The organism is Kutzneria buriramensis (assembly GCF_003387475.1).
Lineage (GTDB): Bacteria > Actinomycetota > Actinomycetes > Mycobacteriales > Pseudonocardiaceae > Kutzneria > Kutzneria buriramensis.
Window position 1 is genome coordinate 403,179 of record NZ_QUNO01000007.1, and the last position, 57,349, is coordinate 460,527.

Here is a 57,349-nt window from a genome sequence, read left to right on the forward strand (position 1 = left end):
GAGGGAGGCGATGATGATCGTCGCGTACAGCTCGGGGCCCATCAGCCGGGACGCGGTGACCTGGATGAGGACGCCGAGGCCGGGATCGCCGCGCTGGAAGAACTGGTCGCCCACGATCGCGCCGATCACGGACAGGCCCGCCGAGGTGCGCAGGCCGACGAAGATCGAGGGGAGCGCGGCCGGGATCTGCAGCTTGCGCAGCCGGGTCAGCCGGCCGGCGCCCTGGAGCTCGAAGAGCTCGCGTTGCGCACGGTCCACGGACTGCAGGCCGAAGAGGGTATTGGACACCATGGGGAACAGCGCGATCATGACGGTGACGATCACGCGGGAGAGGGAGGCGTAGCCGAACAACGCCCCGATGAGCGGCACGAGCGCGAGGATCGGCACGCACTGGAGCACGACGGCGTACGGGTAGAGAGCCTTCTCGAGGCCCTTGGCCTGGGCCATCACGGTGGCCCACAGGACTCCGAGGACGATGGCGGCGGCGAGGCCGACGAGCGAGACGACCGTCGTGCGACCGAGCGCGGCCCACAACTCCGCGTTGAACCCGGTCGGGACGCCGTCGGGTCGCGTGTCGTGGACGATCGCCTGCAGCACGAGGTGTGGGTAGGGCACGAGGTAGGGCAGCTCGACCGTCTGGTCGTAATACGCGGCCACGGCATACCACAGCCCGACGAAGACGGCGAACGCGGCGACGGGCTGCCACCAGGACGCCCGCTTCCGGATGCGTCGGGGCCTCAGGGCGGAGCGGGCCACGGTGCTGCGACGTGCGGCGGTTTCCTGGAGCGTGGGCATCAGCGGTGCCCCTCCCTGAGCGCGTGCGAGACGTCGCCGACGAGCGCGGCGAACTCGGGTGTGAACCGGATGTCCGGGTCCCGGGGGAGCGGGAACGGCACGTCGAACCGCGCGACGATGGAGCCGGGTCGGCCGGACATGACGACGACCTTGGTCGAGAGGTAGACGGCCTCGGACACCGAGTGCGTGACGAACAGCCCGGCGAAGCGCTGCTCGGCGAACAGCCGCAGGAGCTCGTCGTTGAGCCGTTCGCGGGTGATCTCGTCGAGTGCCCCGAACGGCTCGTCGAACAGGAACAGCTCGGGGTCGAGCGTGAGCGACCGTGCGAGGGAGACGCGCATCTTCATGCCGCCCGAGAGCTGTTTCGGAAGGTGCTTCTCGAAGCCCGTGAGGCCGACGAGGCCGATCGCGGCGGCCGCCTTCGCGGCCCGGTCCGCCTTCCCCGCCCGGTGCAGCTCGGCGAGGAGTTCGACGTTGCCCTGCACCGACCGCCACGGAAGGAGCGTCGCGTCCTGGAAGACGTAGCCGATGCGGCTCGCGCTGACGTCGGCCGCTCCGCCCGACGCCGATTCGAGGCCCGACGCGATGCGCAGCAACGTCGACTTGCCGCATCCGCTCGGGCCCACGATCGAGACGAATTCGCCGCGGTCCACGGTGAGGTCGACGCCGCCGAGCGCCGCCGTGCCGTCGGGGAAGACGAGGTCGACGTCGCGGAAGTCCAGCAGGGTCGAGCGAACGGCCGGCTCGGCCGTGGTCAGGGTGGACATGGCGACTCCTTTCAGGAGGCGGGGGCGAACGCGGGTGCGACGGACAGCGCCGGGAACTCGCGGCGTGTCTCGGTGATCGCGACGACGCGGCCGCGGTGGATGACGATGCGGTCGGCGGGCGCGCTGGCGATCGCGTCGACGAGGTTCACGGCCCGGATGGCGAGGAAGTCGGCCTGGGCGCCGGCCGCCGTCCCCGCCGGTGGCAGTCCCATGACGGATCGCGCTCCCGTGCTCACCAGCCCGTAGGCGTCCTCCGGGGAGAGATGGCCCGCCGTGACGAGAAGCGACGCGGTTTCGAGTGCGTCGCCACGGCCCACCGGGTTGAACGGATCGCGCACGTTGTCCGCCCCGGCACCGAGGCGGACCCCCGCGTCGAGTAGCTCCCACAACGGCGCGAGACCACGTGGGGTCGAGACGGGGTGCTCCCACCCCTGGAGATAGAGGTTCGTGATGGGCAGGGCGACTATGCCGACGTCCGAGGCCTTGACGTCCGCGATGATCGCGTCCCGACGCACGGCGTCGAGCGTGCCGAGCCGTACGCAATGGCCGGCCGTGCGTGGGCGGTCGGCCGGCCAGTCGCGGACCGCGCGGGCGTAGGCGTCGAGGGTGACGGGGCCGGAAAGGCTCTCGTCGACGTGGAGATCGGTGCCGATCCCGCGCCGTTCCGCGAGCATGAGCAGCCGCGTGAGGTCCGCTACGGGATCGGGAGCGAGGTGCGGAGCGCCGCCGACGAGGTCGACGCCGACGTCGAGGGCCGCTTCCACGTGGTGGTCGGGGCAGCGCGGCCCGGCGAGCGCCACGAGCTGGATGTCCATGAGGCCCGCGAGTTCGTCCCGGACCTGTGCGAGGGCACGGGCTCCGCGCGTCACGTCCTCGGTGCCCGCACAGTCGTCGCTGAGGACGTCGACATGGGAACGGATCGCCGTGGTGCCCGCGGCGAGCATGGCCAGGGCCTGCGCCCGGGCGCGCTCGACGATCGACTCGACGGTCATCGCCGAGGTGTGCAACCGCCACGCGTCGATCGCGGAGCCGAGATCGCCCGGAGACGGGGCGATGGCGTCGAAACTCCGAGCCTTGTCGAGATGCGCGTGGGGCTCGGCCGGTGCGGGAAGCAACAGCCAGCCACTCAGGTCGAGCGTGGCCTCGGGCATACGGGTGGGCCGGGTCCCGCCGGCGGCGGTGATGTCGCTGACCACGCCCGAGGCGATCGAGACGTCCACGACGCGCCCGTCGGGCAGCGTCGCGTTGCGCACCGCGGCGAGCGGGCGAGGCAGCGAGTTCGCCATGTGTGTCTCCGGTCTCGGGTGTTGCGGAACCGCGGGGATGCTGCGAATGTTGATCGCATCAACATCGCTGACGGTACGGAGCCGAGGTTTCCCATGTGTAAAGTCCCGTGCTCTTTGTGTTGCCCTCGTGGCTCGGCGGGGCGGTGGCGGTCACCGTGAAGGAAGCCGACCGCGCGTCCTCACGCGTCGTCGACGAGCAGGCCGAGCGGGTCGGCGCGCGCATCCGCGAGCTGCGCCGGTCCCGTGGCCTCACACTCGTCCAACTGGCCGGGCGTACGGGACTCTCGCACCCGTTCCTCAGCCAGTTGGAGCGCGGGCACACCCGGCCGAGCATGGTTTCGCTCGACCGCATCGCGAAGGCCCTCGGCACGACCCAGGTCGAGCTCATCGCCGCCGGTGCTCCGGGTCTGCCGGACGCCCAGATCGGGCGGCCCGACGTGCTCCGGGCCGGCGAGGGCGCCCGCAACCAGCTCCCCAACGGCGAGGTCAGGCTGCTCACGCGGGGCAGGCGGGCGTTCGACCCGATCGAGTGGACCGGGACCAACACCGAGTTCGGGGACTACTTCCGGCACGCCGAGGACGAGTTCGTCTACGTCGTGAGCGGGGCGCTCCTGCTGGACCTCGAGACGGACGGGACGGTCCGGCTCGGCGCGGGAGACTCCGTCTACTATCCGGGCGACACGGCACACCGGTGGTGCTCGCCCGACGGATCGCCGTTCCACCTCGTCGTGGTGAAGCAGAAGCCCCTGGACAACGCATGACCACTCCGTCGCGCCACGCCGAGCACGACATCGTCGTCGCCGCGAAGACTCCGGCCGCGGACGGCGTCGTCGTCCTGGACCTCGTGGCCGCCGGCGGCGGCCGCCTGCCCGCGTGGCGGCCGGGAGCGCACATCGACCTCGTGCTCCCGACGGGGGATGAGCGCCAGTACTCGCTCTGCGGGGCGTTGGACGCCGACGCATGGCGGATCGCCGTGCGGCGTGCCGAGGCGGGCCGCGGGGGATCGGCATATGTCCACAATGTCCTTGAGACCGGGATGTCGCTGCGGGCCCGCGGACCGGTCAGCCACTTCGAGTTCCAGCCGGAGGTCCCCGCGCTCTTCATCGCCGGCGGCATCGGCATCACCCCGATCCTGCCCATGATCGAGTCGGCCGAGGCGAGCGGCACGCCGTGGCGGTTGGTGTACGCGGGGCGCACGCGGGTGTCGATGGCGTTCGCCGACGAACTCGTGCGGAGCCATCCCGGGAAGGTCGAGCTGCGGGTGAGTGCCGAGGGCTCCCGGCTCGACGCCGGCCGGCTCCTGGGCGTTCCCGCGGCGGGAACCGTCGTGTACTGCTGCGGGCCGACGGGGCTCGTGGATGCCGTCGAAGCGGCGATGCGGGCGTGGCCGCAGGGGTCCCTGCACGTCGAGCGCTTCGCGCCGAAGGTGGTTCCGGCGACGGCAGATGCCGGCTTCGAGGTGGAGCTCGCGCTGTCGGGGCAGACCCTGTCGGTGCCGCCGGGACGGTCCATTCTCGACGTCGTCGAGGACGCCGGGATTCTCGTGCTCTCCTCGTGCCGCGAGGGCACGTGCGGTACGTGCGAGACCGCGATCCTCGACGGCACGGCCGAGCACCGGGACACGATCCTGAGCGAGGACGAGCAGTCCGCGAACCGCACCATGATGATCTGTGTCTCGCGCTCGTGCGGTGACCGACTCGTTCTCGAGCTGTGAAAGGGACCGATGCTGACGATCAAGGGCGCCGATCGCATTCTCGTCGATTCGTCCACAGAGGACAGTGGGGATCTCACACTCGACGACGGTTCCCCGCACGACAGGGTGCTCGACGCCTCCGGATGCGTGGTGACGCCGGGACTCGTGAACGCCCACCACCACCTCCTGCAGAGCGCGTTCCGCACATTGCCCGGAACGCGGGGCGTGCCGATGGCCGAGTGGCTACCCGCGATGGCCGCCGCCTACGGGCGAGTGGGCCACGACCCGGAGGCCTACGCCATGGCCGCCTCGGTGGGCGCCGCCGAAAGTCTCCTGTGCGGGGTCACGACCATCGCGGACCACCATCTGAACTGGCCGCACGGCGCCGCGATCGCGGACACGGTCGCCCTCGCGCGCGCGACGGCCGAGGCCGTCCGGTCTCTGGGCGCCCGGCTCGTCTTCGTGCGCGGTTCGGCGCGGGACGATCCGGAGTGGGCGGGCGAGTCCGCCGAGGCCATCGTGACCGCGCTCGTTCCCGGGGGCGCCGGCGGGGTCTCGCCGGACGGCATGCTTCAGCTCGCGGTCGGTCCCGCCGGCGTCCATTCCGATGCGCGGGAGACCTTCGCGGCGCTCGGCGCGGTCGCGGCCCGCCACGGCCTGCGCCGCCGGACCCAGGCCAACGAGCAGGTCGACACCGCGATCGCCATCGAGCGCTATGGGCGCAGGCCACTGCGACTCCTCGACGAATGGGGCTGGCTGGAACCGGACGTCACCGTGGCCCACCTGTGTGACATCACGCCGGGAGAGATCCGCCTTCTCGCGCAGGCGGGGGTGACCGCGACGCACGCGCCGGGATGCGACCTGCCCATGGGCTGGGGCGTCGCGCCGGTGGCCGCGCTGATCGAGGCCGGCGTCGTCGTCGGCCTGGGGACGAGCGGCGGGGGAAGCAACGACGCCGGGCACCTGCTCGCCGATGCCCGGCTCGCCCTCCAGGTCTCCGGTCTTGTGGGGTCGCAGCTTCCCGCGCGCACCGTGCTCGGGATGGCCACTGCGGGTTCCGCCGTGGGGCTGGGACGACCCGAGCTCGGGCATCTGGGGGCGGGGTCGGCCGGAGACTTGTGCCTGTGGGACGTTTCCGGCGTCGCCGACGCCGGCGTGCACGATCCGATCGCGGGACTCCTGTGGGCTTCGCCGGGGCGACGGCCGAAACACGTGGTCGTCGGCGGGCGCGTCGTCGTGCGGGACTACCGGCTGGTCGCGGCCGACGAGGCGGAACTCGCGGCTCGCCTGCGCGAACGACTCGCCCGTACACCGCCCACGATCTGACCTCCCGGTCGGCCACAGCACGTGCCGCCCTGCCGCCACTCTCGGACGAGGCGGTGCCCACGTCAAAAACGACACGTACTGCGGCCCGATCCTTCAGCTCAGCAGTGAGGGCCGACGTAACGGCTTGTGTCGAAATAGCAGAAAAAGGGGATTTCCCCTGGGCGCGCCTTGGGGATAGTAAAAGCGGCCATTGGACCACATGACCAGCTTGCTACTCGGGCTTGGACAGGCGGATTCGAGGTGGGGTGAAGACGCGGGAACGCGTCGTCCCACCGCGATTCCACCTCGATCCGCCCCAACTCCTCCGGAGGCATGTCCGGCGGACCACCGGGCAGACTGCCAGTTGCCACGCCTCCAGCCCAACCGTGAGCACGACCAGCAGGCCAACGGCGAGAACCCATTCCCACCCGGTCGGTGCTGGGGCCGCCTCGTTGATCGCGATCGCCAAGCCGGCGCCAGCAGCGCGGACACCAGCGGATGGCAGAACCGAAAGCCCCGCCACCACTTCACCTGCATGTCCGCATGCGTCGCCAGATCCTTACGGATCGCTAGCCTGCAGGTGAAAGTATCCGGTGCCAGCCAGCCTCACGATTCCGCCGTTCGTCAACCCGGCGACCTTTGATGCGTTGGCATACAACGAAGCGTCCACGACACCGGCACCGGCGTGCGCAGCGACCCCGACCCCAGCACACGGTGCAGGTGATGTCGGTATGAAACTGCTGGTGATCGTTAACACTGGGGCCTCCTGACCAGCAAGGATGCCCCAGTGTCAGATCCAAATGCTTGATCGCGAGGTCCGTTGGCCGACCGTGTCGAGGGTTGATCGTCCTGCTCTACGCCCAACGCGTCGTGCACATCACGCAGCTGACAATCAAGCACGTCGCCATTACTGACGCTGGCGTGGAACTGCGTCTCGGCGAGGCACCGATCCTGCTTCCGACAGCGCTCGGAGAACTGCTCAGGAGGCTGGTCGGGGACCGCCGCGTGCGCCGGCGACCGCTCCTGACGATGCTTGTCTGGCTCTATCCCGGCACCCGCCCCGAGCGGTCGATTGCCCGCAGTGACATGCCGACGCGACTGCTTGAGCTCGGCATCTCGCCCACCCTCGGCCGTAACACCGCGCTGATGGAGATGGCCGCCGAGATGCCCGCCCCGTCCTCACACGGATGCTCGGAATCAGCCTCGACCGCGCCACACGATGTACCCACGACGCCGGCAACACCCGGCCCGGCTAGGCAGCGGAGGTGGCACGACGTGGATCACGTTGTTGACGGAGTGTCGATGCCCGTGGCGGCGAGCACGGCTCGGGGACGTTCAGCCCTCCAGTGCCCAGCGCATGTGACGCAGCGCGGGCGCGAATCCGGCCTTCTCGTAGATCCCGAACGTCTCGACGGGGTTCTCATAGTCCACGCTCACGCGTACCTGGTCGAAGCCCTGATCGGCGGCAGCCCGCAGCGCGTGCCCGATCAACGCCCCGGCGACGCCCCGCCTCCGGTAGTCCCGGAGCGTGCCGATGAGGACGAAGCGCGCCTCGCGAACTCCGGTGATCACCACGTCGCCCTCCCAGTACTTGGTCAAAAGCATGCCCGCCGCAGCACCGTTCGCCACGTCCCGGAGCAGGAAGCTGACGTCGGGCTGGAACGCGTTATTGATCATCCTGTTCTTCCAGTTGTCCACGGGCATCTCCGCCACCCCCGCGTCCTTGAACGCCTCGTTCCGGATCATCCGGAACTCCTCGTCGTTCTGCTCCGACCAAGGCTCGACCCGCAGTCCGTCGGGGACCGCCGAGTCGGGAATCGCAGCACCGAGCGGGTGCACCAAGTGCTGGGAGTAGAAGACCGGCGCGAAACCCCGGGAGCGGAACAACTCGGCAGCGCCCGTGATGTGTTCGGCCTTCTGGACGACGATCACGAGTTTCACCGTCGGGTGCTGCCGCGTGTGTTGTGCCTTCACCGCCGCCACCCCGGCTTGCATGAGTGCCGTGCCGATACCGCGGCGGCGGTAGTCGGGGTGGACCCCGCCCTCGATGAGGACCCGGTGGACTTCTTCCGTGGCCGGCTTGTAGCTCGCCTTCATGAAGCCGACCATCACGTCGCCGTCGAAGGCGGCGAGGCTCGCGCGCTCCAGGTCCAGGTAGGGGTCGACCAGCTCCTGGAAGGTGTCCTCCGCAAGGTAGAACTCGCCGAGTTTGTCGACGGTCTCCATAGCGTTGAGGAGGTCGGCCGACGTCTGCGCGTCCTCGGGGGTGAGCGGCCGCCACGTGAGGGAGCTGGAATCGCTGGTCATGCGGCCGACAGTATGGATTCCCGGCGCAGGCTGTCACCTTGGTTTCCGCTGGAGCCATGTTTCCGGCATCGGGCTTGCCCAGAGCAGAGCGACAGCAGGTCACGTGCGAGGGGTCTCAATTCCACACGTTCCAACTCCCGTGCCTACCAGTACATTGGGCGCACGTCCCCACGTGCCCGATCAGCGACCGTCCTCGGGCGGCCCCAGCCCTGCCGATCGCGCCCACGCGATCGCCCAGGCCCGATCGGGCATACCGAGCTTGGCCAGCACCGCTGAGACGCGGTTGCGGACAATCTTGACGCTCAGGTGGAGACGGCGAGCGATGTCGCTCGTGCCGCTGCCGGCCGCCGACAGGACCAGCACCTCGCGTTCTCGTAGGGACAAGCCGTGCTGCGTCGCGACATCGGCCCACGCCGCTGCGGCGATGATGTCCATCATCCGACCGGCCATCGCCGCGGCGAACACGGCGTCGCCGGCCGCGGCGGCCGGGATCGCGCCCTGTATCTCCTCGTAACCCTGTGGGTGCCGAAAAAGTGGCGCAACGCGTCTGAACTCGAAGAACGTCGAGCACGCGGCCCGGCATGATCGTGTCTCATGGTGTTGCGCCTGCTGTACCTGATGCTCTGCCGGCTCGCGTCGTGGATCGCGCTACTCGCGATATCCGACGTGGACAAGAACATCGAGATACTCGTTCTGCGGCACGAGAACGCGGTCTTACGTCGAAGCACACCGCGACCGCCGCGCACGTGGGCGGATCGGGCCCTGCTGGCGGCACTCACTCGCCTGCTGTCCAAGACCAGACGTTCCCACCTGCCGGTCACTCCCGCGACGCTGCTGCGATGGCATCGCGATTTGGTCGCACGCCGCTGGACCCAGCCACGCCGCGCTGGACGCCCAGCCGTACGGCTCGCCCACGAGAACACGAATTGGGCCTATCGCGGGATCCACGGTGAGCTACACCGCCTGGGCTGTGCAGCGGCGCCGTCCACGGTGTGGGAGATCCTGAAGAAGGCCGGGATCGACCCCGCCCCGCGACGATCGGGCCCCACCTGGCGCGAGTTCCTCCGAGCTCAAGCCGCCGGGATCGTGGCACTGGACTTCTTCCACTGCGACACGATCACCACCGCCAGACTCTATGCCCTGGTCGCCATCGAGCACGTCACCCCGCCGCGTGTACCTGCTGGGCGTCACCGCACACCCCACCGCCGCCTGGACCGCCCAACAGGCTCGCAACCTGTTCATGGATCACGAGGAACTCGCCCAACGGACCAGGTTCGTGCTGCGCGACCGGGACACGAAGTTCACCCGGGGCTTTGACGAGATCTTTCGCGCGCTGGGCGCCACGATCCTACTCGCACCGGTCCGGGCTCCTCGAGCAAACTCGATGATGGAACGCTGGGTCGGGTCATGTCGGCGCGCGTGCCTCGACAAACTCTTGATCTACAACGCCCCCACGCCGAGTACGTCGACCACTACAACACCGCCCGCCCGCACTGTTCCCCGCACCAGATGGCCCCAGGTGATGCCACCGAACCTGAACGCGCCCCATCCAGTGCCAAGATCATCCGAGTCGATCGGCTCGGCGGTGCCATCCACGAATACTCCCAGCTCAAACCATGCGCCTGACATTTTCGGCACCCACAGGCTCAACCGACAACCTCGTTGAACCGGGACCGCGTTCAGTCACTGGCGGAAAACGACGTTGACGACAATGCGCCGTCACTTGTTGTTTCGCCGCGTGTCCGGCGTGGTCAGGATTTGCATCTGGTCGACGAAGTGAAGCTTCCAACTCGAAAGGCGTGACCGGTCATGGGCGGATCCGGGTCGCGGGGCGCGGCCTGCCTTCCCGCGGAGACAACCAGTTTCGTGGGCCGGCGGCACGAGGTGGCGGAGGCGAAGCGGATTCTGTCGGTCAGCCGGCTGCTGACGCTGACCGGCGTCGGCGGGGTCGGCAAGACCCGGCTGGCGGTGCGTGTGGCGGAACAACTCCTGCGGGCTTTTGCCGACGGGGTGTGGCTGGTATCGCTGGCCCCGCTTCAGGACCAGGCGCTCGTGCCGTATGCGGTCGCCGACGTACTGGGGATCCGCGACGAGACGGACAGAGACCCGTTGGCTGTTCTCGTCGAGCACCTGCGGGAGCAGCAACTGCTGCTGGTGCTGGACAACTGCGAGCATCTGCTTGACGCCTGCGTGCGACTTGTGGGCACGGTCCTGACGCAGGCGGTAGAGGTACGAGTTGTGGCCACCAGCCGGCACCGACTGTGTCTGCTTGGGGAGTACCTGCTGGAGGTACAGCCCCTGCCAGTCCCGAAACGTGAGGAACTGGCCCGGGGCGTGGCCGCCGCCAAACGCTTCCCGGCCCTGGAACTGTTCGCCAATCGCGCGGCTGCCGTTGTCCCCGGCTTCGCGATCACCGCGGAGAACCTGGAGGCCGTGGCCCGGCTGTGCAGCCGGCTGGACGGACTGCCGCTCGCGATCGAGCTGGCCGCCGTGCAGATGCGGATCTTACAGGTCGACCAGCTGGTCGAGCGGCTGGACGACCGTTACCGGCTGCTCGCGGGCGGGAATCGCGCCGCGCTGCCCCGCCATCAGACGCTGCGTTCGACCGTGGACTGGAGTTACGACCTGTGCACCCCGCGGGAGCAGTTGGTCTGGGCGCTGCTCTCGGTGTTCGCCGGCAGCGCTGACCTGAGTGCGGCGGAAGCGGTGTGTGCTGGGGAGGATGTCGAGCGTGTTGACGTGCTCGATGTGGTCAGCGAACTGGTGGACAAGTCCATACTGGTCGCGGTGGCTGATGGCAGCAGCATCCGGTATCGGCTGCTGAGCTCGCTGCGGGACTACGGTCTGGAGAAGCTGAACGAGCTCGGCAAGGCGCCCACTGTCCGTGGCCGGCTTCGGGACTACTATCTGCGCCTGGCCGAGGAGTACGAGAGGCAGTGGTTCGGCCCGCGCCAGCTGGAGATCATCGCCCATCTGCGGGCCGAGCAGGACAATCTCCGCGCGGCCTTCGACTTCTGTCTCACCACTCCCGGCGAGGCCCGGCTCGGCCTGAAGCTGGTCGGGACCCTGTGGTTCTACTGGAGCTGCTGCGTGCTGCGTTTTGAGGTACGGCACTGGCTGCGGAACCTGGCCCTGTGCGAAGGCGTGAAGCCGCGCGGCGCCCCGGCCAAGGCGCAGTGGGCGAGCGGTGTGGTATCGCTGATCCACAGCCGGTCGGCAGCCGTGCTCCAGGCCGATGACCGCTCCGGTCGACCGGTGCCCGAGCAGGCGGACCCGCCCGTCATCTCGCTCGCCGATATCGTGTCCGATCGGAGCGACCTGATGAGTTTCGCCGTGCTCGGCCGGGTCGAGCTCGCCTGCTCGCTCGTCTTCCGGAGCAGTCCCGAACGGGCCGTGCAGCTGTGCGCCGAGGCCCTCGCCGTCTGCGAGGCGTACGGCGAGCAGTGGGCCCGGTCGTACCTGCTGCGCACACTCGCCATGGCGTATTGGGCGATGGGAGAATTCGACAGCGCCACCACACACGCCCGCGACTGCCTACGGCTCGAGTACGTAGTCCATTCACCGCAGGGACTCAGCAGGACCCTCGACGTGCTGGCCGCGATCGCCATCGGCCAAGGCGCCGCCGAGCGCGCCGCCGTACTGCTGGGCGCGTCCGACAAGATCTGGCACCGCATCAGCCGGGGTCAGTCGACAGCACAACAGCAGACGGGGCGGATCCGGGTGAGCGAGCGGCGGGCCCGCAAGACCCTGGGCGACCGCGGTTTCGAGCGGGCTTTCCAGCGCGGCCTCACACTCTCGACGGACGAGGCCGTCGCCTACTCTTTGCAGGAGCGGTCTGAGGCCCCATCTCGGGGCGCACCACAGGAGACAACGGCCAGGGCGGCATCCAGTGGGCTGACGCCGCGCGAGAGGCAAGTCGCCGAGCTGGTCGCCCAGGGCCTGACGGACAAGCAGATCGCCAGCGCCCTCGTGATCGCGCAGCGCACCGCCGAGGGCCATGTGCAGCGCATCCTGGTCAAGCTGGGGTTGACCAACCGCACCCAGGTGGCCGTCTGGCTCACTTCGACAGATCCGCCAGGCGAACGGCCACAGCCGCGGTAGTGCCCCGGCCTCCGGGTCCGGGGCACAGTTCGAGCCGCCCGGTGAGCGCCTCGGCCAGCCGCAAGCCGTGGTTTCCTCCGGTGGGCGGGCCCTGTGACAGCAGGCGATGCGGGCCGGTGCTTTGGTCGGTGACCTCGCACCGCAGTGTCCCGTCCGCCAAGCGCACCACGAGGTTGGCCGAGCCGCCACTCTGGATCACCGCGTTGCACGCGATCTCCAGCGCCGCCTGGAGAAACGTTCGCCGTACCCGTTCGTTCACCCCGACCCGCAACAGACACTCGGCCACCAGGAGCCGCATCAGCGGAAGATCGGCACGACCGAAGTCGAGGTGCAGGAGATGACCTTCGCTCATTCAAATTCCTCCACCTTGAGCTCCAACTGCGACACGGTGTCGACGCCGAGTCCCCGAAGGACCAGTTCGACCAGCGGCCCGCAGCTGACGGTGACCTTGCTGCCCTCGGGCAGCGAGCCGGCGAGGTTGATCAGCTGCCAGGCGCAGTGCGCCTCCATGAAGGTCAGATCGGTCAGATCCAGCTCGAAATGGAAGGGGCCACGGCTTTCCGGTCGCTCCAGCGCCGCGCGCAGGGCTTCCGTGAACTTCTCACGGGTGGGCAGCTCCGCCGCACCGGCGATCCGTCCACCCTTCGTGGTCCGCACGACGTCGATCGCGTCGAGACGTTCCAACACTCGAAGCGGGTGGACCTCGCACGCCGCGGCCACCAGATAGTCGCTGAACCGCCGCTGGTCGTACCAGCAGATCGCGGTGAAGCGACCATCCGCGAACAACGACTCCACGGAGGATTCGTAGTCCACCACCTCATCGTCGCTCAGGCCCTGCTCCAGCACCCATCCCATGTCGCCCGCGTTTCGTAACCCCGACCAGCCCTCCTCACGGGCGCGCTCAATCTCCTTCTCAAAGGTTTTAGCCTGTCGCTGCTTGTCGAAACGGCCGTCCGGGAAGTCGAAGAAGGACGGACTGCGTGTCAACACCAGCTGGCCACTGTCCCAGGCGGCTTCCACACGGCCGGTGCCGCAGTCCATGCGTGCCACGACCTCGTCGTCGCTGAGATCATGGGGGTCCAGGATGATCAGGACCTTCTCGCCCTCGGCCAGACCGGTCCGGGTGTAGGCGGTCAGTACCTGCCAGTGGGCCTCGTCGTCGGTGAAGGCCGTACACGAGTGATCACCTCTCTGCAACCGATCCACGGGAACAGTCCGCCTTGAGATCTCTGGTTGCTCGGTCACGTCGCGAGACCGTACGCGCTGGGAACCGGCCGGCACACCTGCTGGGCACGACCACTAGTGGCCGGTGTCATATTTCGCTGGGAATTGTATTGACACCCGGCGGCGCGACCTTGCCGCCAGCGTCTCACCCTCTACGGCCTCGACGCCGCGCAGACCGCCCACCAGTTGAGCAAACCCCGCCCCGAGGTCGATGGTTTGGCCATGGCCGGCAGCACACGCACACGACAGCCCGCGGGCCGCAGACCGGACGTACGCCGCGCGGGGCGTCATGTCCTCGCAGTCCAACACGTCCGGCACCACACGGTCCACATCGGACGCTTTCGGCGAGATGACGTCGCAGGGCACCCAGTCCTACACCTACGACGCCCTCGGCCGGGCGCTCACCGACACCGGTGCCACGTTCACCTACTCAGGCATCGGCAACAATCCCGCCCTGGCCGGGCATCGGTCGTACCGCCATTCGACAAGTAGCCGAAGGGCGAAGGGCGAGCGGTCGACGGACACCGTCGCGAACGGAGGCCGTCAGTGGGTTTCGGTGGTGAATCCGCCGTCGATCGTCACGTTCGCGCCGGTGACGTTGCCAGCGACGTGGTCGCTGGCCAGGAACAGCGCGAGGTCGGCGACCTCCTCAGGCCTGGTGAAACGGCCGGTGACCGCCTGGGCGGCCGCCGCGTCGGCGACCGAACCGGCGGTGGCGCCGGCGGTGGCGGCGATGGCCTCGGCCACGCCCCCGGCGCCCAGCCAGAGGTCGGTGGCGACCGGACCGGGGCTGATGGAGTTGACCCGGATGCCGTGCGGGCCGAACTCCTTGGACAGCGCCTTGGTGAGGTTGACCAGTGCGGCCTTCGCCGCGCCGTAGTCGATCACGGTGGGGTCGGGCAGGGTGGCGTTGACCGAGGCGGTGTTGACGACACTGCCCCGGCCGGCGGTCAGCATCGCCGGCAGCGCGGCACGGGTCGTGCGCACCGCGGCCAGGAAGTTGAGGGTGATCGAGTGTGCCCACTGGTCGTCGGTGACGAGCAGGAATCCGGTCGTTCTCGGCGTCACCGAGCCGACGTTGTTGATCAGGATGTCGATGCGGCCGCGGTCGGCCAGCGCCGCGTCCACGAGCCGCCCGGGGCCGTCGACGGTGCCGAGGTCGACAGCGACGGCGCGCGCCCTGCCGTCCTCGGTGAGCGCGTCCAGCTCCGGGCTGCTGGACCGGGCGCCGGCGATGACGTGGGCGCCCTCGGCGACGAGCGCGGCGGCGATGGCCAGGCCGATGCCCTTGCTGGCGCCGGTGACCACGGCGACCTTGCCGTCGAGTCCGAGATCCATGTGGTCTCCCTAGATGCCGTGGGTGTGCAGCCAGTCGAGGACGACGTCGGCGACGTCGCGCCAGCCGCTGTCGACCGTCAGGGAGTGGCCGCGGCCTTCGAACTGCGTGAACTCGGTGACCGCGGTGGAGTCCCGGTACTGCTTGAGCGTGGAGCGGGTGACGACGTCGGGCACGGTGTGGTCGGCGGTCCCGGAGATCAGCAGCAGCGGTCCGCGATCGGCGCGGCGGGTGTCGACCTGCGCCTGCGAGTGCAGCACGAAGTTCGCGGCCGCCGCCTGGAACAGCGGACGGGCCGGCGCCGGCACGACCCACCGCCGGTAGATGCCGGCCGACTCCTGCTCGGTCAGCGCGTTGCCGAAGCCGAAGCGGAACTCCTGCTCGGTCAAGGTGACGGCTCGATGCAGGTTGGCCGGATTGCCCAGCGCCGGCAGCCCGGCGCGCAGCTGGGCCAGCGGCAGCGGGAGGACGCCCTTGATCTGGGCCGGGTCGATCGCGACGCCGGCGCGCCCGATGCCCTGGCCGAGCAGCTTCTCCGTGATCAGGCCACCGAAGGAGTGGCCGATGATCACCGGCGTCGCGTCGAGGCCGGCGATGATCGAGGCGAAGTGCTCGGTGGCCTGGTCGATGGTGGTGTCCGCGACCGCCTCCGGGTGTTCCCGGGCTCCTTCGACGGTATCGGGCTCGTGCGGCCAGCCCGGCGCGACGGCGGAGTAGCCGGCCGCGTCGAAGTGGTCGATCCAGGGCTGCCAGCTGGTCGCGTGCAGCCACAGGCCGTGGATGAACACGACCGGTGGTCTGTTGTCCGACATGACGCTCCTCCGCTCCGCCGGGCTTGTTGGTGGGAAGACAACACCGGCGGCGGCCCGGCCGTCCAAGACCCGTTCCGCCGCGATCGATAACCGCCCTGGCATCGTTGCCGGTCCCGCCCTACGGTCATGCCGGGAGGACCGGATGGATCTCGACCTCAGGCTGGTGCGCTACTTCGTCACGGTCGCCGACGAGCTGCACTTCGGCCGGGCCGCGGCCCGGCTGTTCATCAGCCAGCCGGCGTTGTCCAAGCAGATCCGCAAGCTGGAGGACCACCTCGGCGGTCAGCTGCTGCTGCGCGACAGCCGCCATGTCGCCCTCACGCGGCGGGGTGAGCACTTCCTGGAACAGGCCAGGCAGCTGCTGGCCCTCGCGGACCGGATGCAGCGCGGGCTGGAGCCCGATCGCGTGCGTATCGCCCACATCTTCAGCCTGGACAGCGGCCGCGTCATCGCGGACGCCTTTCGCGAGCGGTTCCCCGACGTGAGGGTCGTGGAGAGCTCGATGGACAGCACCCGGCAGTTGGCCGCGCTGCTGGCCGACCAGCTCGACGTCGCGATCATCCGGGTGACCGCGGCGATGAGAACCGACCACCCGACGGGGTGGCGGCACGCGTTGCTCCGGCTGGAGCCGTTCTGGCTGGTGGGACGGCCCGGAGACTCACCCCGTCCCGCCGCCTCACTGCATGAGCGCCCCATCGAGGTCTTCGGGGATCCACCCGGCTCGGCGCTCTACAACACGCACGGCCGCTACCTCAGCTCGCTGGAGCAGCACACCGGCCTGGTGTTGCGGTGGCTGGGCAACCCCGGCACCTTCGACCACTGTCACGCCGCTGTCGCCCGCGCCCGCGACGAGGCCTACGTGCTCGAATTCGACTCCTACGCCCACCGCTATGCGGGCATGGGCATGCCGATCCATCGGCCGGAGGAACTCCGGCCCGTGTATCCGTGGTCCCTTGCGTGGCGCGACGGTGAGCAGTCGGAAGCCGTCCAGCAGTTCCTCCACCTGGCCCGGGAAACGGCCGAACGCCGCCGTTGGCTCCAGCCCGAGCGGGACGGTGCCCCGCTGTGGGTGCCGCCGGAAGATCTGCTCGACGCCTCGGCGTTGACACCGTGACGGCACGAGTTCCGTCGTCACCGAGGAAGCAGTGGTGTGCTCGGCGATGTGGTCGACGGTCCAGTCATGCCCAGGGCCACCGCCGGGCGGGCTGCCCCACCTGATCGCTCATGCCTATTAGCAGGCCCGCGGACCGGAGCGGAGCCGTGCCGCGTTTCGTTGTGTCCGAGGCCGTCGTCTCCGTCAGCCAGGAGCCCGATCTGGCCTCACCTCAGGGCGTTCGCGGCGAGTCTCAGATCGGTGAAGGCCTGGTCGAGGTGGATGTGGAGATCGTCGGTGCGGTCGGCTCCCCACCGGCGGATCGCGATCGAATACGTGTCCATGCCGATCTGCGCGCACAACGCCGCGAGCTGCTCGGCGACACCGCGGGCGCGGAGGGCGTCGGTGAGCGCGTCGACCAGGGCCGCGTTCTTGGCCAGCGCCCGCTCCCGCAACGCCGGGGTCGCCGCGATGACCGGATGTCGTCGCTCGGTGATCGGCCGGTTGTGCTCGATCAGCGGCACGGCCTGGTGGAACGCGGCCCGCAGGGTGGGGAGCGGTTTGGTGCCGGCCGGCACCGCGGCGACCGCGGCGGTCAGCAGCTCGCACAGCTGGGTCTGGCCGTCGAAGAAGACCTCGCGCTTGTCGACGAAGTGGCGGAAGAAGGTCCGCTCGGTGACCCCGGCGCGGGCGGCGATGTCGCCGGCCGTGGTCTTGTCGTAGCCCTGATCCAGATACAGCTCAAGCGCGGCCTCCTGGAGCCGCAGCCGCACCTCGTCGGCATTGCGTGGCACGAGCCCACCCTAGTCGATCGTCAGTGACTGACGCAATCTTGCGTCAGTCACTGACCCATCGTATCGTCAGTTACTGACACCTATTTGTGTCAGTAACTGACGAAAAGAGAGTCATCTCATGGAACAACGCTTCGCCGGCCGAACGGTCGTCGTCACCGGCGCCAGTTCCGGCATCGGCGACGGCATCACCCGGCGGTTCGCCGCCGAAGGGGCCAACCTCGTGCTCGCGGCCCGACGCCAGGACCGGCTCACAGCCCTGGCGGCCGAGCTCGGCACGGACCGAGCGCTCCCCGTCGCCACCGACGTCACCAACCAGGACCAGGTCCAGGCGATGATCGACGCCGGCGCCGCCCGGTTCGGCGGCATCGACGTCCTGGTCTCCAACGCCGGCGTCGGACTCGGCAAGGAGTTCGCGGAGACCACCCTCGCCGACTGGCGGCTGATCATGAGCACCGACGTCGACAGCTGCTTCTTCGGCGCGCAAGCGGCCCTGCCGCACCTGAAAGCCAGCCGCGGCAGCATCGTGCAGATCGCCTCGGCCTCCGGGCTCGGCGGCGACCGGCGGCTCGCCGCCTACAACGCCGCCAAGGGCGCGGTCGTGAACCTCACCCGCGGACTCGCCTTCGACCTCGGACAGTTCGGCATCCGGGTGAACACCGTCGCCCCCTCGCTGACCGGGCCGGCGGAACTCGCGACGACCCACTCGGACCTGATCGAGCGCTTCAACCAGCGACGGGCGCTGCGCGGCTTCAGCACCCCGGCCGACATCGCCGCCGCGGTGAGCTTCCTGGCCTCCGACGAAGCGCGCTTCATCACCGGCACGATCCTGCCCGTCGACGGCGGCGTCACCGCCGGCAGCGGCCAGCCTTCCCTGTTCTGAAAGGACTTTCCATGCCTGGCGCCACCGACGCTCTCGATCCCGAACTCGCCGCCGCCTTCGCCGCGATGCCCAAGGCCGCGAACGGCACCCTGCTAGACCTCTCCGACATCCCCGGCCTGCGCGCACAACTGCGGGCGGCGACCGCGCAGCGGCCCGCGACCCCGCCGGACCCCCGCATCGCTATCCAGACGCTGCGGATCCCACGGACCGACGGGACCGAACTCGAAGTCGTCCTGTACCGCCCGTCCGACGCCGACCGCACGCGCCCCGCCCTGCTCTGGTTCCATGCCGGGGCGCAGGTCCTCGGCGATGACGCCCACGGTGACGACGCGTATCACACTGGACTGGCCCTGGAGCTCGACTGCGTCCTCGCCGCCGTCGTCTATCGGCTGGCGCCGGAGACCCCGGCACCCGGTGCCGCCGAGGACGGCTACCTCGCCTACACCCATCTCACCCGGCACGCGGCCGAGCACCGGATAGATCCGGACCGGATCGGGCTGGCCGGCGCCAGTGGCGGTGGGGCGCCGGCCGCGGCCACCGCGCTCATGGTGCGCGACCGGCACGATCCGCGGCCACGCCTGCTGTCGCTGCTCTATCCCATGCTCGACGACCGCATTCAGACGCCGTCGAGCACGGAGACCGCCGCCGAAGTGGTCTTCACGCGCCGGGATTGCCAGCTCGCCTGGGCCGCCGTGCTCGGCGACCGCCGCGGCACGCAGGACGTGCACCCGTACTGCGCACCTGGACGCGCCACCGACCTGGCCGGCCTGCCCGACACCTTCATCGCCGCCGCCCAACTCGACGTGCTGCGCGACGAGGGCATCGACTTCGCGCGCCGACTGCTCGCCGCCGGCGTCCCGGTCAACCTGCACCTCTACGCCCGAGCGTTCCATGCCTGGGACCGATTCGCGGCCACCTCGGCACTGGCCCGCTCATTCGAGCTGACCTGGCGTGACTTCCTCCGCCGGCACCTGCATGCCTGATGCGGAGTCGTGTCCGCTCTGGCCGAATCTCACACAGCTACTATCTCGACCTTGCCTGGCCGGGCATCGGTCGTACCGCCATTCAACAAGTAGCCGCAGACCGCAAAGGCGAATGACCGGTCCAGTTGGCCGATCCGGGCTCGACAATACCGCAGCACGATCGGCCTGATCGACTCCGGAACCCGTTGCGTGGCAACCAGGTCACGGCCTACGGCAGCGGCGACCAGCTGATCAAACTTCTCGTGGCGTGGGATGTATCGCTTCACCGGTTTCGGCGCTGGCGCCTTCTTGGGCGGCTTGATCGGCTGTGCTGCGGGTTCCTCGTCACGGACCAGCACCGCCAGCGCCGCGGTTTTGGTTCCGAGGCTGCCGGCAGGCCTTCGACGCGCTCGACATCAGCCTGGCCAATGACGACTTCGCGTACATACAGGGCCTCCGCTCCCAGGCGATGACCGAGGTGTACCGAGACGGACACGTGGTCGGTGCAAACCGTGCGTGGAGTGAGTGCATGCGGACCAAGGGCTATGCCTACCCTGGCCCGTTGGCGCCGGCGCGTGACAGGACATTGCTGGGACGAGGACTGCCCGTTCCTGCCGGCGCCGAACTGCCGCCGCCCTCGCCCGCCGAGAAGGACGCAGCAGTCAGCGACGTGAGGTGCAAGCTCACTGTGGGGTATCTACGGACTTGCGCCGTGGCCGCCGCCGGCTACCAGCGCCGCCTGATTGAACGCGAAGGTCAGCGGTTGTAGAAGGTGAGAGTGGACTGGCGGCACCTGCTCCACCGCGTCGACATGACTCTCAGCGACCAGCACTGATCTGTTGCGTCTCAGCCGGCAACGACCTGGGTGAGCCTTCACGACCACCACCCGCTGCTGCCGGCCAACTGCCGCCGGATCCAGCTGCAGGATCCACTGAACCGGGAATCAGCCCTCGAGTGCGCGGCGTGAACCCCGGGTTTGGCCCCGGCGGGTAGTGCTTCATCACCATCGATGCAAGACTCCAGTCCACGCGGACCATTCAAGCGGGACGCGCTGTGGCGGATGACTGAGCTTGCGCGGCCTGGGTGATGGGCGAGGAGGAGGCGACGCCGTCGCCCGGCATGGAGATGTGCCGCTGGCGTCACAGCGGGCTGTGGGGCATCCGTCGCCAGGTGCCTACTGCGCAATCGCCAAGCGTGCCTATCCTCGAAGGCCTCCACCACCCGACGCCGACGTCGTACGCGCACTGCTGGCCGAGTGCCGGCCGGCGCCCGGGACCATGCCTACCCGTCGGGAACCGACCGCGTAGGAAGGGACAAGCTGACGGCACGTCCTCGGGTAGCGAGCTGTGTCCGCGCTCGTCCCGCGCCGGCCCGCTGGTCGTTCGCGCCGGGTGCGCGGGACGGCCCTGGTGTGTTCGTCCTCGGTGGACTGGACCGCCAGCGGGCGCGGCGAAGGGCAATTACCGGACCGGTGAAGCGATACGAGCCACTAGCTCGCGGCGACGACCGGCAGCGGGGTGTGCGGCGGGCGCTTGTCGATCCGGGCGCGGTCCTCGTCGGAACCGAAGTGGTAGTCGATGGCACGAGTCGCGACGGCCCAGTCCCGACGGGTGTGGATGCTCCTGAGGGTGTCGAGCACGAAGGGATCGTCCCAGCGGGCGCGGGCCCGCCGCCAGAGGACGGCCGCGTCCTCCTCGAGCAAGTTTCCGACGATGCCCTCGTAGACGGGCATGGCCCGGACGCCGCCGTCGGGCTCGATCTCGAGCGGACGGTAGCTCGGGGTCTCGGAGATGAAGGTCGGATGGATCTGGACGCCGAAGTTCTCGGTGGTTTCGACCTCGACGGTGGCCGGGGCGGCGTGCTGTAGGCGGCTGCGCATCTCATCCGAGACCAGCTCGGCGACCTGGTCGTCGCTGGGGAGCTCGTGCTCGACGAACGACTCCGTGCTGGCCAGGCCGGAGGGAATGACGGCGCCGAATTGCAGCGACTCGAGGTGCGGGAACCGGGGGGCCACCTCGGTGCAGAACTCCTCGAGGTGGTCGACGTTGCTGCGGATGACGACGCAGTCGATGCCGAACCGCAGGGGCTTCTCGCCGGCGTCGACGCGGCGTCCGGCCTCGGCGTCGATCATCGCGAGGGATTTCATCGCGCGGTCGAAGGACCCAGCCCGGCCGCGGATGGCGTCGTGCACCGCCGGATTCGGGCCGTCGACGCTGACGACGATCTTGGTGACCACGTCGGCGAGAGCGGAGAGCAGCGTTGGCTGGAGGTTCCAGCCGCTGGTGTAGACGAACACGTTCACCCCACCCTCGGCGAACCGCTCGGCGACCTCGGCGAGGTGTCGCAGCGCGGTCGGTTCGCCGCCGCACAGCGAGATCATGTGCGGCTGGAGGGAAATGATCGCATCGGTGATGCGGAGCGCGTCGTCGCGACCGATGACCTGCGGAGCGCGTCGCCCCGACTCGGTGAAGCAATGGGTGCAGCGCAAGGGACATGCGTAGGTCATGTCCCAGACCATGACGTTCGGACCATCGATGAGTTCCATGACACGCACGGTAAGAACAGCACGCCGCGCGTGCGTCGGTATGCGGGTACGCAAAGTCCGCGCTCGGTACGCACCGCGCGGGACGGCGTTGCGGCGGTCGGCTAGGTATTCCCGTCGGGCTTTGGGTAGTGCGGTACCGATGTCCGGTGGCCCGCGGCGGCCTAGCTTCGAAACGGGCGTGCTGTTCAGCGCCACGGACGAAAGGTGGTGAGACATCATGGCTTTCCCTCCGACGACCCTCGGCGGCACCCGCTGATCGACAACCGGTGACACGGTGGTCGCCTCCGACAGCGAGGCGACCACCGTGTCGTCTGTGGACAGTCCGAGTCGATGAAACGGGTGGAGCATGGCAACAAGCAGTGGCAGTGCGGTGTTGACGCTCGTCCGGCAGTTGCCGCGGATATCCGGCGGCCTCACGGCTGCGCTGATCATGCTCATCGCCGTGCAGGTCGCCGCGAGCGTGCTGCTCCCGCTGGCCGCCGGGCAGCTTGTGGCCGCGCTGACCGGCGGTGGGCCGTCCGCGATGCCGGGCGTGCTGCTCGGCCTCACGTTATTCTCCTGCGTGCTGCTGTCCGACGTCGTGTTCGATCCCATCCGGGCGATGACGTCCGCCCGATTGGGCACCGCCGTCGACGGCGCGATGACCCAGCGGACGGTGGAGGGCGCGATGCGCCCGGCCGGCGTCGCGCACCTGGACGACTCCGCGGTGGCCGATCAGATCGAGCGCGCCCGCGCGATCGGGCTCGGCGGATACCCACCAGGGCAGGCGGTGATCGCACTGGCGGGGCTCGTGCCGCTGCGGTTGGGTGCGGTCGGGTCCGGTGTGGTTCTTGCCGTCGCCGGGCACTGGTGGATGTCGGTGGTGCTCGGTGCGGCCTGGGCGATCACCGGACACTGGCAGCAGCGTGAGGTCGAGCGCTCGGTGTCCGCGCACGGCGCGCAGACCGCTGAGCTCCGGCGCGCGGCCTACCTGCGCGACCTGGCGGTCACCGCGCCGGCGGCCAAGGAGGTGCGGCTGTTCGGGATGCACTCGTGGATCCTGGAACGGTTCACCGCCGCGTGGTGGGACGGCATGGTCCAGCTGCGCCGGGCCACGACGAACTGGCGCCTGCACAGCATCGCGATCCTGCTGGTGCTGATCGCCCACGCGGCTGTGCTGCTGCCGCTGGGCTTCGCCGCGGCCCACGGCGACCTGCCGGCCGACCAGCTCGCCGAGGCGTTGCAGGCGATGCTGGGGTTGTGGGCGTTCGGGTACACCGGCGACCTGGTCTGGATGCTGCACATCTCGAGCGCCTCCGTGCCCGCTGCGGTGGCGGTCTCCGGACTCGGCGTGGCGGCGACCGGCGGCTCGCGCGACGCCGAGGGATCGCCCCGCGCCGAGATCCGGTTCGAGCGGGTGCGGTTCGCCTATCCCGGCGACCGGCCCGCGGTGCTCGACGGGCTTGATCTGGTGATACCGGCGGGGTCGTCGCTGGCCATCGTCGGCGACAACGGCGCCGGCAAGAGCACGATCACCAAGCTGCTGGCCGGACTGTACACACCGGACAGCGGCCAGGTCCTGGTCGACGGATATCCGCTCGGCGACTACGAGCCGGCCTCCTGGCGGCGGCAGCTCGCCATGGTGTTCCAGGACTTCGTGCACTATCCGTTCTCGATCCGGGACAACATCGGTTTCGGCCGCGTCGAGGCGCCGCCCACCGACGAGCGGGTGGCCGAGGCGGCTCGACTCGGTGGCTTCCTCGGCGTGGAGGCCGACCTGGCCGACGGCTGGGACGCTCGGCTCAGCGCCGAATACACCGACGGCACGGAGCTGTCCGGTGGGCAGTGGCAGCGGCTCGCGTTGAGCCGCGCGCTGTTCGCTGTGCGCCAAGGCGCCCAGGTGCTCGTTCTCGACGAGCCGACCGCGCACCTGGATGTCCAGGCCGAGCACGACCTGTACGCCCGATTCCTGGAGATCACCGCAGGCATCACCACGATCCTGGTGTCCCACCGCTTCGCCACCGTCCGCCTCGCCGATCGGATCGCCGTCGTGCGATCGGGACGGATCAGCGAGTACGGCACCCACGAGGAACTGCTGGCCGCGGGCGGCCGGTACGCGCGGATGTTCCGCATCCAGTCCGAGCCGTTCGCCGCGAAGGGAGGAACCCGCCGTGCGCACTAGCCTCGCCGCCGTCCGGGTACTGGTGGGCACCGCGATTCGGGTGGATCCGCCGCGCGCGGTGCTGGTGCTCACGCTGACGCCGCTGATCAACATCCTCGCGGGCGGGCAGCCCATCGGCATTCAGTGGATGGTCGACGGCGCCACCGGGAGACAGCTCGGCCAGGCGGTCGCCGGCGCGTTGCTGCTCGTGGTGATCACCATTGCGGCGCACCAGATCACCAGCGTTGCCACGGACCTGCGGCTGGTGCTCGAGCAGCGGGTCGCGCTGGAGTTCGACCGGCGGCTGATCACCGTCTGCGCCGGCCGGGCGCACATCGATCACTTTCAGGACGCGGAGTTCCTCGATGCCGCCGAACTGGTCCGGCAGCGGCGCGGTCAGCTCGGCGGCGCGCTGTCCGCGTTCGTCGAGAACGTCAACCTGATGGCCAGGTTCGTCGGGTCCGCGGGGCTGCTGGCGCTGGCGAACCCGGTGCTCGCGCTGCTGCCGCTGTTCGTCGTGCCGCTCGCCTTCGCCATCCGGTGGCAGTCGCGGCTGGTCAGCACGGCCGAGCAGGCCGGCGCCGAGACCGACCGGCTGCGCCGGTCGATGTTCTCGCTCGCGACCGATCCGGCCGCCGCCCGAGAGTTGCGGCTGTACCGGCTGTCCGGCGAGATCGGCGCCCGGCATCGGGCCGCGTTCGCCGCGGCGAGTGGGCCGAGGGAGGCGGCGCGGCTGAAGGGTGCGCTCGCCGTCGCGGCCGGCTGGCTGCTGTACAGCATCGGCCTGGTCAGCGGACTGTTCCTGGTGGCCCGAGCGGTGATCGACGGCACCGCGTCCGCGGGGCAGGCGGTGCTCGTCGTGCTGCTCGGCACCCGGCTCGTCATCGCCACCACGGGTTTGGGTTGGCTGTTCGGCTGGCTTCGGCGCACGCTGGACACCATCGGGCTCTACCTGCGGCTGGTGCGGTACGCCGAGGATGCCGACGAAAGCAGGGAAACGGACCGTCCCAGCCGGGGTGATCTCGTGCTGCACGGGGTCAGCTTCAGCTACCCCGGTCGGCCGGTACCCGCGTTGGGGCCTATCGACCTGAGGCTGCCGGCCGGCTCCACGGTCGCGGTGGTAGGCGACAACGGCGCCGGAAAGTCCACCCTGGTCGCACTGCTCGCCGGCCTGTACCCGCCGTCGTCCGGCTCGATCACCCTTGCCGGCCGGAATCTGGCCGACACCCCGCCGCAGCTGTGGCGGCGCGACATCGCCGCGTGCTTCCAGGACTTCTGCCGCTTCGAGTTCTCGGCCGGCGAGACGGTGGGTGTCGGCGACCTCACCAAGCTGGGCGACCCGGACGCGGTGGCCGGCGCCCTTGCCGCGGCCGGCGCAGCCGACGTCGTCGCCGGCCTCCCGTCCGGTGTGGACACTCAGCTCGGGCGGACCCTGCCGGGTGGCACCGATCTGTCCGCCGGTCAGTGGCAGAAGCTGGCGCTGGCCCGAGCGCGGATGCGGACCGAACCCGCGCTCGTGCTGCTCGACGAGCCCGCGGCCAGCCTCGATCCGGACAGTGAGGCCGAGCTGTTGCGCCGGCTGCTCGCGGCCGGCCCGACCCGAGCAGTGATCACGGTGATCGTGTCGCACCGATTCACCACCGTGCGCGAGGCGGACCTGATCGTGTTGCTGGACAAGGGCGAGCTCGTCGAAGTCGGGACGCACGCCGAGCTCATCGCCCGGGACGGTCGGTACGCGCACATGTACGCGCTGCATGCCGCGGCGTACACGTCAGCGGCCGAAGGGGAGGTCGCGGCGGGAATGCACTCCGATCTTGTGGTAGATCCGCGACAAGTGGCTCTGCACGGTGCGGACGGAGATGTTCAGGCGGCGGGAGATCTCCCGGTCGGTCAGTCCGCTGCCGGCCAGTGAGGCGACCTCGATTTCCCGCGCGGTGAGCTCGGCTGGCGCCGCGGCCGGCGCCGCGATCCGCCGTCGCAGGCGGCTGACCAGCGCTGCCGCCCGAGGACCGTCCGGCGCGGACGGTGCGGCCGGGTCGACCAGCTGCCAGGCCCGCCAGGGCAGGTCGAGCGCGTCGAGCCGGGTCGCGTGGTCGATCAGTTCCGCCGCATCGCCGCGGTGCAACGACAAGGCGGCCTCGGCGACCGCGACGAGGCGGGCCGCGTCGATGCCACGAGTGACGGTGGCGAGCCGGTTGGTCACATGGCTCGGCGCCCGGTGGCGGGTGAGTTCCATGGTGTAGGCCAAGTACTCCGCCTCGATCGCCAGGCAGCCGGCTTCCCTTGCGTCGCGGGTCGCGTCCTCGATCGCCGTCAACGCGGCCTCCCGCTGGCCGCGGGCGACCGCGATCGCCGCCGCGGCACGGAAGGTCAGGCCGGGAATGACGGCGACGCGATCGGGCCGGCCGGTGCCGAGCACCTGCGCGGCCGCATCCGGTTCACCGTACTCGGCGAGGCAGATGGCCAGCCAGCATCGGGCCTCGGTATGGAACAGGCGCTGCCCGCCGGACTGTTGGACCACCGCCTCGCGGAGCCGGGCGATGGCGCCCGCGCGGTCGCCACTGAGCCACCGCTGGTGGCCGGCGAGCAACGGCCAGTCGAACAGCGGACGCCCGGCGGTCCGCATCCCGACCGGCAGCTGGCCGGATCCCGGTGCGCTGTGCGGTATCGGCGCGTCGTGGTCGCGCCACTGGTCGATGAAGCCGAGCACGGCAGCGGCCGCGCCGGTCGCGTAAGCCACCTGGGAGCGCTGTTGCGTCCCAAGCTGGGCCAAGGTCGCCCGTGCGGCAGTGGTCTGTCCGGTCAGGGCGAGGGCGGCGCCCAGCGCCAGCCTGGCCGGCACGGACTCGGGCGAACCGGTCAGCACCTGCTCGGCGCGTCGCAGCGCGTGCGTGGTGTGCCTCCCGAACAGCAGCACTAGCGCGTCGAGCCCATCCAGCGCGGCCCGACCCGCGCGAGCTCTTGTCACGGCGCGCAGGCTTGTCAGGTCCTGGTGTGCGCCGGCTGGATCGCGGTCCACCCAGCATCGGTGCGCGGCCAGGGCGAGACTGACGCGAAGCCGGCCGCCCTGAGTGCCCGCCGCGTCACGCGCCTGCTCGAGCATCTGCCGGGCCCCGGCCGGATCGCCCAGTTCCACCAGCGCATTGGCGAGTGGCACGGCGGCGGCGTCGGAGTTCTCCATGGCGCGCCGAGCGAGCCGTTGGGCCAGCTCCGGATCGTCCTGGTAGCTCGCGTCGGCGGCGTGGATGAGCAGCCGGGTGTCGACCGGGCCGCCGGCGTCCAGTTGCCAGCGCGCCCTGGTCACCAGGTCGACCGCGGCCGGGTCGGTCACCGCGAGCAGGTGCGCGGCCAGTCGCCGGCGGCGTAGCCGGGGAAGGCGGCTGCGGAGCAACGCCGCGAACAGTGGTTGCTCCAGCCGCACCACGATCTCCCCGTTCAGATCGGTTGTGTGCAGCATGCCCTTGTCGTCCAACGCCTCTACCCCGTCGGAGGCCATGCTCTCCAGCGCTGTCAGGGAAAGCGGCTCGCCCAGCGCTACCGCGTCCAGCGCGTCGGTCTGCCCGTCGGGCACCTCGCGCAGGCGCCGGTCGAACAGCTCGACCAACCGGGGCGGCACGGCCAACGGGCCGCGCCACCACCACAGGCCGTCCCGCTGCACCAGTCGCCCGGTCGATTCGGCGAATCGTATGAGCTCGGTCAGGTACAGCGGGTTGCCGCCGGTCCACTGGTGCAGCAGCTGCACCGTCGGCATGGCCACCTCGCCGCCGACCATCCCGCCCGCCAGTTCGGCGGTGCCGCCGACGTCGAACGCGGACAGGTCCAGCCGGCGGAGGTAGCCGTCCTTCCACAGCGCCACGACGGCATCCGGCATCGCCGCGTCCAGCCGGGCGGTGACCAGCAGCCGCACGCCCGGGTGGCTTGCCAGCGTCAGTGCCTTCGTCGCCGACCAGTTGTCGAGGTGATGCGCGTCGTCGACAACCAGCACTGGCGTCCGCGTGCCGGCCCGCCGGACGAGCTCCGGCAACAGCCGGTCCGGTCGGCCGTCGCCGTCGAACATGGCGCCGAAGACGCCGAACGGCAGCTCGCGGCCAGCTTCCGTGGCCACCATGCGGATCACGGCGTAGCGCGTCGGGTCGAGCCGGTCGGCTATGGCGGTCAACAATGCCGTCTTACCCACGCCGGTCGGGCCGACAATCGCCGCCCCCCGTCCGCTCACCACGGCGGCTGACGCACGCTCCTTTTCCCGATCCCTGGCCACGAACTGGGTGGGGATCACACCATGCGACATTCGTGCTCCTCTGCCCCCACGGCACGATCGGCTGATCGAAGTCGGTGAATTCGAGCCGGCCCGCAGTTTCCGCCGTCGACGGAATGGATTCCCGATGATGCCGGCACCGATGGGTGCGGCGGGCCGGGCAGTGCCGGTGCCAGCAACCCTCAGCGGCCCGTCGCAATGCGCAGCGCCATGGCGCGTGGCTGGGCGATGGTGTCGGTCGGCCTGCCTGAGGGTCTGGAGACGGCCGCCGTGCCCGTGAGCATGACCGCAGCGGCGCCGGCACACAACAGGAATGTCATCGTCTGATTCTGATCCAGGCGGGAACGTCTCGACACCGTTCGCGATGGAATACGCCCTTAGGGGCATCAGCATGCTGGCGGGTTCACCGTATTTCTATTCACCCGGTCAATGCAACGGCCCGTTCTGCGTGGTCCATTCCCGCACGTCGTCGACCCGCTGCGCCGGCCACCGCTCGCTCGTCGCCGCCCCGCCCGCATGGTCGGCGCCATCACCACGTCTTGAGCGACGTTCCGAGGTAGGAGACGAAGGCGGCGACGTTGGCGGACGCGCCGCCGGGTGGTTTGGGCCAGGATTCGGCGCAGTCGGCGAACAGCGGGCCGAGGCGATCGCCGAGCTTGGCGGCGAGGGCGGGCGCATGGCGGGCGACTGCGCGAGATCGCTTGCGGCCCAACGCGGATCGGGCGACACCGACTCGGTGGGCGTCGAAGTCCGGCGGCGGCTCGGTCAGCCCTACCAACGCTTCGGCCAGCCGGGCCTGCATCGCCGCCAGTTCCGACCGAACAGCCGGCGCGACGGACGGCTCCGGCCGCGACGGGAGGCGGACCAGGTTGCGCGGTAGGGCCGCGGGCGGACCGGTGTTGGGTGGCTCTCGGCCGGCGGCGGTTCTGATGGTGGCCAGTTCGGCGGAAAGCGTTGCGGCGGTGGGATAGTTGCCGTCGCGCTCCAGCATCACGGCGGGCAGCGACGTTCGGTGGGCGAGTTCGGTCAGCAGCGCCAGGATGGGTTCGGGCACCGGCGCGGTGTGCGTGTCGTGCCACACCCCGTCCCGTAACTCGCCGCCGGCTACGTGCACGTACGCGATCCGGTCCAGCGGCAGCGCGTCGAGCGCGGCGCTCGGATCGGCGCGGAAGTTGATGGCGGAGCTGACCAGGTTCGCGTCCAGTTCCGCCTGCTCGTGAAGGTAGTTCAGGAACGAGAACCGGCTCTGCGGGTTTCGCAGGGTCACCAGGTCCTTGAGGAACGACACCTGGCTGCGCACCCACTGCAGGAGCAGGCTTCGCTGCCACTTGACGTCCGGACACTGCTCCAGCACCAGGGTGTTCGTGGCCAGCTCCGGCACCCCGGACTCCTCGATCGCGACGGCGAGCGCCAGGTTCGACGGTCCCGCACTGATCATCAGAACATCGACATCTTGCTTGATCACATTTCCACCTGATTGTTAGGTCGGCTGGCTCGCCGAGATCCTTGTGGCTGTATGCCGAACGTCACTGGGCCGCGGTAGGCGCGGCGGCCGGAATCAACTCTTCTCGCGGCCCGTCGCCCCGGTGATGCCGAGCGACAGCGCGAACGACGGCGTGCCGCCCAACAGATAGGCACCCGCCGACTGCAGGATGCGGTCCTGCGCGACGACGTGCTGGCACATCGTGTGCGCAACATTTCGACCACGCTTGCCGGCAAACGCCGCTCGCGCTCGACCTCGGCCGCGTGCTCGCGCAGCAGCGGCGCGATGGCGTTTGCGCGGGCCAGGATTTCCGCTGCGGACGAGGCCGCTGCCACCGTGTCGGCACCCGCGTCTGTGGCTGTCATTCTTTTGTGTCCCCTCGGCTTCGCTGATGTCACCACGATTCAAGCCACCGCGATGGCTGGCCGAAAGCATTAATAGGCTTCTCGGGTCTCGCCATGACGGACTCTCTCCCCATACATCGACTCGACTACATCGCATACACCGCTGGATGCCCGCCGCGGCAGCCGCGGGGGCGTGTTGACGCCGGTGTCGGCTTGTCGCCACCGATGCGGCGAAACTCCAGGTACACCAGAGTAAGGAGAGCCTTGCTCGGTTGGATCCTCACCGAGCGATCCCTGACCGAGCGAAGCGAGTACTGCGAGTAGCCGTGCGAGATCATGTGTCATGCGAATCCTGCGCCCCGTTGCATTTAGTGGGTGCCGTACCACGGTCGTGGTGTCGGCTTCCACGGCCCGACCGATCCCCTCCGCCAGTCGGGCCGCCGCCGGAACCACGATGCGCCGACACCCCTGACCACACCTTGGCGAGAACCTTGATGCGGCAGGTCAGGACCGCTGCGCCCACGACCAGGGCCCGGGGATACGCGGGAGTTGCATGACACCTAGGGAGCCGCCTATGGCGGAGGAGTTCCGAGTACTCGGCCCGGTGACGGCCTCCAGCGACGGCCGCCCCGTCGAGCTCGGTCCCGCGCAGCAGCGGTGCGTACTGGTCACGCTGCTGGTGCAAGCCAATCACCCCATGCCGGTCGAGCAGCTGGTGGACCGGGTCTGGGGGCACGACCCGCCGCAGCGCCACCGCGAGGTGCTCTACACCTACCTGTCCCGCCTCCGGAAAACCCTAGCCGGTACCGGGGTGACGATCACCCGCTGCGGCGGCGGCTACCTGCTGAGCGTCGACGAGGCAGCGGTGGACCTGCACCGTTTCCGCCACCTGGTCACCCGCGCCCGCGCGAGCCCGGACGACCAGCAAGCCCTGGCATTGTTTGACCAAGCCCTCGGCCTATGGCGGGCAGAGGCCTTCGCCGACCTGGACACCCCCTGGCTGGCAGGCCTCCGCGCGACCCTGGACGCCGAGCGGAGGGCCGCCGAACTCGACCACACCGACACCGCGCTGCGCTGCGGCCGGCACACCGAACTGCTGCCCGCACTGGCCACCCGCGCCGCGCAGCACCCACTGGATGAACGCCTGGCCGGCCAACTGATGCTCGCCCTGTACCGGTCCGGCCGGCAGGCCGACGCCCTGCAGCACTACCATCACAGCCGCCAACGACTAGCCGAGGAACTCGGTACCGATCCCAGCGCGCCACTACAACAGCTGTACCAACAGGTCCTGACCGCCGACCCGCACCTGGCCAGCCCGACACACGGCACGGCCAGCCACCGCCGACCGCCGGTGCCGCACCAGTTGCCGGCGCCACCACGATGCTTCACCGGACGTACCAGCGAGCTGGCCGCGCTCACCCAAGCCCTGGACGCCGGCTCAGAGGCGGGGGCGACGGTAGTGATCTCCGCCATCGGTGGGGCGGGTGGGATCGGCAAGACCGGGCTGGCTCTGCACTGGGCCCACCAGCACCTCGACCGGTTCCCCGACGGGCAGCTGTACGTGAACCTGCGCGGCTTCGACCCCACAGGCGAGCCGATGCCGACGGAGGCCGCGGTGCGCGGTCTCCTGGACGCCCTCGGCGTGGACTCCGGCGCGATGCCGGTCGACCTGGATGCTCAGGCCGCGTTGTACCGCAGCCTGGTGGCCGGCAAGCGGATGCTGATCCTGCTGGACAACGCCGTCGACGCCGCCCAGGTCGCCTCGCTGTTGCCTGGTAGCCCCACCTGCACGGTGGTGGTCACCAGCCGCAACCAGCTGACCGGTCTGATCTCCACCCACGGCGCCCGCCCCCTGCCCCTGGACGTGCTCGACGAGCCGACGGCTCGTGACCTGCTCGCGTACCGGCTGGGCGCGGATCGGCTGGCCGGCGAGCCGGAGGCCACCGCGGAGTTGCTGGCCTGCTGCGCAGGGCTACCGTTGGCGCTGAGCATCCTCGCCGGCCGCGCCCAAACCCACCCCGACTTTCCGCTGGCCGTGCTGGCCTCCGAGTTGCGTGATGCCAGTACCCGGCTGGGTGCCCTGGATGAGGACGTGCCGTCCGCCAGCCTGCCCGCGGTGCTGTCCTGGTCCTACCGAACCCTCACCACCGAGCAGGCGCGGGTCTTTGGGCTGCTGGGCATCGCCCCCGGCCCGGACATCAGCCTGCCCTCCGCCGCCAGCCTCACCACGCTGTCGCCCAACCAGGCCAGGGCCGCGCTGCGGGCCTTGGAGCGGGTCTCCCTGATCCAGCAACAGGTCCCGGGCCGCTACCGGATGCACGACCTAGTCCGCCTGTATGCCGCCGGCCAAGCCCACCACGACCAGCCCGAGGACGTGCGGGAGGCGGCGCTGCGACGGGTCCTCGATTTCTACATCCACACCGCCCACACCGCCGACCGCCTCCTGGATCCCCACCGACCGGGCATCCGGCTCGACCCGCCTGCCCCCGGCACCCACCCCCACCCCTTGCCCGACGCCCCGGCGGCGATGGCCTGGTTCGCCACTGAACACGCCAACCTGCTGGCCGCCCAAGAGACCGCCATCACTCACGCCTGGCACGGCGCGGTGTGGCAGCTGGCCTGGACCCTGACCAGCTTCCACCTCCGGCGGGGACGCCTCCACGACCAGTACGCCGTGTGCCGGGCTGCGGTGGACGCCGCCGAACACCTGTGCGACCCTGCCACTCGCTCCCTCGCCCACCGGCGCCTCGGCGTCGCCTACGCCGAACTGGGGCAGCACGAGGAAGCGGTCGGGCACCTGCACCAGGCCCTCGCCCTGGCCGAACACCACCCTGACTCCACCGAACAGGCCCACACCCACCACCTGCTCGCGGTCGTGTGGGAGCGGCGCGGGGACGACCGACGGGCCCTGGACCACGCCACCCGGGCCCTCGACCTCTTTCGCGCCCTCAACAATCCGGTGTGGGAAGCCCGTGCGCTCAACGGGGTGGGCTGGTTCGCCGCCTGTCTGGGCCACTACGACACCGCCCGCGCCCATTGCCAGGCTGCCCTCGCCCTGCACCACCACGACGACCCCGAGGGCGAGGCGCTCACCCTGAACAGCCTGGGCTATACCGATCACCACACCGGCCACCACCGCCAGGCCATCGACCGCTACCAGCACGCCCTCGATCTGTTCCGCAGCCTCGGCGACACCTACGAAGCCGCCGACACCCTCGATGGCCTGGGGCACCCGCATGCCGCTCTCGGCCAACACGAGCAGGCCCGCACGGTGTGGCGGGAAGCCCTGGAGCTGTATCGGCAGCAGGGGCGCATTGCCGATGCCGAACGGGTGCAGCGACAACTCGACGCACTCGACCACGAGTAGGAGCCCCCCAAAAAAACCAGGCCACGAGTTCGCCCGATGGGCCGGGTCCCGGCCTCCGCTGAAGAAATGTCAAGAATTGAGAATGATCTTGGGTGACAACCTGTGAGACAACCTGTGGGGTTCAGAAGTCGGCCCACGTATTCAACCTGTAGCGGATACGTGACAGGCGGGGCATGACTCCAGCCATGGCGCTGCGTCTGGTCTACCTGATCTTCCTCAGGCTTGTGGGCCTGTTGGCTGGTGCTGCTCGGCCGTCAAAACGGATCAAGCCCAGCAAGGCCGACTACATGCGGCTGCTGTGCGCGGTGCACGCCGAGCTACGCGCACCGCTCATCTTGGTTTGGGACAACCTGAATCACCACGTCAGCGCCGCGATACGCCGGTTCGTCGATGACCACGACTGGCTGACCGTGGTTCAACTGCCGTCCTACGCGCCGGAGTTGAACCCGGCCGAGGGCGTGTGGTCGCACGTCAAACGCGGTATGGGCAACCTCGCCGCCTGCGGCATCGATCAACTCGCCGGGATCGTACGGAGCCGGCTGAAGTCCACGCAGTACAGGCCGGCGCTGATCGACGCGTTCGTCACCGAGACCGGCCTGGTGATCCAATCTCAACCTCCATGATCACCTCGACCTTTCATCCTCGGTACTCCGCTTCGAGCTGTTCTGACGTCCAATGGCGACACGCTGCTGGCCAGCCCCGTCACCGCCGCGGTCCTCATCGCCCTGGCGCTGGTGCTGCGGGCGGAGATCACCGCAGGCGTGCCCAGCGGCGTGCAGCTGTTCTTCGAGACGATCACCGCCGCAGTGCGCCAGCAGGTCGACAGCATCATCGGTTTGAAGGTCGCGCCGTACGTCGCGCCGTTGGCGATGTCGCTATTCGTCGACGTCCTGGTCGCCAATTGGCTGGACGTGCTGCCGGTGCAGTTCGGCCGGCATGACCTGAATCCGCCGCCTGTCTCGGACGTGAACTTCACCCGTGGTTCAACGTCGCCGGCGTCCGTTGGCGCGGCGCCAGCGGCCACCTGGTCCGGTCGGCGGAGAGCCACGTCGCGTTCCTCGCTCCGATCAACATTGTCGAGGAGCTCGCCAAGCCGGTCTCGTTGTCCCTGCGAATGTTCGGCAAGGCAACGTGTTTGGCAGGACCGTGATGGTGTCCCTGATCATGATGTTCCCACCCTACTTCCTGTGGGCGCCGAACGTGGTGTGGAAGCTCTTCGACGTGTTCGTCGGTCTGATCCAGGCAATCATCTTCGCCTTGTTGACGATCCTCTACTTCAGTCAGGCGACGGAGCTGCCAGACGGGCACCACCGCTGGCCCACCTCACCACCGTGAACACCGCGCGGGGGATGGACCGGATCCGCGCCGCGCTTGGCGAGCCCAAGAATCTCCTACTACGGTGCGTCCTGCGGCAGTTGCCTCCGCGCGGCATTCGCCTCTCGTGCTCGGCGAACTGTCAGACGCCCCCCAGATCGTTCATGTTCGCCACGTCCGTCAACGTCCGTTCCCGTTCCATCCGCACCAGCCAGACCACCACGAGCACCGGCTCAGCACCGCACGCGAAGCGGTGCCGGTTCGGGTGAACCGGCACCGCGACAACAACGCCGTGTCAGTGCTTGCGCAATGCGGTGATGAAGCTCTGGCCGTTCGGTGTGCCGACACCGGTCATGGTGTCGTAACCCGCGGCAGTGACCTGATTGGTGGACGCCGTGTCCTGGTCGTCGAAGGTCCACACTGTGGGCGGAACTTCGGGAACCGCCTCATTCTTCGGGACGTAGACGCCCTGGTACGCGGCGGGTGTTGCCGAGGTGATGGGCAACGGATCGGCCAGTGCGCTGCTGCCGGCCAGGGAGTACAGCAACGGGTTGATGAACCCCGAGCTAGCGGGCTGGCCCTGGTCGGCGGCTGCCACGATGCCGGCGACCAGCGGGGTGGACAGGCTGGTGCCTCCCACTGGGAAGACGGTGTAGGTGTCCGCGCCACCGTTCTTTCCCGGCTCAGTGGTGGCCACAGCCATGCCGGTGGTCGGGTCGGCGAGCGCTCCGATGTCCGGCACGACCCGGGACGGGCCGGGGCTTTGGTTGCCCGCGCCTGGCGAGGTCATCGAGTCGGGCACGACTTTCCTCTGGTAGTCGGGCTCTTTCCACAGCAGGCTGGCGCCACCGCCGGCAGCGGCGCCGATGCCCCGGTCGGTGTAGGTACCGTCGCCGTTGACGATGTGTACGTCGTCCGACCAGCCAGTCTCGAACAGACGGTTGGTTTTCGCGTCGAGGCCGAGGGTGGTGCCACCGACCGCGGTCGCGTACGGGTCGGACGACGGGACATCCACACCTGGCCTGTCACCGGACGCGAAGTACATACCGACGCCTTCACCAGCCGCACGCAACAGGATCGAGTGCATGACGTTGACCAGCGTAACGGGGACGCCATCAGGGCCCAGTCCCCAGGAGTTCGAAGTCGCCGACGCGAGTGGCCGGCTGCCGTCGCCGTCCAGGACGGCGTTTTCCGCGTCGAACAGACCCTGCACACCACCGGTCTGGGTGTTGCAGCTGTCCGCGCCGACGAGCAATTGATGTTGGTCGGGCGCCATGGCGTAGCTGGACTCGATGTCCAACTGCTCCTCGATGTCGAAACCGTTGCCGCAGGCGTTGCCGGCGCCCAGCGACAGCTCCGAATAGTTCTGCGGCTTGGGGGAGGGCAGACCGCCGGCTGCGGCCCACTTGGTCAGGGTCTGGAACATCTTGTACGGCGTACCGATCTCGATGTAGGCGACGGTGACGCCCGTGCCGGTGTTGGCGTCGGCCATGCCGTACGCGGCGCGCAGCTGGCTGCCGTTGTAGCCGCAGATGTAGGTAGGGAAGCTGGTGTTGCCGTCGATGGCGGGCAGGCCGGTCTGGACGTTCTGGCCGTAGTAGTTGGAGCAGTTGTCGGCTTTGGCCCTGATCTGCGCCGCGGTGGGCTTGACTGTAGCCAGCGCAGTCTTGGGCCGGATGTTGTCCAAGCCGCTGACGCCGATCACGTCACCGGCGATCGACGCGGGCAGGGTGATGTCGCGGTCGTTGGAGGAGACCGGGTTCGACTGGCCAGCGACGCGGAACTGCTTCATCTGCACGTGGAAGGCGTTCTGCACGGTTGAGGTCGGCGCGGTCGCCTGAATGTATGAGCGCTGCGGGTCTGGCTTGATGTCGGTGAAACCCTGCTGGCTCAGCCATGAGGAGACTGCGCTGGCCCTCGCCGCGCTTACGCCGAACTTTGCCGTGTACGCGCTGGGGCTGAGATACTTGTGGAAGCTCACACTCTTCGGGTTGCTGACCGCGTCCGCGAAGGCGGTCGCTGCGGTCTCGTTTCCCTTGAGCCACAACTGAACGGTCAGGCTCTGCGCTGGCGGCACGTCACCCACTGCGGGACCCGCCGAGGTCACCGCGTCCGCGACCGAACCGGGCATGATCACCCCAGGCGGCGACGCCTGCGCGACACCGATGCCCCCGCCGAACAGTCCGGCGAGGCAGCATGTCACCACGACGGCTGTCCTGTTTCGCCGTGAATTGACTCGCATTCAGGTTCTCCTGTCGATTGAATACCTTGTGTCAGGTTGACGCTGACACTTGACACCTGCTTCTCCGGCAATAACGCCTATGTCCAGTGCGGCGACGCCGAATTCATGTCGGTCGACCGTCTGGCATGGTTGCGATGGTCACTCTTTGCTGTTGGTGGTTCGTTGGCGGCCCGGTGATGAGGTTGTGGCAGGTCGCGCCGGTGACGGTCGAGGTGAACCGCGACGGGGACCAGGAGTCGCACCTGATCGAAATCCACGCGCGTGAATGTCGAATCCCCAAACTGATAGGTGCAACCCAGTCCTTGTCAGCTTGTTTGGGTATGCGCAAGTGGGACGACGATTGATCGAATACCGTCGAACTCTGGATTAAGACATCCAGTTCAGGTCTGGACACCTGTCTGTGTCCAGCGAATGGACACGTCCATGCCCCCAAGTGCTGTCCCCATTAAAACGCCCCAACTCATACTGTCGTAAGGGGCTATCCTCAGGGATAGGCGCGCAGGATGACGAACACAAGGGGCCATCCATGTGGCCCTCTTCATTGGTCGGTCACTGGCTAGAGTGCGCCACGGTTGCCCGAATATGTGTTTGACCAATCAAATGTATGTTTCTGCAGCGTGACGCCCGCGCCCCTTCGCTGCGACTACCATGACTGGCGCGCTTTCGCGTTATGTCTCAGGCCAAGTCCGTGGACAGTGACCGGCCGCACGTCGCAGATTGACGCGGAGCCCGAATGGGCGGTCAACCCCTCGCTGTCGCAATTCGTCGACGAGCCGCACCGGCGGTTCCGAGGCTTAAGGTTGACGCGAGAAGGCTATTTGCGCGGCCTGTCGGGCGAAGACCGTGTTCCTTCAAAAGGCCTGACTCAATGGGCTGTTCCGAATAACCCGAATGTGGTGTGGGTAGTTGGAGCTCCGAACACCGAATACCGCCAATTGGCTTAAGCGTCGCGGTGACGCGTCGGTGCCGGTGACGTCAAGCGGCCTGCCGTAGCCGCTGACCCGCGGAGGACCCCGCCCTAGCATGAGGCACGCGATGGTCGCTCCTGTGTTCCCTGAGGAGGAACTTGGCCGGCTACGCCGGATTCCCAAAGGTTTAGCCGAGACAAGTTGATGTGGTACTTCACGGTCACCGACGTCGATGACCTGTTCGCCCGCTCTCATCGAGGCCAGCGAAGGTGTGCCTCCACCAGCACAGACCACCTGCGGGAGGTCGCGCCCGGGACAGGGAACTTGGCTGGCACCCTGTGGGGCTCGAAAAGTCGGCGCTGCAGGTCAGGATGCGTATCGGTACTCGTGGATGACTCCCGCGAGCACCCGGGTCCGTACCAGCCTGCGGGCCTCGAAGTCCTGGACGGCACAGGGTTGCTCCTGGACGTCGGGTGGCAGTTGGCCTCGGGATCGGTGTGGTCGATGTCTGTTGTAGTGATCCTGGTACTCGGCGACGGCGTTCTCTAGGTCCTCGGCGGCGCCCGAAAGATCGAATTGCGAACGCATTGCCATGCCGAGTTGGCCGCCGCAGCTGAGCGCGGATGTGGCCGACCTGGTCGGCCACATCCGCTTCACACGGTGATCAGCTCACGCTGACCGCGGAGTCGTCGATGACGAACGAGGTCTGGAACTCGTAGTCCTCGGTGCCGGTGAATTTCAGCGTGATCTTCTGCCCGGCGTAGGGCGCCAGGCTGAAACTGTGCTGCGCGTAGCCGGTGTTGTGATCGAGGTTGGAGTACGTGTGCAGGGTGGACAGCACGCTGCCCGCGCTGTTGAGCACCTGGACTGTCAGCTTGTCATAGGCGGTGCTGCCAGTCTCGGCCGTGTCGACATGCAGCCAGAAACTGAAGTTGTAGTTGCTGCACCCGGTGGGCAGAGTGATCGACTGCGACAGGGTGTCGGTGTGCGCCTTGCCGTAACCGTCCAGCCAGGCGTCCCACGATCCGCTGTGCGGTGGTTCGGTGCTGTTGTTGGTCACCACACCGGTGCTCGCCGACCACGGCGACGCGGTGCCGGTCTCGAAGCCGGGATTGCCGAGCAACTGCGTTGGCGGGCAGGAACTTCCGGTCGGTGTCGCCGACGCCTCGGCGCTCTGAGCGCCCTCGCCTATCGCGTTCACCGCGCTGACCTTGTAGTAGTAGACCTGTCCGTTGGTCAGACCGGTGTCCGTGCAGGACAGCACGACACCGACGTTGCCGCAGCCGCCGCTGGTCAGCAGCGTCTCGCCGCCGCTGGCCGTGCCGCGATACACCTTGTACGAGGTGATGTTGACACCGCCGTTGTTGGCCGGCGCCTGCCAGTTCAGTGAAACCTGGCCGTTGCCGCCGGTCGCGGTCAGACCGGTCGGCGCGCCCGGTGCCGTGCCAGCCACCGGATCGGCGGTGATGGTGACGCTGGACGAGGCGGTTTTCGCAGGTGACGCGCTGTCGGTGACGGTCAGGGTCGCGGTGTAGGTGCCGACGTTGTTGTAGGTGTGGCTGGGGTTCTGGGCTGTGCTGGTCGTTCCGTCGCCGAAGTTCCAGCTGTACGAGTACGGCGGCGCCCCGCCGGACGCGGCGCCGGTGAAGCCGACGTTGACGGGGATCTGGCCGGAGGTCGGCGATGCCGCGGCGGTGGCGGTCAGCGGACTGCCGGTGCTGGCGACCGTGACGGTCGCGTTGGCGGTCGCGGTGTGTGCTGGTGACGCGCTGTCGGTGACGGTGAGCGTCGCGGTGTAAGTGCCGGCGGAGTTATAGGTGTGGCTGGGGTTCTGGGTGGTGTTGGTTGTTCCGTCGCCGAAGTTCCAGCTGTATGAATAGGGGGCGGTGCCGCCGGTGGCCGAGCCGGTGAAGTTCACGCTCAGCGGGGCGTTGCCGGTTGTCGGCGACGCGGCGGCGGTGGCCGAGAGCGGTGTTGCGCCCTGTAACCACAGGTCTTCCAGCGGATCGCCCAGAGCCGACTGGTCCGCGGTGGTCATGGGGAAGGTGGACAGGCCGAGGCTGTCGTTGGGGTCGAGGATGCCCGGGTGCACGTTGTTCGCGACGCGTTCCATCGCCGCGAGCACGTTGCTGGTGGTGTATGCGACGTGCGTGATGTAGTGCTGCTTCATGTAGGTCGGCGACGCGATCATGACGGTCGGCACCCGGTAGGTGTTGCTGACGTGGTCGGGGCCGTTGTTGCCGTTCTGCGTGTCGTCCTCGGTGACCGCGATGAGCGTGTTGTCCTTGTAGGCCGCGTTGCCCATGATCGAGGACACGACCTGGTTGGTCTCGGCGTCGTTGGTCGCGATGTCCTGGTAGGTGCCGGGGTGGTCGTTGAACAGTTCGACGTAGGAGTAGGTCGGCAGGCCGTTGGTGGAGACGTAGTTGAGGTAGTCGTTGGCGATGGTGGTGTCGGAGATGTTCTGGCCGCTGCACGCGTACTCGTTGGCGTGCAGTTCCTCGGGGATGTTCGTGCCGGGGCGGTTGGCCGGCAGCACCTCGGCGTTGCCGGTGGCGGGGTTGCGCCAGTAGCCGCTGCCGGTGCTGACCATCCAGTAGATGTCGCCGTTGGTGACGAAGGTGACCGGGGGAGTGCCGGTGCCCGACCCGGTCTGGCTGGTGCACGGGTTGGTGCCTTCGCCGGCGGGTCCGCTCGTGCCGTTGAGGAAGCGGTCGAACTCGGTGCCGGTGCCGGCGGGGTAGGACTGCTGCTGGGAGCTGGAGGCGGACTGGGCGGAGAACAGCCACCAGTGGTTGGGGCCGCTGGGTGGTTGGGTTCCGGTGCTGTAGGAGTCCATCAAGGAGTACTGCTTGGCCAGCGCGTGCAGGTCTGGCACCTGGCTGATGTGGTTGGTGCCCTGCACCGCGCCGTTGCAGCCGGCCTGGATGGTGGTGGCGCAGTCGCCGAGGTAGTCGTCGAAGGTGTGGTTCTCCCGCACGATGATCACGAAGTGGGTGAACGGCGGGAAATACGGCGAGGTGGGGTTGATGGCCTGGGTCGGCTGCTGCACGGTTTCGGTGCACACCAGTGACGTACAGCCACGGATCGACCGCTGCGTCTGATGATTGGTGACGCGGAAGTCCTTGGGCTGCGGGAACTTCGTGAACTCCACGCCCGGCTTGGCGAAACTCGCCCCGTCGCAGTTGTAGTCATCGGGCTTGTAGGACTGCGGACGGTCGCCCTCGGGCAGGTCCTTGGCGTCGTCGGGATCAGTGTTGGGGTTCCAGTTCTTCAGCGTGCACGAGCCGACGCCGGTCGCGGGCTGGACGCCGGCGTCCGCGTCCGTGGCCAGCGCGGTTCCGACCACCGACAAGCCGAGGACAGCGACGCTCGCCACCCACCTCTTCCATCTGATCATCGACACTCCTCACACCAGAGGCACCGACGTGTGGTCGGACGACCACTGCTCCGTATGGTGGGAGTGACCTACCGCTGCGACTACAGCCGTGTAGAAGTTTTGAGGGCCGGTTATCGCCATATTCACTTTGCTGGTCGTTCGCATCGGCGGGCGCCGGTGTCGAGGAATCGGAAATGTGGCGATCTGACCGTTCGGAGCCGATTTGTCCGCGGCTGCGCCCAAGGTTCAGAGGGCCGCGTCCTCACCGGTCACCTTCCGTCGCGGTCGGGGCCTGCGGCCGTGGGTTGGCGATGTTGTCCGCCCCGTCGTGGATGTTGCCGCGGCGACGGATCGCCCGGCGGTGACGAAAGGCCGTTCGCCCCAGGGCCACGTGCGCGGCCACCGCGATGACCTTCAGCAGGATGATCGCCAGGACGACGTCGGCACCCCAACTCGCCCACGCCGAGGACGCCAGCGCGCCGCCGAGCAACCCGAGATGTGCGGCGATGGCCAGCGCGGCGACCACGACGATCAGCAGCGTGCGCCCGTGCCGCCGAGGCTGCTGAGCCATGGTGGTGGCTTCGGGCGTCGTGCCGGACTGCCAGCGCACGGTGAGCCGGTCGCGCCTGCCGATCGTTTCCAGCCGCCGAGTCATGCCGTCCTGGAGTCGCCGCAGCGCGTCCTCGTCGTCGGCTTCCGCCCGAACCGTCAACATGTCCGCGGTGGCCTGAAGGGTGCATGTGCCCTCGGCGAAGCGGATCGTTCCCGCCGTGTCTGACCACTCCACGTGTGTCACGGCGGGCGGCTGGCCGTCGTGGGCGCGGGGCATTCGGTGCCGCATCCGGCCCATCTGGTTGAGATGTCCGCAGAGTTGGCCGAGGTAGCGGCCGGCTCGCGCGGTCGGGATGTGCGCGGTGGCGGTCGGCATTGCGATGTCCTTGTCCGGTGGTCAGCGTCGGGTGAGGGTCGCGAACCAGGCGCGGACGCCGTCGGAGTCGGTGGTGATCTCGATGGTGGCCGGTTTCAGGGTGTCGATCTGCCACCCGTCGGTGAACGCGGCCGTGATGTCGGAGTGCGTCAGCCGGTGAGGTCCCCGGTCGCCGGGCTGCTCCTCGCTGAAGCCGAGAATGAAGTACCGGCCGCCCGGCGACAGCGCCGACCGAAGACTGTCCACATAGTCCGCACGGTCGGCGTCGGCGAAGATGCGGAACAACCCGCAGTCGAGCACCGTGTCGAACCGCTCGCCCAGTTCGCCGAGCCGGCGGGCGTCGTGGCGCAGGAATCGTGCCGAGCGGCCACGGTCGCGCGCCTTCTGCTCGGCGGTGCGCAGCGCGTTCGCGGCCAGGTCGACGCCGGTGGCATCCAGGCCGAGGCCGGCGGCCATCAGCGCGTGCTCGCCGGTGCCGCAGCCGACGTCGAGCACCCGGCCGCGGATCGCGCCCGCCTCGGCCAGGGCGAGAAACGCCGGCTGGGGACGGCCGATGTCCCAGGGCGGCGGGCTGGCGTAGCGGTCGTCGGGCGCCGTGACACCGCGATGAGGAGGCGTGGTGGGCATGGGGAGATAGTTATCGAGACAATGTGTCTCTGTCAATACAGTGTGTCCCGACATGGGCGGTCTGTATGCTGGGCGGGTGCCGAAGCTGTGGACGGAAACGGTCGACGCGCACCGCGCGGCGGTGCGGGAGGCGATCCTGGACACCGCCGCGGCCCTGGTGGCCGAGCAGGGGCTGACGGCGGTGACGATGTCCCGCATCGCCGAACGGGCCGGCATCGGGCGCGCCACCCTGTACAAGTACTTTCCCGATGTCGAGGCGATCCTGGTCGCGTGGCACGAACGCCACGTCGCCGACCATCTGCGGCGTCTCACCGAGATCCGGGACCAGGCGGGCGCGCCCGGGGGGCGGCTCGACGCGGCGCTGGAGTTCTACGCGTTCATCGCCCACAACCGTGGCCGCCACAACCCCGACATCTCGGCGCTGCTGCACCACGGCGAGCAGATGGTGCACGCGCAGCGGCAACTGCTCGACGTGACCGCGAGCCTTCTCGCCGAGGCCGCCGCGGCCGGCGAGGTCCGTGACGACATCGAGCCGGCCGAGCTGGCCGCCTACTGCCTACACGCCCTCGGCGCCGCCAGCGGGCTGCCCTCGCAAGCCGCCGTACGCCGACTCGTGAAGGTGACCACGGCCGGCCTGCGGCCTTCCCGTTGACGACGTGGTCACTGGTTCGACGGCACATCCGCGGATGGGGGTGGGTGCGTCAGGACTCGACGCACCCACCCCATCCAGCGAGGATCAGCTCTGGCCGAGTAGGCCCTTCATCTCGGTGATCTCGGCCTGCTGCCCGTCGATGATCTTCTGGGCCAGCGTCTTGGCGTCGGTGCTACTGCCCTGGGCGAGCTCGGTCTTGGCCATGTCGATGGCGCCCTGGTGGTGTTGGACCATCATCTGCAGCCACATCGTGTCGAAGTCGCCGCCCTTGACGGTCTGCAGCTTGGCCATGTCGGCGTCGCTCATCATGCCGGGCATCGGCCGGCCGTCGCCCATGCCCGGCATGGCCGACGTGCTGCTCATACCCGGCATAGCGCCCATGCTCGTGGTCGCCGGTGCCGCGCCCCATTGGTTCAGCCAGGCGGTCATTTGCTGGATCTGGGGGTCCTGGGCCTTCTGGATCCGGCCGGCGAGGGCGGTGACCTTGGCGTTGGTGGTCCGGCCGGACACCAGCTTGGCCATGGCGAGAGCCTGCTGGTGGTGCGGGATCATCTGCTGGGCGAAGGCGACGTCGGCGTTGTTGTGATTACTTTGCTGGGTGGCGGACGCGGTCGTGCTGGTCATGCCCGCCATGCCGCTGGTGGTGGTGCCGCCGCACGCGGTGAGCACGGCGCCGAGAGCCAGGACGGCCAGTGCCGTCCTAACCAGGTTCTTGCTGGTCACGATAGGTCCTCACGTTCTCAAGTGGTCGTGCGTGCTGGGACTGGATGTGCGGCGCGCCACTTCACATTCGGGCGCGCGGCACTGGTCCTGTCACAGCCGCAGGACACACAGGGAGGCGAGGAGATCGCCGGAGACATATCTGTGTGGAGGCGCTCGACTGAGCTGAGCGGCTGTCGACTGCCGGTCGTGGCGTTCGGTTTCGGTTTGTCCTCGTCGCCACAGCAGCCACCCGATGACCAAGCCAGCGAGTGCGACCAGTACGGCCAGGCACAGATGCATCATGTCGTGATCGTGCCCGGGGGAGTTGCCGTGGTCCGGGCAGCACGGCGAGTCCGCCGCCGGCATGGCCTGCCCCGAGGCGTCAGCCGTCGTCACCGACGCGGGGGATGCGTGCGCCGGGTCGTGGGCGACCAGGCTGTGCATGCAGAGCAGCCCGAACACGAGCGCGGCCAGCAATGCCCATCGCGGGGCTGCCGGACGCGTCGAGGAAACCACGCCTCCACGGTAGGCCCGGCACTGTCTGTTCGCCGCGCCGGGGTGATCGGTTGTCTCCGGCACCACGTTGGGTACGGGGCGAGCGGCTGCGCGGTGCACCGGCGCGGTCACGGCCCGTGCGGCGGCCTGGCAGACACTGCTGCCCGACGGCGCTTCCGCGGGCAGAACCTGAGAGGTCCGCACCCGCCGCCGACCATCGCCGATCGGTCAGGTCTTGGCGACCCGGTTCACCGATCTGCCCAACGCGTACGCCACCTTCCGCAGCATCCGGCGGGCCGTGCGTCCGTGAAGACCGGCCTGGTCCGGCGGCTGGACACCGAGGAACTGGAAGGGGTGCGTCATGCCAGTCGCGTCCTGCCTCGGCGTGCTGGCCGGTTTGGTGACCGCTTCGCCTTCTACCCCACCCTGTTCGGCGGCGGAGGGCGGTTCGATGTCGCAACGGCCAGGACGTCTTCATCCTGATCCTTTTTTGGTGATGTCGGTATCCGTGGTCGGCGCTCGATCGGCTCCTGAGCACGAGATCACCGCCCACACGCATTTGCCGCCGACTCCGGGTTCGTCTCGCACGCCCCACTCATCAGCCAGTTGGTCCAGGATGATCAGACCACGTCCTCGCACTTGATCGACGTGGCCAGGGCTGATGCGCGGATGCTTGGTGTTGTTGTCGTCTACTTCGATGCGTACGCGACCCGGCTCGGGGGAATGCTTGAGTCGAACCTGCCGCGCTCCGCCCCCGTGGTCGTATGCGTTGGTGACCAACTCCACCGCCACCAACAGCACGTCACCGAGGTGGGTCTTGTTCAGGTGGGCGAGTGTCTGTCCGCACCGCTGCCGCAGCTGTACCAAGGGTGGAGCTAGTGGTCGTTCAGGTCCAGAGTGAACGAGTTGTCGTCGCATGTCGCATCCGTACCGGCCATCGTGCACCCGCTTCTGGACCTTTGCCCTCGCTGCTGAAGGCGCGCGGCCAAGGCTGCCCGGCTCGATGAGTGGTTAATCAGCCCGCAGAACGCGTTTCCCGAGCGTCTTTGCTAGATCGCCGCGTACGCCCCGCGCGAGCGACGTGGGGCGGTAGAGCACGCTCCAACTGTGGATGATCCCCGTGGGCGTCCTGTCCGCGTACCGGGTCACGCTGGTGGTTCTCGAGGCGCTGCGCAGTACAGTGCCGGCCTGGACTGGCTGCAGATCCTCGGCATGGGCCCGGTGCCCGCAAGTCGGTGTCGCCCGGTGGCTGCTCCGTAGTCTCGGTGATGCCGCGACACCATGTATGAGGCGGTCCCTGGCACCAGGGGGGAGGGGTGCCAGGGACCATCGTCAGCCTAGCGCCGCTCCACGCACTGTGGCCAGGCCGGTAACCCGCGAGAAGCGGGAACAGTCGGTCTCTCGAGGATGAGGTGCCGCGGTTTCAAACGTGCTGCGCTCTTCACGAGAGGCCTCCCTGTCTGCGAGGGCACGAGAGGCCACCTGTTGCCGGTTCGCACTCGGACCGCCCGGCAACAGCTGCGGCGTTCAGCGCTGCCGGCCGGCGCCTGTCAGAGTGCCGCACCGGATGTCCTGGCGGGAAAGGGGAAACACGGCGAACCCTTACAATCAGGCGGCCGTGAACACCTCGCCGCCCTGCGCTGGCGCTCGGCGCGGGCTCGTTGCACGGCCGTCGATGCGCGCGCCAGTCGAGTGAAGCGGTCCGCCTCAAACCTGTTCGGTTGTCCTGTTGACGTCTGCGGCGTTGTTTCGCCAAGTTAACGGCCGGGAGCGTGTTGTTCGGGCTGTGGTGTGGACCGCACACTGGCCACATGATTGCGCTGGTGCGTGCGGGGAAAGATCGTGTTGGCGCTCTACCCGGTGTCCGGCCCGGGGCACGGATTTTCGCGGTCGCCGCCTGCTACTACGTCGCCGGCGAACTCGGACTCCTGTCGGCAATCGTGCGCGGCCAGGTCAGCCCCCTGTGGCCGCCGACCGGGGTCGCCCTGGTATTCCTGTTGCTGTGGGGTCTTCGGGTGTGGCCGGGGATCACGCTCGGGGCGTTCCTGGTCAATATTCCGGTCGGTCCGTCGGTTCCGGTCATCGCGGTGATTGCCCTGGGGAACACGCTTGCCCCCGTGGTTGCCTGTCTGTTGCTCGCGCGAGTGCGGTTCAGCATCGACCTACGTCGGATGCGAGACGCGCTCTGCCTGGTGTTCTTGGGGGCCTTCGCCGGGATGCTGATCAGCGCGACCGTGGGCAGCGCCATGTTGGTTACCGCAGGCTCGGTACAGGCGAGTCAACTCTGGTCGACATGGTGGGTGTGGTGGACGGGGGACGCGATCGGGGTGCTCATCGTGGTGCCGTTCGTGCTCGCCGCGCGCGCCGTACGGGCGCCGCTCGACGTTCGGTCCTGTCGGTGGTGGGCGGAAGCTGTGGCACTGCTGGTGAGCGCCCTGGTTGTGATGGCGTGCGCGACGAGGATCCCTGGACATTGGTTCTTCCTCGTCTTCCCGGTCCTGATCTGGGCCGCGTGTCGTTTCGAGCTGGCAGGGGCCAGCGTGTGCGTACTGATCGTGACGACGATGGCAACCCTCGCCGCGGCAGAGCGGTCCGGCCCGTTCACCGGGCTTGGTGTGGTGCGCACAATGGCTCAACTGCAAGTCTTCAACGGGACGGCGGCGCTGACTGGCCTGCTACTCGCCGTGCTGACCGCCCAACGCAATCACGCCAGGCTGGCGATCAAGGGGGCCTGTGCGCAGCTCGCCACGACGTTGGCTGACTGTCATCAAGACATGACCTTGCTCGAACACCTCCTCGGGAAGCCTTCCGCAGAAGTAGAAGAAGCAGGCTCGCTCTCCAGTCGTGAAGGCAAGTAGTCCTCCCTGCGTCTCAGTGTGACGCGACGACGTAGCGGGACGTCGGTTCGCCGGCTAGTCAGGGTCGCCGCCACAGCACGGACCTCCGACACATCGTCATCGCCGATTGGCGCCAGGTTCGCTCGTCATGAACATGCGGGAGCCGGAGGCCACGGAGTATGTCCGCGATGGAGACCAGATGCGTGCGCCGACCGCGGCCATCGGTGTGACTGTTGGCTTTTGTCAGCCGGTAGCGCGTGTGCACCGTCAACTCGTGCGGTGTTGTGCAGCTACGACGACCTCCCCGAAGTTCGACACGTTGCGAGTCACTTCGATGCTGCGGTCGGAGTATGCCTTGGCACAAGGCATGTTCCGCAGGATGCTGGGCGTTCACACTGAACGTGATGGAGCAGAACTGGAGCAGGGATGTGTGTTGAACCTACACTGAACAGCGTTGTAGGGCACTCAAGTGCAGTGACCGCAACGGGTTTGACGTGGCGATTCTCTGTTCCCGCAGGTCAGGTGCGCTGTCTACAGTGGTCGCGGGTCGCACTAGCATGTGAGGGTCAGTGGTTCGAGTCTTCTCAGCTCCACAATTGTTGAATACATTGGATACGCCTCCTGACCTGGGAAAACCAGGACCGGGGGCGATCTTTTTTTATCTGTCCCAAGTGGACGGTTGATGACGCTGCTCGGTTGCCCCGGTGTCAGGGCTTTGCGGCCTTTCGATCGATCGCGTTGAGGTAGCCCACGAGTGCGACGATCGAGGCGGTCAGCGCCAGGGTGACCGGACCGGTGCCCCAGTGCGGTCCGTCGGTCGCGGCGGGCAGGGCGAGCCAGTCCGAAAAGGACGCTCCGAGTGGCCGGGTGATGATATAGGCGAACCAGAACGCGAGGATCGAGTTGAGTCGGAACCAGCGGTGGGCCACCAGCGGCACGGCGATCACGACGGCGAACAGCACGCCCGAGGCAAGGTAGCCCAGGTGCAGCGTCGTGGCCGTCAGGTCGCCGGTCGCGGTGCCGAGGGCGAAGGTGACCAGCACTGTGGCCCAGTAGAACCGCTCGCGGCGAGGCGTGTGGATGCCGTGGATCGACAGGGTCTTTTCCCAGGTGTACCACCAGATGAAGATCACGGCGAGCAGGGCGAGGAAGAACGTGGCCGACGCGAGGAACGGCACTCCGAGTCCGTAGCGCGCCACATCGGCGGCCATGGTGCCGAATACGGCGACCATGACCACGGCGAACCAGTAGATCCACGGCACGTACCGGCGTGCCCGGAACTGCAGTACCAGGGCAACGACGAGTCCGACGACGCCGATGGCCAGGGCGAGCACCGGGTCCAGGTTCAGGAACAGGTAGTCCGATGCGGTTTCGCCCATGCCGGTGGTGAGTACTTTGGTGACCCAGAACACGGCGGTCACTTCTGGCACCTTGATCGCGGAGCGCAGCTGCTGATCTTGCTGAGGTCTTGTGGTGTCCATGATTCTGGCCGTCGCCTTCTCAGGTGGGATCCGGCGCGTTCCACGGCACGGTGGACGACGCCCGGACGGGTGCGGAGGATTTCGGTGACGTAGTGGCGGGGCGGCGTGAACCGCTCAGCGAGCGAGGGTTTCGAGCTTCTTCAGCGACTTGTCGACGGTGCGGTTAGGGACTTCGTGAACACCGCGCCCATCGGGCCGTCGATCATCCCGCCGTCCACGGTGGCGCAGCGTGTGCCTCGACGGTGCGCATGGCTTCTCCTCTGTGACTTCGTGGCTGTTGTGGTGGAGCTGGGAAACGTTCAGGGTGCGGGAGGCGCCGTAGGCCGGAAGCGAGCCGTCGCCGTCGCGACGGCGGCGAGCACGGCGACGGCCGCGCCGAATCCCACGCCTGCCGTGCGCAGGCCGACCAGCTGCGCTGCCAGGCCCTCTCCCACGACTGGCGCGGAGATGGCGACGTAGGCGACGACGAAGAAGCTGGACGCGATCTCGGCGCGTCGGTCGGGTGGGCTTGCCGCGGTCAGCAGCGCGAGCGTGGCGCGGAAGGTGGTGCCCTGGCCGAGCCCGGCGAGGGTCGTGGCGACGAGCAGGAGAGTGAGCGACCCGACCGCGAGGGCTCCCGCGAGTACCAGCGCGCCGAGGGCCAGGGTGCCCGATCCCACCGGCAGTGCGCGCTCGCGCAGCCGCGGGACCAGGACGGCCTGGCCGAAGGTCGACGCCACGAGCAGCCAGCAGACCAGGAGGCCGGCCGGCGCGGGGTCGGGGACGGCGAGCAGGGTGCGCAGGAACAGCGGTGTCACGGCGGTGAACAGGCCCAGCACGGCGAAACTGGCGAAACCGGCGACCGCGGCCCCGACGAAGGTCGCCCGCATCGCAGTGGGCACCGACAGGCGCGCGATGCGCAGTTCGCGCGGGCTGCGGGCGGTGACGGGCTCGGGTATCGCCCGGATGCCCCAGCCCACCGCGACGACCAGCAGCAGGTGGACCAGGAAGGGCAGGCACAGCGGGGCGGGTGCGTACTGCGCCAGGAGACCGGACACGAGCGGTCCCGCGCCGAGCCCGCCCATGTTGGCCACCGCCGCGACCAGCGTCGCCCGGCCACGGTCGTCGTCGAAGTCGACGAGTGTGGCCGTCGCGGTGCCGGTGAAGATGCCCGCCGACAGCCCGGACAGCAGTCGCGCCGCGATCAGCGTCCCGACGTCGTCGGCGACCAGGAACAGGATCGCGCTCGACGCGGCGCAGGCCAGGCCGGGCAGCAGGGTGCGCCGTCGCCCGATCACGTCCGACGCGCGGCCGACGAGCAGGAGCGCGGTCAGGACGCCGACCGCGTAGGCGGCGAAGACCACGGTCGTGGTGAGCGTCGAGAAGCCCATTGCGCGCTGGTAGAGCGGGTACAGCGGAGTGGGCATGGTGGTGCCGGACATCGTCACGGCGAAGGCCGCCGCGACGATCCGGAACGCCGTCCGGCGCGACGTCACCGGTCGCGATCGACCGACTGGACCGGCTCGCATGCGACTCCTCGCTCGGCCCGCCGCGGCGGCCACTCGGCAGGAACAATTTATGGCTACGTTGTAGCCGATATTGTCGGTGCGGTCAATCCTGGACGCACTTGACGCGTGTCACCATCCCCGAACAGCTGCGGCGCGACCTCGGCCGGCCGACCCGCCCAGGCCGCCCGGCGCTGCCCCGCAAGCAGATCGTCGCGGCGGCGCCGGCGACGATCCTCGATGAAGAAGGCGTCGACGCGCTGTCCCGGCGCTCCTTGACCCGGCGCTGGAGTCGAGCACGGCGACGCTGTGCCGGTACTTCGAAAGCCGCGCGGACCTGCTCGTGCAGGTGGTCGACCGCATCTTCGGCGAGATCGACGTCGACCCGGGATAGGTGGCGGCCTGGCAGGACGCGTGCGGCGCATCGGCCATCGCGATGTTCGGGGTGCTGTGCAGGCGCCGCAACGCGGCCCCGCTGATCGGCGAGCGCGTCCCTGTCGGCTCCCACGCCATGCTGCACCGCGAGCGCGCCCTGGTACTCCTGCTCGCCGCGGGGTTCTAGCCCGCACTGGCGGCACGGGCCTCCATCACCCTGGCCCGGCACTTCCTCGGCTTCGCGCAACCGAACCAGGACGCCGCCGCCCAGCGCTGCGAGGACACCGCCGTGTCCGCCCGGCTACACCGACTGAACCTGGACCGGTTCCCCGCCACGGTCACCGTCGCCGACGGTGACCGTGGAGGATGGGGACGAGTTCGAATTCGGGTTGCGGCTGACCATCAGCGGCCCGGAGGCGGCCCGGACTGGCGAAGCCCGCGACTGACCGGGCGGCGTGCCGGCCGGATCCTTGACCGTGCCACACATTACGGATACGGTGTATCCGAAAATCGCTTCCGGAGGCGCCGGTGCGTTCGACGGTGTGACCGTCGACGCGGTGATCGAGGGCGGAACCGTGCTCGCCGCCGTCACCCTTCCGTCCGAAGTGGACGAACCGAAGGTGGCGGCGACCCTCGCCCGCTACACCGTGCCCACCCGCCTGACATTTCAAGGAAACTCATGACCGTCCTGATCGTCCTGTCCGCCCTCGTGGCGGTTGTCTTCCTTCTCTCCGGCGCGGCCAGCCTGTTCGCGCTTGCGCCCATGCGGGAACGCGCTGCGCACATCGGGTTCTCCGTCACCGCCTACCGTGGCATCGGTGCGTTGCAGATCGCCGGAGCCGCCGGGCTCCTGCTCGGCTTGGCCGTGCCGGTCCTCGGCGCGCTGGCCGGCACCGGCCTGCTCCTCCTGCTCGCCGGCGCCGTCATCACGCACATGCGCAACCACGACCGAGGCCGCGACCTCGTCCCAGCGATTGTCTGCGCAGTGCTCGTCGCCGGCTACCTCGTGGCCCTCGGGGTGTCGCGGTAAAGGTGCCCGTCGTCATCGTCGGGGCGGGCCCGATCGGGCTGGCCGGGGAGTTCGCTGCCCTCTCCCGGCCCTGCCACGGGCTGCGACTACTCGACCCGGACCTGCGGGTGCTGGCCGAGTTCCGCCGTTCCCCGGCCGCCACGGCTACCCGGAGGCGAACATGTTCGACCAACCCGACCTGGAACAGTTGCCCTGCACCGGCTTGGCCGGGCTCGACGGCTTCACGCTGCGCGGCAACACCGAGGTCACTGGCATCGCGCAGGACGAGACTGGCGCGCGGGTCGAGATGACCGACCGCGGCACCGATGCGCGCGAGACGATCCACGCGGAGCACGTCCTAGGCTGCGACGGCGCCAACAGTCTCACCCGGACGGCGATCGGCGCGACGCTGGCCGACCTGAAGTTCGACCGGCGCTGGCTCGTGGTCGACATCGCCACCACCGCCGACCTCGGCCAGTGGGAAGGCGTGCACCAGGTCTGCGACGCGCGCCGAGCCGCGACCTACATGCGCTTCGGGAAGACGCGCTATCGCTGGGAATCCCGGCTGCTGCCGGGGGAGACCGGCGACGACTTCCACAGTCTGGACCGGCTGTACCCGCTGATCGCGCCGTGGACCAAGGACATCCCGGCCGGCGACCTGGAGATCGTTCGCGGATCCAGATCCAGCGACCGGAACCGTCGCCCTGTCCACTCGACTACCGCAACCGCGCTGTCGGCCGGATCGATCCACACCCGCCGGCGTAGATCCACCTCCAATCCGGTGGCATAGGCCGCAGCGTCACGCCGCGAGCCAAATCCGGACACCGACCGAACGCCGAAACCGTGCTGTCGATACCTCACGCGCCACGACCTGCTGCCACAGTGCCGCACTCACGCCACAACGACCTCCCGCACCTAAGATGTGGACAACGAGGCGTTGGCCCGCAACGGGTGTAGTTTCCCGGCGCAGACGTCTCCAACACCGCCCCCCAGACACCACCACGCAGGCGATCGATCGCCATCCACGCCGTGCAGATCGAAGACTTTGCGGATCAGACCGCATAGGCCGGCGACCTACCGGCTGGCTGCGACGTTGTCCGGGCGGTGCGTACCAACGCGACATGCCGGCGCGTTCCAACAGTTCGGCGGTCGCCTCCCACAGGCGTCGCAACAAAATTCTGCTGTCCGGCACCTGTTTGTTTCGCGATTCTGACACCGGTGGCGTCCGTGGGAGCGGTTGATCAGTTGACCGGCAGGTCGCCGCGATGTGGCTGGACGAGGGCGGTCTTGAGGGCGTTGATCAGGCTGGCGCGGAAGCCGATCATGCTGGCGGCATTCCCGCGCAGCAGGTCGGCGCTGTGGTACATGCCGGGGACCTCGACGAGTTCGCAGGCGACCCCGGCCTGGTTGAGCCGGTGGGCGTAGTCGATGTCTTCGGTGTGGAAGAGATCGAGGTCACCGACGCCGATCCAGGCCGCTGGCAGTCCGGTGAGGTTACTGCGGCGGGCGGCCGCGATGTAGGGGCGATCATCGGCGTACGCGGGTGGGCGGCCGAGGTAGCAGGTCCAGCCGAAGCGGTTCGATTTGTAGGTCCAGGGCGGCAGGAACGGGATGCTGGGCGTGGGCCGCAGGACGGTGCGGTCGTCCAGCATGGGATACACGAGTGCCTGGAAGGCGACCGGCACGCCCGTGTCGGTGGCGCGCTGGGCGAGGGTGGCGGCCAGGCCGCCACCGGCGCTCTCGCCGCCGACGGCGATGCGGTCTGGGTGGACGCCGAGGTCCTCGGCGTGGTCGTGCAGCCAGCGCAGCGCGTGGTAGCAGTCGTCCAGGCCGGCGGGATAGGGGTTTTCCGGAGCCAGGCGGTAGTCGACGCTGATCACGAGAATGCCGAGCTCAGCCGCGACCCGGCTGCACCAGCCATGGGCCATGTCTGCGGCGCCGATGATGGTGCCGCCACCGTGTATCCACAGCAGGGCTGCGCTGGGCGTGCTGCGATCCGGGGTCTGGTAGCTCAGTACGGTCACCGGTGCGCCGCTGGCCGGGACTGGCACTGTGTGGGTGTCGCACCGCACGCCGGGGCGAAGGGTGCCGCCCGGGAGGTTCCGGCGGCGGGCGATGGCCAGGGCGGTGGTGTTGGTGACGCTCAGCGGCAGATAGAGCAGCGGGTGCCGAAGTCTAGGCGCCACAGGGGCGAGCGCGCGACGACGTGCGGCTATGCCGCGCGCGGTGGCCGCCACGGTCGCGGCGACGGTCAGCCCGCCGAGGACGGAAAGCAAGGTCATGTGCTGCTCCTGGTGGTGGCAGGTCACGGGATCACTGAACTGGCTTCGGTGAGCTGACGCAGTTCCTCGCCGGTAAGCCGCACATCTGCGACGTTGAGCAGACCGGTGAGCTGTCCGGGATTGCGGCGCTGGCGAGCGGGGCGGCGATGTGGGGCTGGGCCGTCAGCCACGCCAGTGGGACAGCCGCGACGCTCGTCACGTGTGTGGCCGCGATCTGGTCGACCGACGAGTCCTGCGCCGACGGCGGCGATGGTGTCGCCGTCGATCAGGATGTCGGCGCGTTCGTTGTGTCGGGCCGGTGCGGTGCCATGGCGATGACCTGCGCACCGTGCAGCAGGACGCGGTTCATCCGGCCACCTCGGGAGTCAGGGTGCGCACGGCGGTGCGGGTCGAGGCGAGGAAGTCGCGGGTCGCGATGTGTCCGAGGTAGCCGTCGGGCCGGACGAGCAGCAGCGTGTCCCCCTCGATCCCGTAGCTGCGGCGGAAGCTGCCTGGTCCGTCGACGGTGATCCGCCGCAGCGGCGCTCCCGCGGCGGGCCAGCCGAGTTCGTCGCTCGCCGCGGCGGCCTGCGGGCCGTACGCGACCAGGGTGAAGTGCGGCCCCCGGAAGGTGTCGAACAGCCGCGAGCCGCCCAGGTCGGCGTCCGGTGCCCGGTCGCCGACCTGCAGCGTCGTCGTGCGGTCGGCTCCGGCCGGGGCGAGCGGGCCGTCGTGGTAGGTCAGCGACAGCTGTTGTTCGTCCTTGCCGCGGCGCAGGCTCGACGGGTCGAGCTTGGCGAGGCCTTCGTACTTCTTCGTGGACAGGCCGAGCACGCCGGCGGCGATCGGCAGGCGTTCGGCTTCGTAGCTGTCCAGCAGCCGCGGGTCGGCTCCGGCGAGGACCTGGGCGAGCTTCCAGCCGAGGTTGTAGGCGTCCTGGATGCCGGTGTTGAGGCCTTGGGCGCCGGCGGGGGTGTGCACGTGGGCGGCGTCGCCGGCGAGGAAGACCCGGCCGCGGCGGTAGGCCTCGACCAGGCGGATGTTGGGCCGGAACACCGACCGCCACTGGATGTCGCGCACGGCGATGTGCCGGTTGCGGGTGTGGGCCTGGATCCGCCGGGTGATCGCTTCTTCGCCCTCGGGCGGTTCCTCGTCCGGGGCAAGCCGGATCATCCACTGGTACACGTCGGTGTGCGGTAGCGGGCAGGCGCCGGTGAACCGGCCCTTTGCTCCCGGCCACACGTGCCAGCGGTCGCGGGACAGGCCGGTGGTGACGGCGTCGACGATCAATATCCGGTCCTGGTCGTCGGTCTCGCCGAGGAACCCCAGCTCGAGGTGTTTGCGGACGGCGCTGGCCCCGCCGTCGGCGCCCACGAGGTAGCGGGCGGTGATCCGTTCGGGGCCGTCGTCGCCGAGCACGGTCGCGGTGACCGACGTGTCATCCTGGTCGAACCCGGTGAGTTCGCGGCCGTATTCGACCTTGCCGCCGAGTTGCTCGAGGCGGTCGTGCAGCACGCTGTCGGTGCGGTACTGGGGCATCAGCCGCGTGTTCGGGTACGGGACGTCGGTGGTGCGGTCGCGGTTGCGGAACATCCGCCACGGCACGGCAAGCGGACCCAGGTGAATACCCAGGCGGGGGTAGTCGCTGCTGCCGGCGAGGATGTCGTCGAGCACGCCGAGGTCGTCGAACACCTCCAGGGTCCGCGGCTGGATGCCTTTGGCGCGGGAGCCTTCGAAGGAGTGCGGGGCCTTGTCGACGATCCGGACGGCCAGGCCGCGGCGGGCCAGGTCGATGGCGAGGGTGGTGCCGGCCGGGCCGGCGCCGGCGATCAGGACGTCAAGGGTTTCGTTCATGGTTCAAGCCGTTCCGGGTGGGGAGCGGTGAACGACGCGAGCAGGTCGCCGACGTCGTCCGGCCGTTCGTAGGGGGCCATGTGGCCGCATTCGGTGATCACGTGGGTCTGCCGCGGGCGCAGCAGCTCGTGGACGGTGTCGAGGTGGGTGATCGGGGTGACCTGGTCGTCGTCGCCCCACACCAGCAGGATCGGCAGGCCCAGCTTGCCCGTGCTGCGGAACAGGTCCTGCCGCTCGTACAGCGGAAAGTCCTTCAGAGTCTGGAAGAACGCGTACAGGGAACCTTCGTAGCGGTAGGCGTCCTGCACCATCGCGACCAGCTGGGCGGAGAGGGCGGGGTCGCGGACGTTGTGCCCGAGGTGGTCTTCCAGGAGCTTGCGGCCGAAGCGCCGGACGATGAATCCGGCGACGACGTCGTTGCGCAGCAACCGCTGGGGCAGCGGCCGCGCACCCAGCCCGGCCGGTCCGACGATCGTGAGCGTGGCGACCGATGCGGGGGACTGGTTGGTGGCGGCCATCGCGACCAGAGCGCCCATCGAGGTGCCGGCCAAGTGGTGCGGACCGGTGAGGCTCAGCGCGGCGGTGAGCTCGGCCAGCTGCCGGACGAACAACGCTTCGTCGTAGCGGTCCCGGATGCGGTCGGAGTAACCGCGCCCGTAGGCGCTGTAGGCGAGCGTGCGCAGGCCGCGGGCGTGTAAACGGGCCGCGAGGCCGTCCCAATAGAACAAGGGGATCGTGATTCCGCCTACGAGGACGACGAGGGCACCGTTCTCGGGGCCGGTCAGCTCGTAGTGCGTCACCCCGTCGGACAGGGTGACAAAGCTGCCGCGCAGGGTCCGCCTGGTGGCGGCGTCGAGCCGGCGGTCCTCATAGGAGGCGACGAAGTACTTCATCGCAGGAACTCCTTGATCGCCGTGGCCACCCACTCCGGGTCTTCTTCCGGCAGGAGGTGGCCGCCGTCGGCGTGGACGCGCTCGACGGCGCCCGGGATGTCGCGGGCGAAGTGCTGACCGTCGACGCCGGCGCTGCGCAGGACCAGCGTCGGTACCGCGATCTTCGGGATGTCAGCGCTGCGGTCCGGCTGGTCGGTGTTGGCGAAGTCGACGAACGCCGACCGGTTCCCCGGCCGGTTGGTCAGCGCGTGCACCCGGTCGACCATCGCGTCGTCCACGATCGCCGAGTTCGCGCCGACGGCTTCCCGCAGCCCGCGTTCGGTCGCGCTGCGCGGCAGCCATCGCCGCAGCAGGGGGCGCAGCAGCGGGTTCCGGGCCAGCCGCAACCCGGCGGGCAACGTCTTCTCCGGGTAGCCGGT

General features: G+C 69.0%; 49 protein-coding genes and 2 pseudogenes (2 of these 51 only partly in view). 20 read left to right on the forward strand and 31 right to left on the reverse strand.

The genetic code is table 11. The annotated features are described in order from the left end of the window. The 3 genes in view from BCF44_RS22580 to BCF44_RS22590 are tightly spaced (at most 11 nt apart) and all read right to left on the reverse strand, a layout consistent with a single transcriptional unit that may run on beyond the window. Positions 1-795, reverse strand: partial view of an ABC transporter permease gene (locus BCF44_RS22580; RefSeq protein WP_116176326.1) — the 5' portion only. Its footprint begins 75 nt before the window's first position; only the first 795 of its 870 coding nucleotides appear in the window; the start codon lies at positions 793-795; its stop codon lies off the left edge, out of view. Then, a complete protein-coding gene (locus BCF44_RS22585) occupies positions 795-1,562 on the reverse strand; it encodes an ABC transporter ATP-binding protein (protein WP_116176327.1) in 768 nt (255 codons plus the stop codon). Before BCF44_RS22585 ends, BCF44_RS22580 begins: the two co-directional genes overlap by 1 nt. Before the next feature lie 11 nt (positions 1,563-1,573). Next, positions 1,574-2,848 (reverse strand): amidohydrolase family protein, encoded by a 1,275-nt coding sequence (locus tag BCF44_RS22590; RefSeq protein ID WP_116176328.1) that lies wholly within the window; start codon positions 2,846-2,848, stop codon positions 1,574-1,576. A 107-nt stretch (positions 2,849-2,955) separates the two neighbouring features. Between BCF44_RS22590 and BCF44_RS22595 the strand changes: the two genes are divergently transcribed. From BCF44_RS22595 to BCF44_RS22605, 3 genes are read left to right on the forward strand one after another with little or no spacing between them, the layout of a single operon-like run. Continuing rightward, the gene (locus tag BCF44_RS22595; protein ID WP_170217684.1) at positions 2,956-3,609 is read left to right on the forward strand and encodes a helix-turn-helix domain-containing protein; all 654 of its coding nucleotides are present in this window, start codon (positions 2,956-2,958) and stop codon (positions 3,607-3,609) included. Beyond that, positions 3,606-4,562: a PDR/VanB family oxidoreductase gene (locus BCF44_RS22600; protein WP_116176329.1), complete on the forward strand. Its 957-nt coding sequence runs from the start codon at positions 3,606-3,608 to the stop codon at positions 4,560-4,562. Before BCF44_RS22595 ends, BCF44_RS22600 begins: the two co-directional genes overlap by 4 nt. Before the next feature lie 9 nt (positions 4,563-4,571). Further along, positions 4,572-5,867 carry an amidohydrolase family protein gene (locus BCF44_RS22605; RefSeq protein ID WP_116176330.1) on the forward strand — a complete coding sequence of 432 codons (1,296 nt, stop codon included), beginning with the start codon at positions 4,572-4,574 and terminating at the stop codon, positions 5,865-5,867. Between the two features lie 1,314 nt (positions 5,868-7,181). Here the strand turns inward: BCF44_RS22605 and BCF44_RS22610 are convergent. Next, the gene (locus tag BCF44_RS22610) at positions 7,182-8,153 is read right to left on the reverse strand and encodes a GNAT family N-acetyltransferase (protein WP_116176331.1); all 972 of its coding nucleotides are present in this window, start codon (positions 8,151-8,153) and stop codon (positions 7,182-7,184) included. A 180-nt stretch (positions 8,154-8,333) separates the two neighbouring features. Continuing rightward, the gene (locus BCF44_RS22615) at positions 8,334-8,618 is read right to left on the reverse strand and encodes a response regulator transcription factor (RefSeq protein ID WP_116176332.1); all 285 of its coding nucleotides are present in this window, start codon (positions 8,616-8,618) and stop codon (positions 8,334-8,336) included. Between the two features lie 129 nt (positions 8,619-8,747). On the opposite strand from BCF44_RS22615, the gene BCF44_RS22620 reads away from it, so the two are divergent. Both BCF44_RS22620 and BCF44_RS22625 read left to right on the forward strand, forming a co-directional pair. Further along, a complete protein-coding gene (locus tag BCF44_RS22620; protein ID WP_211353161.1) occupies positions 8,748-9,470 on the forward strand; it encodes a hypothetical protein in 723 nt (240 codons plus the stop codon). Between the two features lie 492 nt (positions 9,471-9,962). Beyond that, positions 9,963-12,254: an ATP-binding protein gene (locus BCF44_RS22625; protein ID WP_116176333.1), complete on the forward strand. Its 2,292-nt coding sequence runs from the start codon at positions 9,963-9,965 to the stop codon at positions 12,252-12,254. On the opposite strand, the gene BCF44_RS22630 is transcribed toward BCF44_RS22625, so the two are convergent. From BCF44_RS22630 to BCF44_RS22650, 4 genes are all read right to left on the reverse strand, one after another. Then, a complete protein-coding gene (locus tag BCF44_RS22630; RefSeq protein WP_116176334.1) occupies positions 12,211-12,606 on the reverse strand; it encodes an ATP-binding protein in 396 nt (131 codons plus the stop codon). The genes BCF44_RS22625 and BCF44_RS22630 overlap by 44 nt on opposite strands. Next, positions 12,603-13,499: an MEDS domain-containing protein gene (locus BCF44_RS22635; RefSeq protein ID WP_211353162.1), complete on the reverse strand. Its 897-nt coding sequence runs from the start codon at positions 13,497-13,499 to the stop codon at positions 12,603-12,605. Before BCF44_RS22635 ends, BCF44_RS22630 begins: the two co-directional genes overlap by 4 nt. Positions 13,500-14,021: 522 nt before the next feature. Next, the gene (locus BCF44_RS22645; protein WP_116176336.1) at positions 14,022-14,816 is read right to left on the reverse strand and encodes an SDR family NAD(P)-dependent oxidoreductase; all 795 of its coding nucleotides are present in this window, start codon (positions 14,814-14,816) and stop codon (positions 14,022-14,024) included. Between the two features lie 9 nt (positions 14,817-14,825). Further along, a complete protein-coding gene (locus BCF44_RS22650) occupies positions 14,826-15,626 on the reverse strand; it encodes an alpha/beta hydrolase (RefSeq protein WP_116176337.1) in 801 nt (266 codons plus the stop codon). A 142-nt stretch (positions 15,627-15,768) separates the two neighbouring features. On the opposite strand from BCF44_RS22650, the gene BCF44_RS22655 reads away from it, so the two are divergent. Next, positions 15,769-16,740, forward strand: coding sequence for a LysR family transcriptional regulator (locus BCF44_RS22655; RefSeq protein WP_116176338.1), 972 nt, complete (start codon positions 15,769-15,771; stop codon positions 16,738-16,740). Positions 16,741-16,946: 206 nt separating this feature from the next. Here the strand turns inward: BCF44_RS22655 and BCF44_RS22660 are convergent, their stop codons facing one another. Next, entirely contained in the window at positions 16,947-17,513 is a 567-nt protein-coding gene (locus tag BCF44_RS22660) for a TetR/AcrR family transcriptional regulator (protein WP_246015413.1), read from the reverse strand. A gap of 118 nt (positions 17,514-17,631) precedes the next feature. Here BCF44_RS22660 and budC point away from each other — a divergent pair, with 118 nt between their 5' ends. Together budC and BCF44_RS22670 are read left to right on the forward strand one after the other, a co-directional pair. After that, entirely contained in the window at positions 17,632-18,393 is a 762-nt protein-coding gene (gene budC / locus BCF44_RS22665; RefSeq protein WP_116176339.1) for a meso-2,3-butanediol dehydrogenase, read from the forward strand. A gap of 11 nt (positions 18,394-18,404) precedes the next feature. Further along, the gene (locus tag BCF44_RS22670; protein WP_116176340.1) at positions 18,405-19,376 is read left to right on the forward strand and encodes an alpha/beta hydrolase fold domain-containing protein; all 972 of its coding nucleotides are present in this window, start codon (positions 18,405-18,407) and stop codon (positions 19,374-19,376) included. A gap of 29 nt (positions 19,377-19,405) precedes the next feature. On the opposite strand, the gene BCF44_RS54790 is transcribed toward BCF44_RS22670, so the two are convergent. Together BCF44_RS54790 and BCF44_RS22675 are read right to left on the reverse strand one after the other, a co-directional pair. Continuing rightward, positions 19,406-19,714, reverse strand: a complete 309-nt coding sequence (locus BCF44_RS54790; protein WP_147328592.1) for a hypothetical protein — start codon at positions 19,712-19,714, stop codon at positions 19,406-19,408. 1,130 nt (positions 19,715-20,844) lie between these two features. Beyond that, positions 20,845-21,900, reverse strand: coding sequence for a radical SAM protein (locus BCF44_RS22675; RefSeq protein WP_116176341.1), 1,056 nt, complete (start codon positions 21,898-21,900; stop codon positions 20,845-20,847). Between the two features lie 346 nt (positions 21,901-22,246). Between BCF44_RS22675 and BCF44_RS22680 the strand changes: the two genes are divergently transcribed. Further along, on the forward strand, positions 22,247-24,061 hold the full coding sequence (locus BCF44_RS22680) for an ABC transporter ATP-binding protein (protein WP_147328593.1): 1,815 nt from the start codon (positions 22,247-22,249) through the stop codon (positions 24,059-24,061). Between the two features lie 586 nt (positions 24,062-24,647). Further along, a pseudogene (locus BCF44_RS57705) lies at positions 24,648-25,565 on the forward strand (ATP-binding cassette domain-containing protein); the annotation flags it as partial. Between the two features lie 246 nt (positions 25,566-25,811). Here BCF44_RS57705 and BCF44_RS22690 read toward each other — a convergent pair. The 4 genes from BCF44_RS22690 to BCF44_RS58585 form a co-directional block, all read right to left on the reverse strand. Continuing rightward, the gene (locus BCF44_RS22690; protein ID WP_170217685.1) at positions 25,812-28,328 is read right to left on the reverse strand and encodes a LuxR C-terminal-related transcriptional regulator; all 2,517 of its coding nucleotides are present in this window, start codon (positions 28,326-28,328) and stop codon (positions 25,812-25,814) included. A gap of 149 nt (positions 28,329-28,477) precedes the next feature. Continuing rightward, the gene (locus BCF44_RS55600) at positions 28,478-28,615 is read right to left on the reverse strand and encodes a hypothetical protein (RefSeq protein WP_170217686.1); all 138 of its coding nucleotides are present in this window, start codon (positions 28,613-28,615) and stop codon (positions 28,478-28,480) included. Positions 28,616-28,824: 209 nt separating this feature from the next. Beyond that, positions 28,825-29,760, reverse strand: a complete 936-nt coding sequence (locus BCF44_RS22695) for a multinuclear nonheme iron-dependent oxidase (protein ID WP_170217687.1) — start codon at positions 29,758-29,760, stop codon at positions 28,825-28,827. A 93-nt stretch (positions 29,761-29,853) separates the two neighbouring features. Next, positions 29,854-29,979: a hypothetical protein gene (locus tag BCF44_RS58585; protein WP_281283143.1), complete on the reverse strand. Its 126-nt coding sequence runs from the start codon at positions 29,977-29,979 to the stop codon at positions 29,854-29,856. 717 nt (positions 29,980-30,696) lie between these two features. Between BCF44_RS58585 and BCF44_RS22705 the strand changes: the two genes are divergently transcribed. The 4 genes and pseudogenes from BCF44_RS22705 (at position 30,697) to BCF44_RS56745 (ending at position 34,824) form a co-directional block, all read left to right on the forward strand. Beyond that, positions 30,697-33,489, forward strand: a complete 2,793-nt coding sequence (locus tag BCF44_RS22705) for an AfsR/SARP family transcriptional regulator (protein ID WP_116176346.1) — start codon at positions 30,697-30,699, stop codon at positions 33,487-33,489. Positions 33,490-33,674: 185 nt separating this feature from the next. Beyond that, a complete protein-coding gene (locus BCF44_RS22710; protein WP_116176347.1) occupies positions 33,675-34,112 on the forward strand; it encodes a transposase in 438 nt (145 codons plus the stop codon). A gap of 138 nt (positions 34,113-34,250) precedes the next feature. Next, positions 34,251-34,406: pseudogene (locus BCF44_RS59250) on the forward strand (F0F1 ATP synthase subunit A); the annotation flags it as partial. A 214-nt stretch (positions 34,407-34,620) separates the two neighbouring features. Continuing rightward, positions 34,621-34,824, forward strand: a complete 204-nt coding sequence (locus tag BCF44_RS56745; protein WP_281283144.1) for a hypothetical protein — start codon at positions 34,621-34,623, stop codon at positions 34,822-34,824. A 274-nt stretch (positions 34,825-35,098) separates the two neighbouring features. Here the strand turns inward: BCF44_RS56745 and BCF44_RS22720 are convergent, their stop codons facing one another. From BCF44_RS22720 to BCF44_RS22745, 5 genes are all read right to left on the reverse strand, one after another. Next, the gene (locus BCF44_RS22720; protein WP_170217688.1) at positions 35,099-36,934 is read right to left on the reverse strand and encodes a S53 family peptidase; all 1,836 of its coding nucleotides are present in this window, start codon (positions 36,932-36,934) and stop codon (positions 35,099-35,101) included. Between the two features lie 1,385 nt (positions 36,935-38,319). Then, complete coding sequence (locus tag BCF44_RS57715; RefSeq protein WP_116176473.1) at positions 38,320-38,601, reverse strand: integrase core domain-containing protein; 282 nt, start codon at positions 38,599-38,601, stop codon at positions 38,320-38,322. A 16-nt stretch (positions 38,602-38,617) separates the two neighbouring features. Further along, a complete protein-coding gene (locus BCF44_RS58590; RefSeq protein ID WP_116176350.1) occupies positions 38,618-41,353 on the reverse strand; it encodes a PKD domain-containing protein in 2,736 nt (911 codons plus the stop codon). 241 nt (positions 41,354-41,594) lie between these two features. Further along, positions 41,595-42,260: a DUF2218 domain-containing protein gene (locus tag BCF44_RS22740; RefSeq protein ID WP_116176351.1), complete on the reverse strand. Its 666-nt coding sequence runs from the start codon at positions 42,258-42,260 to the stop codon at positions 41,595-41,597. 21 nt (positions 42,261-42,281) lie between these two features. After that, a complete protein-coding gene (locus BCF44_RS22745) occupies positions 42,282-42,887 on the reverse strand; it encodes a class I SAM-dependent methyltransferase (protein WP_116176352.1) in 606 nt (201 codons plus the stop codon). A gap of 76 nt (positions 42,888-42,963) precedes the next feature. Here BCF44_RS22745 and BCF44_RS22750 point away from each other — a divergent pair, with 76 nt between their 5' ends. After that, positions 42,964-43,539: a TetR/AcrR family transcriptional regulator gene (locus tag BCF44_RS22750; protein ID WP_116176474.1), complete on the forward strand. Its 576-nt coding sequence runs from the start codon at positions 42,964-42,966 to the stop codon at positions 43,537-43,539. Positions 43,540-43,623: 84 nt separating this feature from the next. Here the strand turns inward: BCF44_RS22750 and BCF44_RS22755 are convergent, their stop codons facing one another. From BCF44_RS22755 to BCF44_RS22765, 4 genes are all read right to left on the reverse strand, one after another. Further along, the gene (locus tag BCF44_RS22755; RefSeq protein ID WP_246015419.1) at positions 43,624-44,262 is read right to left on the reverse strand and encodes a DUF305 domain-containing protein; all 639 of its coding nucleotides are present in this window, start codon (positions 44,260-44,262) and stop codon (positions 43,624-43,626) included. Between the two features lie 90 nt (positions 44,263-44,352). Further along, on the reverse strand, positions 44,353-44,757 hold the full coding sequence (locus BCF44_RS22760; RefSeq protein ID WP_147328594.1) for a DUF6153 family protein: 405 nt from the start codon (positions 44,755-44,757) through the stop codon (positions 44,353-44,355). 207 nt (positions 44,758-44,964) lie between these two features. Further along, positions 44,965-45,099 (reverse strand): hypothetical protein, encoded by a 135-nt coding sequence (locus BCF44_RS58595; protein ID WP_281283145.1) that lies wholly within the window; start codon positions 45,097-45,099, stop codon positions 44,965-44,967. 111 nt (positions 45,100-45,210) lie between these two features. After that, positions 45,211-45,654, reverse strand: coding sequence for an ATP-binding protein (locus tag BCF44_RS22765; RefSeq protein ID WP_116176354.1), 444 nt, complete (start codon positions 45,652-45,654; stop codon positions 45,211-45,213). An 893-nt stretch (positions 45,655-46,547) separates the two neighbouring features. On the opposite strand from BCF44_RS22765, the gene BCF44_RS22770 reads away from it, so the two are divergent. Then, complete coding sequence (locus tag BCF44_RS22770; RefSeq protein WP_116176355.1) at positions 46,548-47,594, forward strand: MASE1 domain-containing protein; 1,047 nt, start codon at positions 46,548-46,550, stop codon at positions 47,592-47,594. Positions 47,595-48,280: 686 nt separating this feature from the next. Here BCF44_RS22770 and BCF44_RS22775 read toward each other — a convergent pair. Both BCF44_RS22775 and BCF44_RS22780 read right to left on the reverse strand, forming a co-directional pair. Further along, positions 48,281-48,994: a COG4705 family protein gene (locus BCF44_RS22775; RefSeq protein WP_246015423.1), complete on the reverse strand. Its 714-nt coding sequence runs from the start codon at positions 48,992-48,994 to the stop codon at positions 48,281-48,283. A 359-nt stretch (positions 48,995-49,353) separates the two neighbouring features. After that, entirely contained in the window at positions 49,354-50,529 is a 1,176-nt protein-coding gene (locus BCF44_RS22780; RefSeq protein WP_246015425.1) for an MFS transporter, read from the reverse strand. A gap of 403 nt (positions 50,530-50,932) precedes the next feature. Between BCF44_RS22780 and BCF44_RS56765 the strand changes: the two genes are divergently transcribed. The 4 genes from BCF44_RS56765 to BCF44_RS22800 all read left to right on the forward strand — a co-directional run bounded on the left by BCF44_RS56765 (position 50,933) and on the right by BCF44_RS22800 (position 52,712). Then, a complete protein-coding gene (locus tag BCF44_RS56765; protein ID WP_211353164.1) occupies positions 50,933-51,100 on the forward strand; it encodes a hypothetical protein in 168 nt (55 codons plus the stop codon). Positions 51,101-51,455: 355 nt separating this feature from the next. Continuing rightward, positions 51,456-51,596: a hypothetical protein gene (locus BCF44_RS55605; RefSeq protein ID WP_170217689.1), complete on the forward strand. Its 141-nt coding sequence runs from the start codon at positions 51,456-51,458 to the stop codon at positions 51,594-51,596. Beyond that, positions 51,593-51,943: a DoxX family protein gene (locus tag BCF44_RS22795; protein ID WP_116176359.1), complete on the forward strand. Its 351-nt coding sequence runs from the start codon at positions 51,593-51,595 to the stop codon at positions 51,941-51,943. The genes BCF44_RS55605 and BCF44_RS22795 overlap by 4 nt, the downstream gene beginning before the upstream one ends. Positions 51,944-52,103: 160 nt before the next feature. Continuing rightward, positions 52,104-52,712 (forward strand): FAD-dependent monooxygenase, encoded by a 609-nt coding sequence (locus tag BCF44_RS22800; protein ID WP_246015426.1) that lies wholly within the window; start codon positions 52,104-52,106, stop codon positions 52,710-52,712. Between the two features lie 451 nt (positions 52,713-53,163). Here the strand turns inward: BCF44_RS22800 and BCF44_RS22805 are convergent, their stop codons facing one another. The 4 genes from BCF44_RS22805 to BCF44_RS22820 form a co-directional block, all read right to left on the reverse strand. Next, positions 53,164-54,204, reverse strand: coding sequence for an alpha/beta hydrolase (locus BCF44_RS22805; RefSeq protein ID WP_116176476.1), 1,041 nt, complete (start codon positions 54,202-54,204; stop codon positions 53,164-53,166). A 345-nt stretch (positions 54,205-54,549) separates the two neighbouring features. Beyond that, positions 54,550-56,037 carry an FAD-dependent oxidoreductase gene (locus BCF44_RS22810; protein WP_116176360.1) on the reverse strand — a complete coding sequence of 496 codons (1,488 nt, stop codon included), beginning with the start codon at positions 56,035-56,037 and terminating at the stop codon, positions 54,550-54,552. Then, on the reverse strand, positions 56,034-56,930 hold the full coding sequence (locus BCF44_RS22815) for an alpha/beta fold hydrolase (RefSeq protein ID WP_116176361.1): 897 nt from the start codon (positions 56,928-56,930) through the stop codon (positions 56,034-56,036). The genes BCF44_RS22810 and BCF44_RS22815 overlap by 4 nt, the downstream gene beginning before the upstream one ends. Further along, positions 56,927-57,349, reverse strand: partial view of an alpha/beta fold hydrolase gene (locus BCF44_RS22820; protein WP_211353165.1) — the 3' portion only. It continues 294 nt past the right edge of the window; the window shows 423 of its 717 coding nt (coding positions 295-717); its start codon lies beyond the right edge, outside the window — the gene reads right to left on this strand; its stop codon occupies positions 56,927-56,929. The genes BCF44_RS22815 and BCF44_RS22820 overlap by 4 nt, the downstream gene beginning before the upstream one ends.

What these genes read in the sequence shown, in the direction of transcription:
- BCF44_RS22585 (WP_116176327.1), bottom strand. Translation starts at nt 1,562, where the DNA reads ATGTCCACCCTGACCACGGCCGAGCCGGCCGTTCGCTCGACCCTGCTG.
- BCF44_RS22590 (WP_116176328.1), bottom strand. Translation starts at nt 2,848, where the DNA reads ATGGCGAACTCGCTGCCTCGCCCGCTCGCCGCGGTGCGCAACGCGACG.
- BCF44_RS22600 (WP_116176329.1), top strand. Translation starts at nt 3,606, where the DNA reads ATGACCACTCCGTCGCGCCACGCCGAGCACGACATCGTCGTCGCCGCG.
- BCF44_RS22605 (WP_116176330.1), top strand. Translation starts at nt 4,572, where the DNA reads ATGCTGACGATCAAGGGCGCCGATCGCATTCTCGTCGATTCGTCCACA.
- BCF44_RS22610 (WP_116176331.1), bottom strand. Translation starts at nt 8,153, where the DNA reads ATGACCAGCGATTCCAGCTCCCTCACGTGGCGGCCGCTCACCCCCGAG.
- BCF44_RS22620 (WP_211353161.1), top strand. Translation starts at nt 8,748, where the DNA reads ATGGTGTTGCGCCTGCTGTACCTGATGCTCTGCCGGCTCGCGTCGTGG.
- BCF44_RS22625 (WP_116176333.1), top strand. Translation starts at nt 9,963, where the DNA reads ATGGGCGGATCCGGGTCGCGGGGCGCGGCCTGCCTTCCCGCGGAGACA.
- BCF44_RS22630 (WP_116176334.1), bottom strand. Translation starts at nt 12,606, where the DNA reads ATGAGCGAAGGTCATCTCCTGCACCTCGACTTCGGTCGTGCCGATCTT.
- BCF44_RS22645 (WP_116176336.1), bottom strand. Translation starts at nt 14,816, where the DNA reads ATGGATCTCGGACTCGACGGCAAGGTCGCCGTGGTCACCGGCGCCAGC.
- BCF44_RS22650 (WP_116176337.1), bottom strand. Translation starts at nt 15,626, where the DNA reads ATGTCGGACAACAGACCACCGGTCGTGTTCATCCACGGCCTGTGGCTG.
- BCF44_RS22655 (WP_116176338.1), top strand. Translation starts at nt 15,769, where the DNA reads ATGGATCTCGACCTCAGGCTGGTGCGCTACTTCGTCACGGTCGCCGAC.
- budC (WP_116176339.1), top strand. Translation starts at nt 17,632, where the DNA reads ATGGAACAACGCTTCGCCGGCCGAACGGTCGTCGTCACCGGCGCCAGT.
- BCF44_RS22670 (WP_116176340.1), top strand. Translation starts at nt 18,405, where the DNA reads ATGCCTGGCGCCACCGACGCTCTCGATCCCGAACTCGCCGCCGCCTTC.
- BCF44_RS22675 (WP_116176341.1), bottom strand. Translation starts at nt 21,900, where the DNA reads ATGGAACTCATCGATGGTCCGAACGTCATGGTCTGGGACATGACCTAC.
- BCF44_RS22680 (WP_147328593.1), top strand. Translation starts at nt 22,247, where the DNA reads ATGGCAACAAGCAGTGGCAGTGCGGTGTTGACGCTCGTCCGGCAGTTG.
- BCF44_RS22690 (WP_170217685.1), bottom strand. Translation starts at nt 28,328, where the DNA reads ATGTCGCATGGTGTGATCCCCACCCAGTTCGTGGCCAGGGATCGGGAA.
- BCF44_RS55600 (WP_170217686.1), bottom strand. Translation starts at nt 28,615, where the DNA reads ATGACATTCCTGTTGTGTGCCGGCGCCGCTGCGGTCATGCTCACGGGC.
- BCF44_RS58585 (WP_281283143.1), bottom strand. Translation starts at nt 29,979, where the DNA reads ATGTGCCAGCACGTCGTCGCGCAGGACCGCATCCTGCAGTCGGCGGGT.
- BCF44_RS22705 (WP_116176346.1), top strand. Translation starts at nt 30,697, where the DNA reads ATGGCGGAGGAGTTCCGAGTACTCGGCCCGGTGACGGCCTCCAGCGAC.
- BCF44_RS22710 (WP_116176347.1), top strand. Translation starts at nt 33,675, where the DNA reads ATGGCGCTGCGTCTGGTCTACCTGATCTTCCTCAGGCTTGTGGGCCTG.
- BCF44_RS22720 (WP_170217688.1), bottom strand. Translation starts at nt 36,934, where the DNA reads ATGCCCGGTTCGGTCGCGGACGCGGTGACCTCGGCGGGTCCCGCAGTG.
- BCF44_RS57715 (WP_116176473.1), bottom strand. Translation starts at nt 38,601, where the DNA reads ATGTGGCCGACCAGGTCGGCCACATCCGCGCTCAGCTGCGGCGGCCAA.
- BCF44_RS58590 (WP_116176350.1), bottom strand. Translation starts at nt 41,353, where the DNA reads ATGATCAGATGGAAGAGGTGGGTGGCGAGCGTCGCTGTCCTCGGCTTG.
- BCF44_RS22740 (WP_116176351.1), bottom strand. Translation starts at nt 42,260, where the DNA reads ATGCCGACCGCCACCGCGCACATCCCGACCGCGCGAGCCGGCCGCTAC.
- BCF44_RS22745 (WP_116176352.1), bottom strand. Translation starts at nt 42,887, where the DNA reads ATGCCCACCACGCCTCCTCATCGCGGTGTCACGGCGCCCGACGACCGC.
- BCF44_RS58595 (WP_281283145.1), bottom strand. Translation starts at nt 45,099, where the DNA reads ATGACGCACCCCTTCCAGTTCCTCGGTGTCCAGCCGCCGGACCAGGCC.
- BCF44_RS22765 (WP_116176354.1), bottom strand. Translation starts at nt 45,654, where the DNA reads ATGCGACGACAACTCGTTCACTCTGGACCTGAACGACCACTAGCTCCA.
- BCF44_RS22770 (WP_116176355.1), top strand. Translation starts at nt 46,548, where the DNA reads ATGATTGCGCTGGTGCGTGCGGGGAAAGATCGTGTTGGCGCTCTACCC.
- BCF44_RS22795 (WP_116176359.1), top strand. Translation starts at nt 51,593, where the DNA reads ATGACCGTCCTGATCGTCCTGTCCGCCCTCGTGGCGGTTGTCTTCCTT.
- BCF44_RS22800 (WP_246015426.1), top strand. Translation starts at nt 52,104, where the DNA reads ATGTTCGACCAACCCGACCTGGAACAGTTGCCCTGCACCGGCTTGGCC.
- BCF44_RS22805 (WP_116176476.1), bottom strand. Translation starts at nt 54,204, where the DNA reads ATGACCTTGCTTTCCGTCCTCGGCGGGCTGACCGTCGCCGCGACCGTG.
- BCF44_RS22810 (WP_116176360.1), bottom strand. Translation starts at nt 56,037, where the DNA reads ATGAACGAAACCCTTGACGTCCTGATCGCCGGCGCCGGCCCGGCCGGC.
- BCF44_RS22815 (WP_116176361.1), bottom strand. Translation starts at nt 56,930, where the DNA reads ATGAAGTACTTCGTCGCCTCCTATGAGGACCGCCGGCTCGACGCCGCC.